Genomic DNA, 57671 nt, shown 5'->3' with positions numbered 1-57671 from the left:
CTGGTAGCTGCGCTCAAGCGCAGCCAGCTGCACCCGGTTGTTGGCCCCTTCCACTTCCATGGCGCTGTCAGGGTGGACGGCGGCGATGGCACAGCCATCCCCATGGGCCATGGCGATGACGTCGGTCAGATAGAACTCGCCCTGGGCATTCTTGTTGTCCAGGCGGGAGAGCCAGCTACGCAGCTGACCACCGTTGGCCACCAGCACGCCGGTGTTCACTTCGCGGATGGCCAGCTGCTCGGCGTTCGCATCCTTCTGCTCGACAATGCCGACCACCTGACCATGTTCCCGCACGATGCGGCCATAGCCGGTCGGGTTGTCCAGTACCACGGTCAGCAGCGCCATGCCATCGTCGGTCTTGGCGGCCAGCAACCGTTGCAGGGTCTCGGGCTGGATCAGCGGGGTATCGCCGTAGAGCACCAGCACGTCGTCTTCGTCATGCCAGAACGGAATGGCCTGGGCAACGGCATGGCCGGTTCCCAGTTGCTGGGCCTGCAGCACCCAGTTCAGGTCGGATGCCTGGATCCGCTCCTTCAGCAGTTCGGCGCCGTGGCCATAGACTAGGTGCAGCTGTTCGGCACCGATCTGGCGGGCGGTCTCGATCACATGGGAGACCATGGGCTTGCTGGCAACGGGGTGCAGCACCTTGGGCAGGGAAGAACGCATGCGGGTGCCTTTGCCCGCAGCCAGGATCACGACGTTGAGAGACATAGCTAGCCTTTGAAACAGGTGGAAATGCTGGGCGGAGTCTATCCAACGGGCAAAAAAAAAGCGACCCGAAGGTCGCTTTTTGCATCTTTTGCATCACCGTGATTAACGGTAATTCTTTTTGACGATATCGATAACCCGCAACTGGGCCATCGCTTTGGCCAGCTCGGCAGACGCCTGAGCATAGTCGATATCACCATGGGAGCTGTTGATCCGCTCTTCGGCACGACGCTTGGCTTCCTGGGCTTTCGCCTCATCCAGATCGTCGGCGCGAATGGCAGTATCGGCCAGCACGGTCACGGCTTCGGGTTGTACTTCCAGCATACCGCCGGAGATGTACAGCACCTCTTCGCTACCATTTTGCTTGATCAAGCGGACCAGGCCCGGCTTGATGGCAGTCAGCAACGGAGCATGACCGTGGCGGAGACCCAGCTCACCTTCGGAGCCTGATACCTGGGCAGATTGCACGCGACCGGAAAACAGTTTTCCTTCGGCGCTCACCACATCCAGGTGAAAGGAGATCATCTCAGCCATGGGCCCTCCTATCGAGGCTTACAGTTTCTTGGACTTCTCGACGACTTCGTCGATGCCGCCAACCATGTAGAACGCCTGCTCCGGCAGATCGTCATACTCGCCCTTCAGGATGCCCTGGAAGCCACGGATGGTTTCCTTCAGCGGCACGTATTTGCCCGGAGAACCGGTAAATACTTCGGCCACGAAGAACGGCTGGGACAGGAAACGCTCGATCTTACGGGCACGAGCTACGGTCAGTTTGTCTTCTTCTGACAGTTCATCCATACCCAGGATGGCGATGATGTCCTTCAGCTCCTTGTAGCGCTGCAGTACGGTCTGAACGCCACGAGCGGTCTCGTAGTGCTCCTTGCCAACCACCAGCGGATCCAGCTGACGGGAGGTGGAGTCCAGCGGGTCAACGGCCGGGTAGATACCCAGAGCCGCGATCTGACGGGACAGAACGACGGTCGCATCCAGGTGGGCGAAGGTGGTTGCCGGAGACGGGTCGGTCAAGTCATCCGCAGGCACGTAAACGGCCTGTACGGAGGTGATGGAACCGGTCTTGGTGGAGGTGATGCGCTCTTGCAGAACACCCATCTCCTCGGCCAGGGTCGGCTGGTAACCTACTGCGGAGGGCATACGGCCCAGCAGTGCGGATACTTCGGTACCGGCCAGGGTGTAACGGTAGATGTTGTCCACGAAGAACAACACGTCACGACCTTCGTCACGGAACTTCTCGGCCATGGTCAGGCCGGTCAGCGCCACGCGCAGACGGTTTCCGGGCGGCTCGTTCATCTGACCGTAAACCAGAGATACTTTGTCCAGTACGTTGGACTCCATCATCTCGTGGTAGAAGTCGTTACCCTCACGGGTACGCTCACCTACACCGGCGAACACGGAGTAACCGCTGTGCTCGATCGCGATGTTACGGATCAGCTCCATCATGTTGACGGTCTTGCCTACGCCGGCGCCGCCGAACAGACCAACCTTACCACCCTTGGCGAACGGACATACCAGGTCGATAACCTTGATGCCGGTCTCCAGCAGCTCGGTGCTGTTGGACTGATCTTCGTAGCTGGGGGCTTCGCGGTGGATGGACCAACGCTCTTCTTCGCCGATCGGACCCTTCTCGTCGATGGGGTCGCCCAGTACGTTCATGATACGGCCCAGGGTCGAGGTACCGACCGGTACCTGGATGGCCTTGCCGCTGTTAACTACTTCCAACCCACGACGCAGACCGTCGGAGGAACCCATGGTGATGCAACGCACGACGCCGCCGCCGATCTGTTGCTGAACTTCCAGTACCAGACCCTGGCCTTGGCCTTCGCTGACAACCTTCAGTGCATCGTACACCTGGGGCACGGCATTCTGCGGGAACTCGATGTCCACCACAGCGCCGATGATTTGGACGATGAAACCGTTACTCATGTCAAATCCTCTAAACCTTTGATAACCCTTGCCTTACACCGCAGCAGCACCGGAAACGATCTCAGTGAGCTCCTGGGTAATACTGGCCTGACGGGCCTTGTTGTATACCAGTTGCAGATCGTTAATCAGGTTGCCGGCGTTGTCAGTCGCGGCTTGCATGGCAACCATTCGGGCTGCCTGTTCACTTGCCAAGTTTTCTACCACCCCCTGGTAGACCTGGGATTCGACGTAGCGAATCAGCAGGGTATCCAGCAGTTGCTTGGGATCCGGCTCATAGAGGTAGTCCCAGTGGTGCTTCTTGGCGAGCTTGCTGTCTTCTGTTACGGGCAAAGGCAGCAGTTGATCGACTTTTGGTTGCTGAACCATGGTGTTGACGAACTTGTTGTACACCAGATACAGCCTGTCAATCTCACCGTTGTCGTAAGCCTTCAGCATGACCTTCACTGAACCGATCAGGTCATTGACGCTCGGGTTGTCACCCAGTCCGGAGACGTGGGCTTTCACCTTGGCGCCGTGCCGTTCAAAGAAGTTGGAGGCCTTGTTACCGATCAATGCCAGGTCAACCTTGGCACCTTTCGCGCTCCATTGCTTCATATCATTGAGGGCAGCCTTGAACAGGTTGATGTTCAGACCACCACACAGGCCACGGTCGGTGGAGACGACGATGTAACCCACTCGCTTCACCTCACGTTCGATGAGGTAGGGGTGCTTGTATTCCAAGTTTCCCTGAGCGATATGGCCGATCACCTTGCGCATGGTTTCAGCGTACGGACGGCTGGCAGACATGCGTTCCTGCGCACGGCGCATCTTGCTCGCTGCCACCATTTCCATAGCGCTGGTGATCTTCTGAGTGTTCTTCACACTCCCGATCTTGTTACGTATCTCTTTTGCGCCGGCCATCTCTTCTCTCCATCAGGTGGCAGCTTGCGCTGCCACACACGCTTACCAGGTCTGGGTTGCCTTGAAGTCATCCAGCAACGCAGTCAGCTTGCCAACGATCGCGTCGTTGTAGTCGGCCTTGGCATTGATTTCAGCCATCAGCTCGGCATGCTGGGTATTGGCGTAAGAGAGCAGAGCGGCTTCGAAGTCGACGATCTTGCTCAGTTCGACATCGGCGAGATAACCCTTCTCGGCGGCGAACAGCACCAGGGATTGCTGGGCCACGCTCATCGGAGAGTACTGCTTCTGCTTCATCAGCTCGGTGACTTTCTGACCGTGATCCAGCTGCTTGCGAGTGGCATCGTCCAGGTCGGAAGAGAACTGGGCAAATGCCGCCAGTTCACGGTACTGGGCCAGCGCGGTACGGATACCACCGGACAGCTTCTTGACGATCTTGGTCTGAGCAGCACCGCCCACACGGGATACGGAGATACCCGGGTCAACCGCCGGACGAATACCGGAGTTGAACAGCTGGGAGGTCAGGAAGATCTGGCCATCGGTGATGGAGATCACGTTGGTCGGAACGAACGCGGAGACGTCACCGGCCTGGGTTTCGATGATCGGCAGGGCGGTCAGGGAACCGGTCTGGCCTTTCACGGCACCATTGGTGAACTTCTCTACGTACTCGGCGTTGACGCGAGCAGCACGCTCCAGCAGACGGGAGTGCAGATAGAAGACGTCACCCGGGTAAGCTTCACGTCCAGGCGGACGGCGCAGCAGCAGGGAGATCTGGCGATAGGCAACGGCCTGCTTGGACAGGTCATCATAGATGATCAGTGCGTCTTCGCCGCGGTCACGGAAGTACTCGCCCATGGAGCAACCGGCGTAGGGAGCCAGGTACTGCAGAGCAGCCGCTTCGGAGGCAGAAGCCACGACCACGATGGTGTTGGCCAGGGCGCCGTGCTCTTCCAGCTTGCGCACCACGTTGGCGATGGTGGAGGCCTTCTGGCCGATCGCAACGTAGACGCACTTAATGCCGGAATCTTTCTGGTTGATGATGGTGTCGATGGCGATGGCGGTCTTACCAACCTGGCGGTCACCGATGATCAGCTCACGCTGGCCACGACCGATAGGGATCATGGCATCGATGGCTTTCAGACCGGTCTGGACTGGCTGGTCAACAGACTTACGCTCGATAACGCCCGGGGCGATCACTTCGATCGGCGAGAAGCCGTCGTTGTCTACCGGACCCTTACCGTCGATCGGCTGACCCAGGGTGTTGACCACCCGGCCCAACAGACCACGACCGACCGGCACTTCCAGAATGCGGCCGGTACCCTTTACCTTCATCCCTTCGGCCAGATCGGCATAGGGACCCATTACTACGGCACCAACGGAGTCACGCTCCAGGTTCAATGCCAGAGCGAAGCGGTTGCCCGGCAGCTCGATCATCTCACCCTGCATGGCATCGGCCAGACCGTGGATACGAATGATACCGTCGCTTACAGAAACGATGGTACCTTCGTTACGCGCTTCGCTTTTGACATCAAACTGCGCAATGCGCTGCTTGATCAGCTCGGCGATTTCAGTGGAATTCAGTTGCATGCTCTAATACCCCAATCAAGATTGCAGCGCATCGGCCATGCGATCCAGCTTACCGCGGACCGTGCCGTCGATAACGAGATCACCGGCCTTGATGAGCACCCCGGCCATCAAGGACGCATCTGTGCTGCAATTCAGCTTCACTTTGCGCGCGAGACGTTGTTCCAGAGAAGCCTGAATATTGGCTTTCTGCTGGTCGGTCAGTTCGATCGCCGAAATCACGTCAGCCTGAACTTCTTTGTCCAGTTCAGCCTTGAGCGCGACGAATTCGGCAACGACCGCCGGCAGCACACCCAAGCGACCATTCTCGGCCATCACCCGGATCAGGTTCTGACCGTGCTCGTTGAGCTGCTCACCACAGACACCGACAAACAGCTTTGCCAGTTCTTCGGCAGCAACGGAGCCGTTTACCAAGCTGTGCATGGTCTCGTTTTCTGCCACCTGAGCGGCGAAATCGAGCATCTCCAGCCATTGGTCAACCGCCTTGTGCTCAACGGCAAACTCGAAAGCAGCCTTGGCGTAGGGGCGAGCGATTGTAGTCAGTTCAGACATAGCCCCGTTCCCGTTACAGTTCTGCTACCAGTTTGTCGACGATGTCGCTGTTGGCAGCCTGGTCGATTTGGCGTGCCAGGATCTTCTCTGCACCCGCGATGGCAAGAGCAGCAACCTGCTTGCGCAGTTCTTCTTTGGCACGATGACGTTCAGCTTCGATCTCTGCACGGCCCTGAGCCAGGATTTTCTCCCGCTCAGCTTGGGCTCCGACAGCGGCCTCATCAATGATCTGGGCCTTGCGTTTGTTGGCCTGATCGATGATTTCAGCAGCCTGAAGCTTGGCTTCTTTCAGCTGATCGGTGGCGTTGGCCTTGGCCAGCTCCAGATCTTTCTTGGCACGTTCTGCAGAAGAGAGGCCGTCAGCGATTTCTTTCTGACGGGCTTCGATGGCAGCCATCAGCGGCGGCCATACGTACTTCATGCAAAACACTACGAAGATGAAAAAAGCAACTGCTTGGCCGAGGAGGGTGGCGTTGATATTCACAGCCGATGTCCTCTTTAGTTAGTTAATGGGTTCTGCGTGAGTCGTAATGACTTAGGCAACCGCAAACATCACATACAGACCCAGACCAACGGCGATCATCGGGATCGCATCCACCAGACCCATCACGATGAAGAACTGGGTACGCAGAACAGGGATCAGGTCAGGTTGACGAGCTGCACCTTCCAGGAACTTGCCACCCAGGATACCGATACCGATGGAGGCGCCGATAGCCGCCAGACCCATCATCATTGCAGCAGCGATGTACAGCAGGTCCATGTTCAAGTTTTCCATGAGGATCTCCATTTATTTAGATGTAATTGATTGTATAAAAAGGATTATTTGAGTTGCATCAACCATGGTCTTCCTGCGCCATCGACAGATAGACGATGGTCAGAACCATGAAGATAAACGCCTGCAAAGTGATGATCAGGATGTGGAAGATTGCCCAAGGCACGGACAGGATCCACTGTGACCACCAGGGTAACAAACCCGCAATCAGGATGAAGATCAGTTCGCCAGCATACATGTTGCCGAACAGTCGCAGACCCAATGAAACAGGCTTGGAAATCAACGTGACGGTTTCAAGGATGAAGTTAACCGGGATGGCAGCAGGGTGATTGAAAGGCTGAAGCGTCAGCTCCTTCACGAACCCGCTGATACCCTTGACCTTGATGCTGTAGTACAGGATCAAGAAGAACACGCCCAAAGCCATGGACATGGTGATGTTAACGTCAGCAGAGGGAACCACACGCAGATAGGGAACACCCATCAACTGTGCAGCGTGAGGGATAAAGTCAACGGGGATCAGGTCCATGAAGTTCATCAGGAAGATCCACACGAACACCGTCAGGGCCAAAGGTGCGATGACCTTGTTGCGACCATGAAAGATGTCCTTGACGTTACCATTCACAAACTCGACCAGCATCTCCACAAAGCACTGCAGCTTACCGGGCACACCGCTGGTGGCCTTGACGGCAACCTTGCGGAACAACCAGATAAACAGGGCGCCTAGCACGACGGAAAATATCATGGAATCGATATTCACCGTCCAGAACCCGGACCCTACCTGCAGGTGGGTCAGGTGGTGGGAGATATATCCCTGAGGAGTCAGGACTTCTCCGGTTGCAGACATGAGTTTTCCTAATAGTGGTTGTTAAGCGTGAATGAAACTATCCACTGTACAACGAGGGCGAGGATATAAGTGGCGAAGAACGAGGCGGTGTCGACCTCAATCCCGGCGCCAAACAGCAGGGCGAAAAGTCCTGTTGTAGTAATGAGCTTAATCCCTGCCCCACCATAAAAGTCCCGCAAAACCAGGCCTACGCTCTCTTTCGTCACCTTGCGGCGCAGAACCCAGAGCGTGAACAGGGCTTGAGGAACCCAGTACATCCCCCCTCCGTAGAGAGAGGATTGTCCGGCGAACTCTCCCGCCTGATAAAACCAGACGGTGGCGATCGCCAGGATCAGGACCAGCTGACAAACGAGCATAGCCAAGGCCAGCGTCAAACCTTCCAAGGCTATTTTCTGCTTCACCAACCTACCCCTGAACATTACAGAACTGTAAAAAATCGGGATCCGAAGACCCCAGGTTCACAGCTCGAAAAGCCGGTCAAATTATACCCGTGAAGACGGCTATTGCAACATGGCAAAAATCCTTAATTTTTGCGGCTTTCCGCGCGAAATTAAGGTTATGTTCATATCGAAAGTAATGGATGTTTTATTACTACAAAAAGCGTAAAAATCACGATTCTGACAGGCCAAAATAACCCAATACCCGGTCCAAATCTGCCAAGTTATCGTAACTTATTACTAACTTGCCGCTATCTTTCTTGCCCGGCTGAAGTTGCACCTGATTGCCAATTTTTTCAGAAATCTGGCGCTCGAGATAACCAAACTGCGGATCGCGGACGGGTTCAACCCTGGTTTTTGCCGGTTCCAGTGCTTTTTGCACCAGCTTCTCGGTATCTCGCACTGTCAGACCCTTCTGGGCCACCAGTTTGGCCAGCTCTGACTGGGCCTGACCGCTCAGGGCCAGCAGGGCACGGGCATGCCCCATGTCGAGGTCGCCGTGTTCCACGAAGCGCTTCACGTCCTCGTTGAGCTGGTTGAGACGCAGCAGGTTCGTGACCGTGGTGCGGGACTTGCCTACCGCCTCGGCAACCTGCTGGTGAGTCAGTTCGAACTCCGTCAGCAGGCGCTGGAGGGCGACGGCCTCCTCGATGGCGTTGAGATCTTCACGCTGGATGTTCTCGATGAGTGCGATGGCGACGGCCGCCTCGTCGGCGACATCCTTGACCAGGCAGGGCACCACTTCGAGACGGGCCAGCTGGGAGGCGCGCCAGCGGCGTTCACCAGCAATGATTTCGAAACGGTTTTCACCGATGGAGCGAACCACGATGGGCTGGATCACCCCTTGTGCACGGATGGAGTTGGCCAGCTCCTCCAGCGCATCCTGGGACATGTCCTTGCGCGGTTGGTATTTGCCGGACTGCAACCACTCCACCGGCAGCTTGCGCAATTCCCCCTGATTGGTCGGGGCCATGGCCTGTTCGGTGCGCTGGTCGCTCATCACCTGTTTCTGGCGGGCGGCCGTGCTGGTGCTGAGCAGGGCGTCCAGCCCCTTGCCCAGCCCACGTTTCTTCGGCGTCATATGCTCTCTCGATCTGCGGTGAGCGGCTGGGACTCCTGCTCCTGGCGGCGCAGGATCTCGCCAGCCAGGGCCAGATAGGCCTTGGCCCCCACCGATGATTTGTCATAGTGCATGGCTGGCGCGCCAAAGCTCGGCGCCTCCGCCAGTCTTACGTTGCGGGGAATGATGGTGCGATAGACCTTGTCCCCGAAATGCTGTTTCAGCTGATCGGACACATCATTGGCCAGCCGGTTGCGATGATCGAACATGGTGCGCAGCACCCCTTCAATCTTCAGCTCCGGATTGACCACGGCTGCCAGCTTGCTGATGGTGTCCACCAGGGCGGTCAGCCCTTCCAGCGCATAGTATTCGCACTGCATGGGCACCAGCACGGAGTCGGCGGCGGCCATGGCGTTCACCGTCAGCATGTTGAGAGAAGGCGGGCAGTCGATGAAGACGTAGTCGTACTTGTCCCTGACCGAGGCCAGGGCGTTGCGCAGGCGAATCTCGCGGGCAAAAAACTCCATCAGGCGGATTTCTGCCGCGGTCACGTCGGCATTGGCGGCAATCAGGTGATAGCCTCCCGAGGTTTCGGGGATGATCACCTCGCCGATGGGGGCATCTTCGATCAGCAGTTCATAGGCGGTGCGCTCGACATCGTACTTGTCGACGCCACTGCCCATGGTGGCATTGCCCTGCGGATCCAGATCGATCACCAGCACCTTGCGCCGGGTGGCGGCCATGGAGGCGGCCAGATTCACACAGGTGGTGGTTTTACCCACTCCACCCTTCTGGTTGGCTATGGCAATGACTTTTCCCACACTGTCCCCTAAATGAATGCGGCGGCCCTATTCGGGCTGGATGGCTTTAAACTCCAGCAGATGGCGTTCGCCTTCCAGTTCCGGCACCACCAGCTTGTGGGTGGCAACCAGACGAATGCTGTCAGGCAACTGTGCCAGCTCCTGCTCGGGGTATTGTCCCTTGAGCGCCAGGAAGCTGCCCTCGGGTAACGGCAGATGATGACACCAGCTCAGCATGTCCTCCAGGGAGGCGAAAGCCCGGCTCAGTACACCATTAAATCCGGTCTCGGGTTGATACTCCTCCACCCGGGATTTGACGGGGGTCACATTGGTCAACCCCAGTTCCAGGATCACCTGGCGGATGAAGTTGATCCGCTTGCCCAGGCTGTCGAGCAGCACGAACTGTTTGTCCGGATTGATGATGGCCAGCGGCAGTCCGGGCAGACCCGGACCCGTTCCCACATCGATGAAGCGTTCACCGTGCAGGTGAGGACTCACCACCAGGCTGTCGAGGATATGCTTGACCAGCATGGCGTCCGGATCTCGCACCGAGGTCAGATTGTAAGCCTTGTTCCACTTGTGCAGCAACTCGACCAACTGCACCAACTGGGTCTTCTGGGTTTCGGTGATAACAATTCCGGCCTGCATGAGCAGGCCGTTCAATCTTTGCAGCATGTTGTCCAACGGGGAATTCCTCAGGCGGTTTTACGCAGCAGGCCGTGTTTCTTCAGGTGCACCAGCAAGATGGAGATGGCGGCAGGGGTGATGCCGGAGATGCGGGACGCCTGACCTATGGTCTGCGGCTTGGCATCGTTGAGCTTGGCGATCACCTCGTTGGAGAGACCGTTCACGTCGCGGTAGTTCATGTCCAGCGGCAGCAGGGTGTTTTCGTTGCGCAACTGTTTCTCCACCTCGTCGTGCTGACGCTCGATATAACCGGCGTACTTGATCTGGATCTCCACCTGATCCGCGGCAGCCGCATCGGTCAATGCAGGCCCCACACCCTCGATGGCCATCAGGGCATCGTAGGTCACCTCGGGGCGACGCAACAGCTCTTCCAGGCTCTGCTCCCGGGTCAGGGGAGTGTTGACCAGGGCGTTGACGGCCTCCAGAGACGGATGCTGTGGATGGATCCAGGTCGAGCGCATGCGCTGACGTTCCTGCTCCACCTGTTCCACCTTGGCATTGAACAGGCTCCAGCGATGATCGTCCACCAGACCCAGCTCGCGGCCGATGGCGGTCAGGCGCAGATCCGCGTTGTCTTCCCGCAGCAGCAGGCGATATTCGGCACGGCTGGTGAACATGCGATAGGGTTCGCGGGTCCCCAGTGTGGAGAGATCGTCCATCATCACGCCCATGTATGCTTGATCCCGGCGTGGGTGCCAGGCTTCCTTGCCCTGGGCGCGCAAGCCCGCGTTCAGACCGGCCATCAGACCCTGGGCAGCGGCCTCTTCATAGCCGGTGGTGCCGTTGATCTGGCCGGCGAAGAAGAGGTTCTCGATGCACTTGCTCTCCATGTTGGCCTTGAGATCCCGCGGATCGAAGAAATCGTACTCGATGGCGTAGCCAGGGCGAGTGATATGGGCATTCTCGAAGCCACGGATCGAGCGGACGATCTGCACCTGCACGTCGAACGGCAGGCTGGTGGAGATCCCGTTCGGGTAGAGCTCGTGAGTGGTCAGACCTTCCGGTTCCACAAAGATCTGGTGCGCCGTCTTGTCGGCAAAGCGGGTGATCTTGTCCTCGATCGACGGACAGTAGCGCGGGCCTATCCCCTCGATCACCCCGGCGTACATGGGGCTGCGATCCAGGTTGTTGCGGATCACCTCGTGGGTCTGCTCATTGGTATGGGTCACGTAGCAAGGCATCTGGCGCGGATGCTGGCTGGCGTTGCCGATGAAGGAGAAGATCGGGCGAGGATCGTCACCATGTTGCTGCTGCATCACGGAAAAATCGACGGTGCGTGCATCGATGCGTGGTGGCGTGCCCGTTTTGAGGCGATCGATGCGCAGCGGCATTTCACGCAGGCGCTGGGCGAGGGCAATTGAGGGAGGATCCCCGGCGCGGCCCCCTTTGTAGTTCTCCATGCCGATGTGGATCAGACCATTGAGGAAGGTGCCAACGGTCAGTACGACCGTCTTGCCGCTGATGCGGATCCCGCTCTGGGTAACGACCCCGGCGACGCGATCCCCGTCCATGACCAGATCGTCGCAGGCCTGCTGGAAGATCTTCAGGCTCGGGTAGTTCTCCAGTGTCTGACGCACCACAGCCTTGTACAGCAGGCGATCCGCCTGGGCACGAGTAGCCCGCACCGCAGGGCCCTTGGAAGAGTTAAGCGTGCGGAACTGGATCCCGCCGAGATCGATGGCCTGCGCCATGATCCCGCCAAGGGCGTCGACTTCCTTGACCAGGTGTCCCTTGCCGATCCCGCCGATCGCCGGATTGCAGGACATATGCCCCAGCGTATCTATGTTGTGGGTGAGTAACAGGGTATTGAGACCCATGCGGGCTGCCGCTGTTGCTGCTTCGGTTCCTGCATGACCGCCACCGACGACGATCACATCAAATTGTTCATGGTATTGCATTGGGGATCACCTTGATCTGCACGCCTGAAGATCTTTGTTTGCCTGGTCTGAAGGGCGGATCATTCTATCTGTTTAGCATCCGGAGGGGAACGTCTACTTCAGGATCAGTATGGATCAGGGATCGGTTAAATAGATCTTAAGGATCTTTAGATCGATCTTTTATTGGATCTTTTATTAGGATCCGCGACTTCTGTTGATAAGGCATTTTTGATCATAAAGATCATTCGGTTAAGGTCGATCGCTGCTTGTGGAAAAGCTTGGATCCAGAGGGGGCGAACGGGGGGATAACATGGGTTTTTATACACAGATACATGGTCGGCAAGATCTAATACATGAATAACTATAGGTTTTGCAGAGCTTAGCACCTAAGTTATACACAATTATCCGAGCTCATGTGGGGAGCTCTCGGGAAAAACTTATCCGGATCCACCTGTTAATAACCTGGTGGATAGGGATCTGGGGATAACCAGGGAGATCGGGGGTCGTGACCGGATCTCCCTGGCCCTGATCAGCCGATCAAGGTCATCCAGTCGTGGATCCAGGTTTCTGCGGCATCTTCGGGGATCTCGTGCTGGGTCACGTCTATTTCCAGGAGATCCCCCAGTCGGCTGGCACCGCACCCGGCCAGCAGCCGATCCAGCGTCTTGCCGCCCTGGCAGAAGGTGTCATAGCTGCGATCCCCCAGGGCGATCACTCCGTACTTGAAGGCGGCGAGATCCGGCTGCTGTTCGGCAAGATCCCGGGCAAAGGGCTGCAGATTGTCGGGTACGTCCCCCGCTCCATGGGTGGAAGTGACCACCAGCACGATGGCTTCTGGCTCGGTCAGGATCCTGGCCAGGCTGGCGGGGTTGTGGATCTCCGCCTGGTGGCCCGCCTGTTCAAGGAGGCCGACCACATGATCTGCGACATATTCGGAGGCCCCCAGCATGGAGCCGACGACGAGGTTGAGTTTGGCCATGGAATGGATCCTGATGTCATCGAAAAAGTGAAGAGCGGGGATCTTACCGCCAAAGCATGTGGATAAATATGGATAAAGCTTGGGGATAAGGATCCTGTCCACTTTGCTGCAGCCAAAACCGGCCTCGTGGCCACTGTGCCGCCTTCTTTCCGCCTGTTGCGACCTCATCGCACCTTTCGTTGTCAAACGACACTTCAAAACATCAATTAACAATGCAGATGCAAATGATTAGCAATTATTGAATCGATTCGATCACGGCACCTGTAGTAGCATGGCGCTGCTTTATTCGCCTGAGGCGCCGGGCTGACCGGTCCAATTGGGCACCCATAATAAGAAATCAAACATAACTTATTGATATTTGAGACACTTATATGATTGCGCAAAAAAATACCCCGAATGCCGTGATGCGAAAGAGAGGCGCACAACTGCTGCCGCTCTCCTGTCTGCTGGCGTCCCTGCCCGTGTTGGCGGCGGGACAGGCGGATAAAGAGTTGCCCAAGGCGGGTGAAACCATGGTCGTGACCGGGACCGCCATGAAGGTCGAGGTCCCCATGGCAGAGACCCCCCGTGCCGTTTCCGTGGTCAATCGCGAAGAGCTGGACCAGCACGCCGTACTCAAGCTAGACGAGTCCCTGCGCTATCGCTCCGGCGTCCTGTCCCAGTCCTATGGTTCGGACACGGATGCTGACTGGTTCAAGGTGCGCGGCTTCGATGCGGCTTCTTACCTGGATGGCAATCGTCTTTTCAGCACCGGTTACTATGTCTGGACCCCGGAGCCCTTCGGCCTTGAGAGCGTGGAAGTGCTCAAAGGCCCGGCCTCCATTCTGTATGGCGAAGCCCCTCCCGGAGGCGTCATCAACGCCATCAGCAAGCGTCCGACCGCGACCCCGCAGGGACTGGTGAACCTGCAACTGGGCAACCGGGATCTGCGCCAGGTCGGGGTGGATGTCTCCGACACCCTTACCGACAACAGCCGGTATCGTCTGGTGGCCCTCTACAACGAGCGGGACGGCGTGCTGGACGGCACCTACAACGAGCGTGCCTATCTGGCGCCGAGCGTGACCCTGGATATTTCGGATCGCACCACGCTGACGCTGCTCTCCAGCTTCAAGCACGATGAAGGGGTGCCGACTAACGGCTTCTTCCCGGTCTATGGCACCCTGAATACCTCCGGCGGCCAGATCGATCCCTCCACCAACCTGAGCCAGCCGGATTACGATCGTAATCGTAATACCCAGATCTCCGCCGGGTACGAGCTGGCCCACCAGCTCAACCAGACCTGGGAGTTCAAGCAGAACGTTCGCTTCAACTACAACGATCTGCTGCTGCGCCAGACCTATATCTTCCCGACCTATGAAGGCACCACCGCCTACCGCGGCCTGGTCTACCGGGATGGGGATACCAAGAGCGCTACCATGGACAACCAGATGGTGGGCTACTGGAACACCGACAGCACGGAGCAGACCCTACTGCTGGGGGTGGATCTGCAGCGCCATGTGAATGAAGGCCAGGAAGCCGACAACTATGGCATGGGCGCCATCAACACCATGAACCCGGATTACAGCGGTTTCCCCGGTTTTGATGAATCCACCGCGACCCACCAGAAGAGCACCAAGGGCCAGAGCGGCCTCTATGCCCAGCACCAGATCCGCTGGGATGATCGCTGGCTGCTGACCGCGGGCGGTCGTTTCGATTACGTGGAAACCCACAACATCAGCGAAGCCAAGAGCAAGAACGAGAAACAGTACGACGACAACCTCTCTCTCTCCGGCAGCCTGATGTACCTGGCCGACAACGGTCTCTCCCCTTACTTCGCCTATGCGGAATCCTTCGAAGTGCTGCCGGGGATAGACCCCAACACCGGCAATTCCTACAAGCCGCTGGAAGGCAAGCTCTACGAGACCGGGATCAAGTACGCACCCAGCTTCCTCGATGGCTACATCAACCTGGCGCTGTTCGATCTGGAGCAGACCAACTCCCTGGTCTCTACCGGCTCCGGCCAGCAGACCCAGGCCGGTGAAGTGACCTCCCAGGGGGTCGAGCTGGAAGGGAGCGTGCAGGCCACCGAGGCGTTGCGCCTGACCGCTGCCTATACCTATACCGATGCCAAGACCAACGACACCGGCAACGGCGATCGTCGTGCGAGCCTGATCCCGCGCCACCAGGCCTCCTTCTGGGGCAACTATAAGGTGCAGCAGGGCCCGGTATCCGGTCTTGAGCTGGGTTCCGGCGTGCGCTATGTGGGTTCCAGCGTCGGCATCGGCGCGGTGAATGCGGACTACACCCCCATCTATGGTTCCGCCCAGGTACCGGCACACACCGTATGGGATGCGATGATCGGGTATGACTTTGCCAAGAACTGGCGTGCCCAGATCAACGTCAACAACCTGCTGAACGACACCTATGTGGCGAGCTGCGACTACTACTGCTACTACGGCGAGCCGCGCAGCATAGTCGGCACCGTCAACTACCGCTGGTAAGCGACAGGCCGGGCGGGGGCGAAGGCTCCCGCCCTCCTTCCATTCATCTACAGGCCTGTCATGGAACTCTTGTCACTGGTTTATCGCCAATACCGTTGGCCCTTCATCGCCATTACCCTGCTCAGCCTGCTGAGTGCTGTCAGTGGGATAGGCGTCATTGCCTTCATCAATCAATCACTTATCGAATCAGTCGGGGATCCGCTGCCGATCCTGGGTCAGCTTGTCGGCCTTGTCTTGCTGCTGCTGGTGATCACGCTCGGATCCCAACTTGCCCTGACCACCCTGGGTCACCATTTCGTCTACCGGTTGCGTGGCCGCCTGCTCAAGCAACTGCTGGATACCGACGTCGCCCGTCTGCGTCAAATAGGGCAGGGGCCGCTCCTGGCCTCCCTTTCCAGCGACATCGGTCAGATCACCATCGCCTTCGTGCGCCTGCCGGAACTGGTACAGGGTCTGGTGCTCACCCTGGGCTCCATCATCTACCTTGGCCTGCTCTCTCCCGCCTTGCTCGGTGTTACCGCCCTCTGGGTCACCGTGACCATGGTGGTGGGCTGGCTGCTGGTGAACCGGGTCTATCGCCACCTGGCGCACATGCGCCAGGCCGAAGACAGGCTCTACCAGAACTACCAGTCCATCATCGCCGGGTGCAAGGAGCTGGCGCTCAACCGCGAGCGTGCCCACTTCGTCTACCACCAGCTCTATGAGCAGAATGCCCGGGACTACCGGGAGCAGATCATCCGCGCCGATACCTACCACCTGAGCGCGGTGAACTGGTCGAACATCATGATGCTGGGTGCCATCGGCCTGGTCTTCTTCCTGGCCAACGGGCTGGGCTGGGCCAACACCAATGTGGCCGCCACCTTCGCCCTGACCCTGCTGTTCCTGCGCACTCCCTTGCTGCAAGGCATCGGAGCCCTGCCGACCCTGATCGCCGCCCAGGTGGCGTTCGACAAGATAGCTGCCCTCAATCTGGCAGAGCCGGACGAAGCGTTCCCGTTGCCGCCTGCGCCTCGCCCCTGGCAGCGCATCGAGCTGGATCAGGTGAGCTTTCACTACCAGGGGGAGGGCGGTTTCTCCGTGGGCCCCATCAATCTGGTGATCGAGCGGGGGGAGCAGATATTCCTCATCGGTGGCAATGGCTCCGGCAAGTCGACCCTGGCCATGCTGCTGACCGGGCTCTATCAACCGGTCTCTGGCCGGATCCTGCTGGATGGGGAGCCGGTCACCGATCGCAACGGCTATCTGGGGCTCTTCTCCGCCATCTTCACCGACTACCACCTGTTCCAGCATTTGCTGGGGCCCGAGCCGAAAGAGGCGCTGGTCGCCGAGTGGCTTGAGCGGTTGCAGATGGGCAGCAAGCTTGCCATCGAGGATGGCTTCATCGCCGATATCGACCTCTCCCAGGGCCAGCGCAAGCGGGTCGCCCTGCTGCTGGCCCTGGCAGAGCAGCGGGAGGTGATGCTGTTCGACGAGTGGGCCGCGGATCAGGATCCCCAGTTCCGCCGCATCTTCTATCAGGTGCTGTTGCCGCGTCTCAAGGAGATGGGCAAGACGGTGATCGCCATCAGCCACGACGATCACTACTTCTCTCTGGCCGATCGCCTGCTGGAGATGCGCCAGGGCCGCCTCACCGAACTGACCGGCGAGCAGCGCGAGCAGGTGAGCCGGGATGCGGTCGCCCATCTGGATGGCAAGGTGCCGGCCTGATGCTGGCACCGATGAGACTGGCAGCAAGCCAGCACAGGAATTGCTTATGTTCGAGATGAAATCCGCCAGCTTCGCGGTCAATGACCGCACGCTGCTGCACCCCACCAGCCTTCGCTTCGAGCAAGGTCGGGTCTATGGCCTCATCGGCCACAACGGGTCGGGCAAATCGACCCTGATCAAGCTGCTGGCGCGCCAGCAACCCCACAGCGGCGGGGAGATCCTGTTCGATGACCAGCCGTTGTCTGCCTGGGGCAACCGGGAGTTTGCCCGTCAGGTGGCCTATCTGCCCCAGCACCTGCCGAGTGCCGAAAACCTGCTCGGCCGCGAGCTGGTGGAGATGGGGCGCTACCCCTGGCGCGGCCTGCTGGGCCGGATGGGAGCGGAAGATCACCGTCAGGTGGAGCGGGCCATCGCCCTGACCCACACCGAACGCTTTGCCGATCGGCTGGTGGATACCCTCTCCGGCGGTGAGCGGGGACGAGTCTGGCTCGCCATGCTGCTGGCTCAGGAGAGCCGTTTCATCCTGTTGGACGAGCCGTTGGCCGCCCTGGACGTGGCCCATCAGGTGGAGGTGCTCACGCTCGTCAAGCAGCTCAGCCGCCAGCTCAACCTCGGGGTCATCATCGTCATTCACGACATCAACATGGCCTCCCGTTTCTGCGATCGGCTGGTGGCGCTGCACTCCGGCCGTCTGCTGACCCACGGCGAGCCCGAACAGATCATGACAGGGGAGACCCTGAACGCCATCTATGGCATCCCCATGGAGGTCATTCGCCATCCGGCCCATGACCACGCCATCGCCATCGTCTGACCGGGGGCCGCTCTTGAACCGTTTATTGAAGATGGCGCCCTGTCTGCTCAGTCTGCTGCTGCCCCTGGCAGGGGAGGCCGGGCAGCTTGTCACCGCCACCGACGCCACCAGCGCCACGCCCCGCATCGCCACCGTGGACTGGACCATAGCCGAAACCCTGCTGGCGCTCGGAGTGACACCGATGGCGGTGGGGGATGTGGCCCCCTATCGCGCCTGGGTCGGTGAACCCCAGCTTCCTGCCGGGGTGATCGATATCGGGCTGCGTGCCCAGCCCAACCGGGAACTGCTGGCGGAGCTCAAACCGGATCTTATTCTCATCTCGCCGCTGGCGGCCCCCCTGGCGCCGACCCTCTCCCGCATCGCGCCGGTGCACTCCATCGCCCTGTATGAACCGGGCACCGATCTGTGGCAGCGACTGCGGGAAGCGACCCTGACCATAGCCGCCCTGGTCAACAAAGAGGCGGAGGCCGAACGCCAGCTCGCCGCGCTGGAGCAGGATCTGGCACAGATGCAGGCGGCGCAGCCTGACGATATGCCCCCCTTGCTGGTGGTGCAATTCATTGATGAGCGCCATGTGCGGGTGTTTGGCCATGGCAGCCTGTTCGAGGCAGTGATGCAGCGCCTCGGCCTTCGCAACGCCTGGCAGGGAGAGACCAATGCCTGGGGATTCTCGGTCGCGAGCCTGGAGCAGTTTCTCGGGATGTCGGAGGCCAGGCTGGTGGTGGTGGACCCCGTGCCCGTAGGAGTTGGTGAAAAACTTCAGGAGCCTGGATTGTGGCAGCATCTCCCGCTGGTACAGAACAATCCGGTGATCCATCTGCCTGCGACATGGAGTTTTGGTGGCATATTGGCGGCCCGCCGCTTCGCCACCCTGCTGGACGGTGCCTTGCGGGAGCAGGCTGTCCACAGAGCAACCGGGGGATCAAATCAATGAGCTCTTCTCTTTCTTCGCCCCTGCTGCGCCCGGGTCTCTGCCTGTTGGTGCTGACACTGGGGCTGGCTTGCGCCGAGCTGGCGCGTCAACTGCCGGGGGCGCTCTGGTGGCAGGCCCTGTTCTCCCCCGAGCTGGACGATGCCCGCCAGGCGGTGGTCCATTTCAGCTGGCTGCCGCGCCTTGCCATCTGCCTGCTGGCCGGTGCCGCCCTCGGGCTCGCCGGTACCCTGATGCAGCAGGTGCTGCGCAATCCCCTGGCCTCGCCCACCACCCTGGGGGTGGCCTCCGGCGCCCAGCTGGCGCTGATGATGGTGACCCTGCTCGCCCCCTCCTGGCTGCTGATCGGGCGGGAGTGGATCGCCATGGCCGGGGGAAGCCTGGCCATGGGGCTGGTCTTCGCCCTGGCTTGGCGCCGTCAGCTCAATCCCGTGGTCATCGTCTTTGCAGGGCTGGTGATTAACCTCTATCTGGCCGCCATCAGCATGGGATTGCTGCTGTTCTTCCAGGAGGAGCTCAAAGGGTTGCTGGTGTGGGGGAGCGGATCTCTGGCCCAGAACAGCTGGAGCGGCGTCGGCTATCTGCTGCCACGGTTGCTGCTGGCCGCGATGCTGGCGGTGGTGCTGGTGCGCCCGCTGGCAGTGCTGGAGCTGGACGATGCCAGCGCTCGCAGCCTGGGGGTCTCTCTCAAGCACCTGAGATTCGCCGGCCTCGGCCTCGCGGTGTTTGTCACCGCCTGCGTGGTGAGCGTGGTGGGGCTGATCGGTTTTATCGGGCTGGCGGCGCCCGCCATGGTGCGGCTGCTGGGGGTCAGAAAACTGGCCCAGCGGCTGCTGTGGGCACCCATCCTCGGCGCCCTGTTGCTGGCGGCCACCGATCTGCTGCTGCAGACCCTGAGCCGGTTCTGGCCTGTGCTGATCCCGACCGGCGCCATGACGGCCCTGTTGGGGGCGCCGCTGCTGCTTTGGCTGATCCCGCGTCTTGGTATCAAGCAGAGTGCGCCTAAGGCGAACTCCTCCCTGCAGTTGGCCCGCCATCCGGCGCCGTCTCGCCTTGTCGGTCTGATGGTGTTGGGGCTGGCTGCTGCGGTGATCGCCTCCCTGTTGTTTGGGCAGGGGATGGACGGCTGGGGTTGGCCGAGCTGGCTGCGGTGGCAGGCCCAACTGGAGTGGCGCTTGCCGCGCACGCTGGCAGCGGGTGCCGCAGGCGTGTTGCTGGCGCTGGCTGGCACTCTGTTGCAGCGAGTCAGCAACAACCCCATGGCGAGCCCCGAGCTGCTGGGGGTGAGCGGTGGCACCTTCATGGGGGTGATTGCGGCGGCCCTGTTGCTGCCCGCCTTGCCGCTGCCCATGATGCTGCTGGGGGGGCTGGTGGGCGTCTTCGCCTGCCTGTTGCTGCTGGTGCTTATCAACCGGCGCAACGGCTTCCAGCCGGAGCGGATACTGCTGTCTGGCATCGCCATCACGGCGCTGTTCGAGCCGTTGCAGGCCATCGCCCTGGCCAACGGCGACCTGCGGGTGCAGCAACTGCTCTCCTGGATGTCCGGCTCCACCTATTACGTCACCCAGCCGGTGGCCCTTGCCCTGGTGGTGTTGGCGCTGCTGATGCTGGCAGCCTGCCTGCTGGCGAGCCGCTGGCTCGACCTCATGCCCATGGGGCCGGCGGTAGCGACGGCTCTGGGGATCCATCTCGGCCGTGCCCAGCTCACCATCCTGCTGCTGGTGGCCGTGCTCACCGCCAGTGCCACCATGGTGATAGGCCCGCTCTCCTTTGCCGGTCTGCTGGCGCCGCACCTGGCCAGATTGATGGGGCTGGTGAGGGCGCGCTGGCACCTGCTCGGCGCCGCAGGCTGTGGCGCTTTGCTGATGGTGTCAGCGGACTGGATCGGCCAGCAGATCCTCTTTCCCCAGGAGGTGCCCGTCGGTCTGGTCTCCACCCTGTTAGGGGGCGCTTACTTCATGTGGTGCCTGCGCCGTCTCTAGGTTGGTGGATGAAAAGCGCACAAAAAAAGCCCGGGATGAACCCGGGCTTTTCATTGCCTGCTCTGCGGATTTACTTGCCGATGCAGAAGCTGGAGAAGATGCGGCCCAGCAGATCGTCGGAGCTGAACTCGCCGGTGATCTCGGACAGGGACTCCTGGGCCAGGCGCAGCTCCTCGGCCACCAGTTCGCCAGCCACATAGACCTCAAGCTGCTCCCTGGCTACCAGCAGCCGTTCGGCGGCGCGCTCCAGTGCGTCCAGGTGGCGGCGGCGGGCCATGAAGCCCCCTTCGGTGTTGCCCTGGAAGCCCATGCAGGCCTTGAGGTGCTCGCGCAGTGCGGGCAGCCCCAGCTCGGTCTTGGCGGAGATGCGATAGACGGCGTGGCCCTGCTCCTGGCTCGGTGCCAGATCCTCGCCGGTCAGGTCCGCCTTGTTGCGCACCACGGTGAGGCCGATGTTTTTTGGCAACCGATCAACGAATTCCGGCCAGATATCGTGGGGGTCGACGGCGTCCGTGGTGGTGCCGTCCACCATAAACAGCACCCGGTCGGCCTGTTCGATCTCGGCCCAGGCGCGCTCGATGCCGATCTGTTCCACCTTGTCCTGGGTATCGCGCAGGCCCGCGGTGTCGATGATGTGCAGCGGCATGCCATCCAGATGGATGTGCTCGCGCAGCACGTCGCGGGTGGTACCGGCGATCTCGGTGACGATGGCGGACTCGCGGCCTGCGAGGGCGTTGAGCAGGCTCGATTTGCCGGCGTTGGGACGACCGGCGATCACCACCTTCATCCCCTCTCGCAGCAGGGCACCCTGCTTGGCCTCGCCGCGTACGTCATCCAGCTCGGACATGATGGCGTAGAGGTCACCCGCCACCTTGCCGTCGGAGAGAAAGTCGATTTCTTCATCCGGGAAGTCGATGGCCGCTTCCACATAGATGCGCAGCCGGGTGAGGCTCTCCACCAGCTGTTGCACCTTACCGGAGAACTGCCCCTGGAGGGAGTGCATGGCGCTGCGGGCGGCCTGCTCGCTGGAGGCTTCGATGAGATCGGCGATGGCCTCGGCCTGGGCCAGATCCAGCTTGTCGTTGAGGAAGGCGCGCTCGCTGAACTCGCCCGGGCGGGCGGGGCGGATGCCGTCGATCTGCAGGATGCGGCGGATCAGCATGTCGAGAATGACGGGGCCGCCATGGCCCTGCAGCTCCAGCACGTCTTCGCCGGTGAAGCTGTTAGGGGCCTTGAACAGCAGGGCGATGCCCTGATCCAGCGCCTGGCCCTGCTCGTCCCTGAACGGCAGATATTCGGCATAACGCACCCTGGGGAGCTTGCCGAGCACTATCTCGGCGACCCGCTCGGCGGCAGGGCCGGAGACGCGGACTATGCCGACGCCGCCACGGCCGGGGGCGGTGGCCTGGGCCACGATGGTATCTGTTGTCATCTTGCTTGACTCGCTGGTTGGCTGAATGAGTAAGAGGGTGGGGGACATTGTAATAAAAAAGGCGGCCCGAAGGCCGCCTCTTTTGTCATCAGGAAAGATGGGCTGCGCATCAGTTGCGTGAGTGCAGGCCTTTCTTCTCCAGCTGACGATAGATGATGGTCTGCTGGATGATGGAGATGACGTTGCTCACCAGCCAGTACAGAGTCAGACCTGCCGGGAACCAGAGGAACATGAAGGTGAAGATGATCGGCATGAACTGCATCACCTTCTGCTGCATCGGGTCCGTGATGGTGGTCGGGCTCATCTTCTGCAGATACCACATGGAGGCACCCATGAGGATTGGCAGCACGAAGAAGGGGTCCTTCACCGACAGGTCGGTGATCCACAGGGCGAACGGCGCGTGGCGCAGCTCGACAGACTCCATCAGTGCCCAGTAGAGGGCGATGAAGATGGGCATCTGTACCAGGATGGGCAGGCAGCCGCCCAGCGGGTTGACCTTCTCCTTCTTGTACAGCTCCATCATGCCCTGGGACATCTTCTGGCGATCGTCACCGAAGCGTTCCTTGAGCGCAGCCAGCTTGGGCTGGAGCATCCGCATCTTGGCCATGGAGGTGTACTGGGCCTTGGTCAGCGGGAACATGATGCCGCGCACCAGCAGGGTCAGCATGATGATGGCCAGACCCCAGTTCTGGACGAAACCGTGGAACACGGTCAGCAGCCAGTGCAGCGGTTGGGCGATGAACCAGAGCCAGCCATAGTCGACGGTCAGATCCAGGTGGTTTGCCACCTTGGCCATCTGATCCTGCAGCTTGGGACCGATCCACAGCTTGCCGCTCACTTCGGCCTGCTGGCCGGCAGCGACGTCAACCAGCGGCGCCTTGTAGCCGATGATTGCCTGGTCTTTGCCCGGGATCACGCGGCTGTAGAAGCTGTTGGTGTCGTTGGCATTCGGGGCCCAGGCAGAGACGAAGTAGTGCTGCAGCATGGCGACCCAACCACCCTGGGTGGTCTTGTTCAGGTCGGCATCCTTCATCTCGTCAAAGGTGTACTTCTTGTAGCGGGAGTCTTCGCTGGAGAAGGCACCACCACGGTAGGCACTGGCCACCATGGCATGACCTTCCTGATCCTTCGGCGTGGTCATGGTCTGCTTCAGCTGACCGTAGAACTGTACCTGGACCGGCTCGGCAGACTTGTTGTCGATCTTGTAGTCGACGCCCACGGCGTAATCACCGCGCTTGAGCACGAACTCCTTGGTGAAGACCACACCCTTGCTGTCGGTCCAGGTCATCGGAACGACGACTTGATCCTGACCATCGGCCAGCTGATAGCTGGTCTGGGCGGCTTCATAGGTGGGACGACCCTGGGCCTGGCTGTCCGGACCATTGCGACCGACCAGACCGCTCTGGGCCACATAGAGGTGGGCAGGCTGGCTGGTCAGCAGGGTGAACGGCTGTTCCTTGCCTTCTTCCAGCTTGTGGGCCAGCAGTTCGGCAGAGACGATGTCACCGCCCTGGGTATCCAGGGTCAATTTGAGCACGTCGGAGGAGACGGTGATCAGCTTGCGCGCGGCGTTACCATTTGCTTGCTCGGAAACCTGAGGAATATCACCGGTCTGACCGGCTTCAGGTACGAAATGTTCGGTTTGGGCCACGGTAGTCGGGGCCGGCTTCGGAGCCTTGTCGGACTCCCACTGTTGCCAGAGCAAGAAGCTCACGAACAGCAAACCGATCAGGAGTAAATTGCGTTGTGATTCCATAGTCTTCAGTTTCTTCGCTTTGGTTGCGGAACCGGGTCATAACCACCCTCGGATAAGGGATGGCATTTTAATAGACGTTTGCTGGCTAACCAAACGCCTTTTATGAAACCGTGAAGTCGGATTGCTTCTATCGCAAATTGGGAACAAGTCGGGGTGAAACGGCAGCGCGGCCCGAGCAGGGGACTAATGATTAGCTGATACAGGCGTATCAGTTTGATTGCTACCCATTGCAACGGCGTGACAGAGTGCGCCATAGCTTTTCCAGTAACTTGAACAGCGCTTCGTTGTCCATCTCCTTCACGCCACCCTTGGCGATCACGACGATGTCGATAGCGGGCAGATTGGCTTGATTGAGGCGAAAACTTTCCCGAACCACTCGTTTTACACGGTTGCGCCAGACGGCACGCTTGAGCGCCTTTTTGGGCACGGCGAGGCCAAGACGGGGGTGTTCGAGGGAGTTGGGGCAAGCAAGAAGCGTAATTTGCGGAGAAGCGGCCCGGACAGGCTCGGCGAAAACGCGTTTGAAGTGTTCGGGAGTTAACAGACGTAACTCCCGAGAGAAGGTGTGCTGGGTAGGCATTAGACTACCAGGCGGGCACGACCCTTGGCACGACGAGCGGCCAGAACTTTGCGGCCGTTGGCAGTAGCCATGCGAGCGCGGAAACCGTGAGAGCGCTTGCGCTTCAGGTTGGACGGTTGAAAAGTACGTTTCATGATTCGATTCCGTATTTCTGTACAGTTTTGATTGTCACACTTAGCCGACGCGCCAGCTATAGCGTGTGACGACTAGCAAAAGAGGCCGAATTCTAAACAGAGTTCAGCTTCTCGTCAATCCGCCGTTCCTTTCCATCTCGCCCCGTTCGTCGACCGAGCGGGATAATCTGGCAGGATCCGGAGGATCAAGGGCCCCGAATTATACTGGCAACCCGGGGTTAAACAAGGATCCCTCAAGAAAAAAGGCGGCCAGGCCGCCAAAGAGAGAGCTATTTAAGTACTTTGCGCAGGAACTCCCGGGTACGGGGATCCTGCGGATCGACCAATATCTGATCCGGCGGGCCCTGCTCCACGATCCGGCCTCCTTCCATGAAGATCACCCGATCGGCGACATCACGGGCAAACTCGATCTCGTGGGTCACCACCACCATGGTCTGGTGCTGGCGGGCGAGCTGCTTCATCAGGCCCAGCACCTCGTCGACCCACTCGGGATCGAGGGCGGAGGTGGGCTCGTCAAACAGGATCACCTTGGAGTGGGCCGCCATGGCCCGGCCGATGCCGACGCGCTGTTGCTGGCCGCCGGAGAGGGAGGCCGGGTAGGCATCCTGTTTCTCGGCGAGGCCGATGTCCTTGAGGATGCCCAGGGCAGTGGCACGAGCTTCCGCCTTCGGCTGCTTCCAGACGGTGATCAGCCCCTCGGCGATGTTGTCCAGCGCCGTCTTGTTGGCGAACAGGGCGTAGTTCTGGAACACGAAAGAGGCGCGTTTGCGCAGTTCGATGGCCTGCTGGTCGCTGGCCTTGGCCAGATCCACGGCGAGGTCATCGATGACGAGCCGCCCTGCATCCGGGGTTTCCAACAGGTTGAGACAGCGCAGCAGAGTCGACTTGCCGGTACCGGAGGGGCCGATGATGACGACAATCTCCCCCTTCTTTACCTCAAGATCGATGCCGTTGAGCACCTGATTTCCGTCATAGGCCTTGGAGAGACCCGTTAGGTTGATCATGACAGGCCTCCTTTAATAAGCACGGTTCAGCCGCACTTCCAGCAGATGCTGCAAGCGGGTGAAGAAGATGACCACCACCCAGTAGATCAGCGCCACCGCCATGAAGCTCTCGAAGAACTTGAAGGAGGAGGCCGCTTCCATCTGGGCCTTGCCCATGATCTCCGCCACACCCAGGGTAAACGCCAGGGAGGTGCTCTTGATCATGTCGATGAAGTAGTTCATCAGCGATGGTGTCGCGATGCGGGCCGCCTGGGGCAGGATGATCCGCTGCATCGCCTGCAGCCGACTCATGCCGATGCTGAGGGCGGCTTCCATCTGGCTCTTGTGGATGCCGAGAATGGCTGCCCGGATCGACTCGGCCATGTAGGCGGCAAAGTGCAGGGTCAGGCCGATGATGGCGGCGGTAAAGGCATCCATCCCCACGAAGATGGGGAAGAGCTGCGGCAGCCCGTAATAGAGCAGGAACAGCTGGACGAGCAGCGGTGTACCCCGGAAGAACGAGATATACAGCATCGCCAGCCAGTGAAGTGCGGGAACGCGAAACACCCGTACTATCGCCAGGATCAGCGACAGTACGAGTGCCAATACGAATCCCCACAGGGCCATTTCCATCGTGGTGCCCAGGTATTTGAGCAGGATGGGAAACAGCCCTAGCGTGTACTCGAGGTCAAATTCCATCATTTATTTGCTGGTGATGTCCGCTGCGAACCATTTTTCGGAGATTTTGGTCAGGGTGCCGTCTTTGCGCATGGCGGTGAGGGCATCGTCAACCTTCTTCAGCACGGCCTGCTTTTCCGGGGTCTTCAGGAAGGGCAGGGCGTTCTCGATGGTTTCGAACGGTGCACCGGCCTGTTGCAGCGGCAGCTTGGATTCCTTGATCAGCTGGGCGGTGGAGACGCGGTCCATCACGAAGGCGTCGATGCGGCCCAGGGCGACATCCTGCTCGAAGGCGGAGTCATAGGTGCGGATGTCGATCTTCTTGTTGGGGTCGTTCTTGCGCAGCAGCTCTTCGAAGTTGGAGCCCAGGTTGACGGCGACCTTCTTGCCTTCCAGGTCCTTGATGCCGTGGATGGTGTTGTTGCCCTTGCGGACCACGATCTGGGCACCGTCATAGACATAGGGCTGGGAGAAGGCGTACTTGGCCTTGCGCTCGTCGGTGATGGTGATCTGGTTGGAGATGGTGTCAACGCGGCCGGTTTCCAGCATGCCGAACAGGCCGGAGAAGCTGGCGGTCACGAACTCGACCTTGTAGCCGGTGCGCTCACCGATCTGGTTCCACATGTCCACCTCGAAGCCCTGCAGCTTGTCCTGCTTGACGAAGGTGAACGGGAAATATTTGCCGGACATGCCGACCTTGATGGTTTCCTGGGCGATGGCCTGGCCGGACAGGCTGGCCAGCAGAATGGCGGCGCCGGAAATCAGTTTGATGGTGGTTTTCATGGGGATTCCTCTCTCTGTAGTGCTGTATTTTTAGTTGTAATCACGGGTTGGCGCTGATGTTATTGGAATAAAATATAAAAAATAAATGATATTTGGTTATATAAAATAACTATGGTCGCAGCGCGCCATTCTGTCCACATTGACGATATCCGGCTGTGGGTAACTTTGGGGATGAAATGGGATCCTGGGGCGTTGGATCCTTGAAAGTCAAGGATCTTATTTGCTGGATCCGTGCGGCAGCAACTGGAGATCCGGCCACTAAAAACGTAGAATAGCCGGTCTTTACTTAATCAATTGACGGGAGTCTAGAGTGACTGCTTCGCTATGGCAGCAGTGCCTTAACCGGCTGCAAGATGAGTTGCCCTCGGCAGAATTCAGCATGTGGATCCGGCCGCTTCAAGCGGAGTTGAGTGACAATACTCTGACCCTGTATGCACCGAACCGCTTTGTTCTGGACTGGGTACGCGACAAGTACCTGCTCCGGGTCAACGGCATCATCAACGAGCTGTGCGGAGCCGACGCTCCCACCCTGCGTTTTGATATCGGCAATCGCCCTCATCCCGTCGCGGTCGCCAGGGCGCCGGCCCGTGGTGTCGATGCTGTGAATAACTCTCCCAAGAGCTGGGAAAACAAGGCCGAAAACAAGCCCGAGCCAAACCACAAGAGCAACACCAACGTGAACTATACCTTCGAGAATTTCGTCGAGGGTAAGTCCAACCAGCTGGCCCGTGCGGCCGCCCGTCAGGTGGCCGACAATCCGGGTGGTGCCTACAACCCGCTGTTCCTCTATGGCGGCACCGGCCTTGGCAAGACCCACCTGCTGCACGCCGTTGGCAATGCCATCAAGGATCGCAAGAAAGACGCCAAAGTCATCTACATGCACTCCGAACGGTTCGTGCAGGACATGGTGAAGGCGCTGCAGAATAACGCCATTGAAGAGTTCAAGCGTTATTACCGTAGCGTCGATGCCCTGCTCATCGATGACATCCAGTTCTTCGCCAACAAGGAGCGCTCCCAGGAGGAGTTCTTCCACACCTTCAATGCCCTGCTTGAAGGCAACCAGCAGATCATCCTGACCTCGGACCGCTATCCGAAAGAGATCAACGGGGTGGAAGATCGTCTCAAGTCCCGCTTCGGCTGGGGACTCACGGTGGCGATCGAGCCGCCCGAGCTGGAGACCCGGGTTGCCATCCTGATGCGCAAGGCGGACGAGAACCAGATCCATCTGCCGGACGAAGTGGCCTTTTTCATCGCCAAACGGCTTCGCTCCAACGTCCGTGAACTGGAAGGTGCCCTCAACCGGGTGATCGCCAACGCCAACTTCACCGGCCGCGCCATCAACATCGACTTCGTGCGCGAGGCGCTGCGCGATCTCCTGGCCTTGCAGGAGAAGCTGGTCACCATCGACAACATCCAGAAGACGGTGGCGGAGTATTACAAGATCAAGCTGGCGGATCTGCTCTCCAAGCGTCGCTCCCGCTCCGTTGCCCGCCCGCGCCAGCTGGCGATGGCGCTGGCCAAGGAGCTGACCAACCACAGCTTGCCTGAGATCGGGGATGCCTTCGGTGGCCGTGACCACACCACGGTTCTTCATGCCTGCCGCAAGATCGAGCAGCTGAAGGAAGAGAGTCACGACATCAAGGAAGATTATTCCAACCTGATCCGTACCCTTTCTTCCTGATAACGGAACGGAGTGCACAGATGCAGATTGCATGTCCCAGCCTGATCCGAATCCTTTCCTCCCAATAACAACGGAGAGCACAGATGCAGCTCGAAATTAGCCGTGAGGCCCTGTTACGTCCCCTGCAACTGGTGTCCGGTGCCCTGGGTGGCCGGCCGACCCTGCCCATCCTCGGCAACGTCCTGCTCGATGTCAGCAATGGCCTGCTGTCGCTGACCGGGACCGATCTCGAGGTGGAGATGATCGGACAGGTCTATCTCAACAGCGACAGCCAGGATGGCCGCACCACAGTGCCGGCGCGCAAGCTGCTGGACATCTGTCGCGGTCTGCCGGAGGGGGCGGAGATCCGCCTCAGCACCGAGGGAGAGCGCCTCATCATCCGTTCCGGCCGCTCCCGCTTCAACCTGTCGACCCTGCCGGCGACCGAATACCCGAACATCGAGGATTGGGAATCCGTGCTCGAGTTCGACATCAGCCAGCTGGAGCTGAAAAAACTCATCGACGCGACCCAGTTCTCCATGGCGAGCCAGGACGTGCGCTACTACCTGAACGGCATGCTGTTCGAGAGCGAAGGCCACGGCCTGCGTACCGTGGCGACGGACGGTCACCGGCTGGCCACCTGCCGCCGCGAGGTGGTGGGGGAATCGCTGCCCGATCATCAGGTCATCCTGCCGCGCAAAGGGGTGCTGGAGCTGGTGCGCCTGCTGGAAGCGGAAGACAAGCCGGTAAGGCTGCAAGTGGGCCGCAGCAACCTGCGCGCCGCCCTGGATGGCTTCATCTTCACCTCCAAGCTGGTGGATGGCCGTTTCCCGGACTGGCGCCGCGTCATCCCGAGAGGGAGCGACAAGGCCCTGATCGCCGGTCGCGAGGATCTGCGCCAGGCCTTTGCTCGTGCCGCCATCCTCTCCAACGAGAAATTCCGTGGGGTGCGTCTCAATCTGCAGGAAAACCTGCTGCGCATCACCGCCAACAACCCGGAACAGGAAGAAGCCGAAGAGCTGCTTGACGTACAATACGCCGCTGGCGAGATGGAGATCGGCTTCAACGTCTCCTATGTGCTGGACGTGTTGAATACGTTAAAATGTGACCAAATCCGGATCAGCCTGAGCGATTCCATCAGCAGCGCCATTATTGAGGATTTTGAGAACCAAGATGCCCAGTACGTGGTGATGCCGATGCGGATCTAGTCGTGTCCCTGGTCAAACTCCAGCTCAGCGACTTTCGCAACATTCAGCACGCCAGTCTCGCGCTGTCTCCCGGCCTCAATATCCTGGTCGGGAGTAACGGCAGCGGCAAGACCAGCGTGCTGGAAGCCATTCATTACCTTGGTCTCGGCCGCTCGTTTCGTACCCATTTGACCGGGCGGGTCATCCGCCAGGGCGAGCGGGCCTTTACCCTGTTTGCCCAGTGCGAGCTGGAGGGGCGTCAGGTGCCCATCGGGCTTGCCAAGGACAAGGGGGGCGAAACCCAGCTCAAGATCGCCGGTGCCCAGGCCCAGCGCCTGGCCGATCTGGCGGAGCTGTTGCCGGTACAGTTGATCCACCCCGATGGTTTCAGCCTGCTGACCGGTGGGCCCCAGGCTCGCCGGGCCTGGCTCGACTGGGGTGTTTTCCATCAGGAGCCGACCTTCTTCTCCCTCTGGGGGCGGGTGCGTCGGCTGTTGAAGCAGCGCAATGCCTTGCTGCGCCAGAGCACCCAGTATCGTCAACTGGCATTCTGGGATCAGGAGCTGGTGCGACTGGGTGGCGAGCTGGCGGGGTTTCGCGCCAGTTATTGTCAGGCCATTACACCCCTGATCAAGGAGATGACGGCAGATTTTCTGCCGGAGTTCGATATCAGTCTTGGATTCTATCGAGGCTGGGAAAAAGACACTCCCCTCGATGCATTGCTGGAGGCGGGGTTCGAACGGGATCGTTCGCTGGGGTACACTGGGGTCGGTCCGCAGAAGGCGGACGTGCGGCTCAAGGCGAACGGCGTGCCCGCGCAGGATATTTTGTCCAGGGGTCAGCTGAAGTTGCTGGTCTGTGCCATGCGGCTGGCCCAAGGGCTCTATTTGAATCAACATAGCAGCCGCGGCTGTATTTTTTTAATTGATGATTTTGCCTCTGAACTGGATGTCGACAAACGTCGTCTGCTGGCCGCAAGGCTGAAGCAGTGCGCGTCCCAGGTGTTCATCACCGCCATCGATACCGGTCAGCTCGCAGACATGATGGATGCGAGTGACTGCAAGCTGTTCCACGTGGAACAAGGCAAGATCTCCGAAACGTTAGAGAAGGCAGAGAGTAAGCTATGAGTGAAAATACTTACGACTCCTCGAATATCAAGGTGCTCAAGGGCCTGGATGCGGTCCGCAAGCGCCCGGGGATGTATATCGGCGATACGGACGATGGATCGGGCCTGCACCACATGGTGTTCGAGGTCGTCGACAACTCCATCGACGAGGCTCTGGCTGGCTACTGCTCCGATATCCAGGTCAAGATCCATTCCGACGGCTCCGTCTCCGTGCGCGACAACGGTCGCGGCATTCCGGTGGACATCCACCCGGAAGAGGGCCGCTCCGCCGCCGAAGTCATCATGACCGTGCTGCACGCCGGCGGCAAATTCGATGACAACTCCTACAAGGTGTCCGGCGGTCTGCACGGTGTAGGCGTCTCCGTGGTGAACGCGCTTTCCGACAAGCTGCTGCTGACCATCCGCCGCAACGGTCATGTTTACGAGCAGACCTATCACCTGGGCGAGCCGCAGGCACCCCTCAAGCAGATTGGTGACAGCACCGGCACCGGGACCGAAGTTCGCTTCTGGCCGAGCCCGACCATCTTCAGCGACACCCTGTTCCACTACGAGATCCTGGCCAAGCGTCTGCGCGAGCTCTCCTTCCTCAACTCCGGCGTCTCCATCCGTCTGATGGACGAGCGTGACGGCCGCGAGGCGCACTTCTGCTACGAAGGGGGCATCAAGGCCTTCGTCGAGTACCTGAACCAGAACAAGACCCCGATCCATCCCAAGGTGTTCCACTTCACCACAGAGCAGGACGGCATCGGTGTCGAAGTCGCCATGCAGTGGAACGACGCCTATCAGGAAGGGGTCTACTGCTTCACCAACAATATTCCGCAGCGGGATGGCGGTACCCACCTGGTGGGCTTCCGTACCGCGTTGACCCGGACGCTGAACAACTACATGGACAAGGAGGACTACAGCAAGAAGGCCAAGTCCGCCGCCAGTGGTGACGATGTCCGTGAAGGTCTGATTGCCGTTATCTCCGTCAAGGTGCCTGACCCCAAGTTCTCCTCCCAGACCAAGGACAAGCTGGTCTCGTCCGAGGTGAAGACCGCCGTGGAACAGGCGATGGGCGAGAAGCTGGCAGACTTCCTGCTGGAGAACCCGGGCGACGCCAAGATCGTGGTCAACAAGATCATCGATGCGGCCCGTGCCCGCGAAGCGGCCCGCAAGGCCCGCGAACTGACTCGCCGCAAGGGCGCGCTGGATATCGCCGGTCTGCCCGGCAAGCTGGCGGACTGTCAGGAGAAAGACCCGGCGCTCTCCGAACTCTACATCGTGGAAGGGGACTCTGCTGGCGGTTCCGCCAAGCAGGGTCGCAACCGGAAGAACCAGGCCATCCTGCCCCTCAAGGGCAAGATCCTGAACGTGGAGAAGGCCCGTTTCGACAAGATGATCTCCTCCCAGGAGGTGGGCACCCTGATCACCGCTCTGGGCTGTGGCATCGGTCGCGACGAGTACAACCCGGACAAGCTGCGCTATCACAACATCATCATCATGACGGATGCGGACGTCGATGGTGCGCACATCCGTACCCTGCTGCTGACCTTCTTCTATCGTCAGATGCCGGAAATCATCGAGCGTGGCTATGTCTTCATCGCCCAGCCGCCGCTCTACAAGGTGAAGAAGGGCAAGCAGGAGCAGTACCTGAAAGACGAAGACGCATTGTTGCAGTACCAGACCGCCATGGCGCTGGACGGTGCGACCCTGCACGTCAACGAGTCTGCCCCGGCCATCGGTGGCGAGGCGCTGGAGCGTCTGGTCAACCAGCATCGCGCCGTGACTCACCTCATCACCCGCATGTCCCGTCGCGCCCCGGAAGCCGTGCTGACCCAGCTGATCTATCAGCCTGAGTTGAACGAAACCCTGCTGGCCAGCGAGAGCGATCTGCAGGCCTGGTGCCAGAGCATGGAGGCCGTGCTCAACGAGAGCAACCACGGCATCCAGTACCAGATGCAGGTACGCCGCGACGAGGAGCGCAGCCTGTTCGTGCCCCACGCCGTGGTACGCCAGCACGGGGTCGACCGTGAATATCCGCTGAGCTATGACTTCCTGCAATCCTCCGAGTACCGTCAGCTGGTCTCCCTGGGCAAGGAGATCGCCAACCTGATCGAGGAAGGCGGTTACATCAAGCGTGGCGAGAAGGTCAAACCGGTCGCCAGCTTCGTTGAAGCGGTCGAGTGGCTGATGGGCGAAGGCAAGCGTGGCATCTACATCCAGCGCTATAAAGGGCTGGGCGAGATGAACCCGGAGCAGCTGTGGGAAACCACCATGGATCCGGAAGCCCGTCGCATGCTGCGTGTCACCATCGACGATGCGGTCGGCGCCGACCAGCTCTTCTCCACCCTGATGGGTGACGCCGTAGAGCCCCGTCGCGACTTTATCGAGACCAACGCCCTGCGGGTTGCCAACCTCGACGTCTAATCAGACGGTCCGACAACCATCAAAAGCCGCTCCTCGTGAGCGGCTTTTTGTTTTCTGGATGGAAGGGAGAGGGCGCGTTCCACGTGAAACATGAGGGACCTAGACTCTGTCACCGCGAAAGGTGCGGCGCCACTCCCGCGGCGACACCCCGAAGCGGGCGCGAAAGTGCTTGCGCAATATGGTGGCAGACCCGAGCCCCACCAGTTCGGCGATGCGTTCCACTGTGTGGGCGCTGGACTCCAGCAGCGTCTGGCTGCGGCGCAGGCGCTCCGCCATCAGCCACTCCCCGAGGGAGAGACCGGTGGCGAGCTGGAAGCGGCGGCTAAAGGTGCGTCGGCTCATCATGCAATGTTCCGCCAGGCTGTCCAGGGTGTGGGGCGCAGCCAGGTGCAGGCGCAGGTGATCGAACAGCTGGTTGATCCTGGCATCCCGGGTGGTGGCGGGCACCGGCTGCTCGATGAACTGGGCCTGGCCACCCTCCCGGTGGGGAGGCACCACCAGCCGCCTGGCCAGCTTGTTGGCAATCTGGCTGCCGTGATGCTGGCGCACCAGATAGAGGCAGCAGTCCAGGCTGGCGGCGGTGCCAGCCGAGGTGATGAGTCCGTCGTCGTCGACGTAGAGGGCATTGGTATCGAGCCGCACCCGGGGGAAGCGCTGGACGAACTCCTGTTCAAATTCCCAATGGGTGGCGGCACCGCGCCCGTCCAGCAGGCCGGCATAGGCCAGCACATAGGTGCCGAGACAGAGCCCCACGAGCTGGGCTCCCCTGATCCGGGCGGCAACCAGGGCATCGAGCAGGGGTTGGGCGGGGCGCTCGGCCGGATCGCGCCAGAAGGGGATGATGATGATATCCGCCTCCAGCAGACCCTCCAGGCCATAGTCGGCCTCCATGCGAAAACCCTGGGAGGAGGCGGGTTGCCGCGTGTCATCCCCGGCGCAGAGTCTCAGCTCGAACAACGACTGGCCCGGCATCATCTTGTCGCCAAAGATGAGGCAGGGCACCGAGCAGTGAAAGGGGCTGAAGCGATCGAAGGTGATGACGGCGACGATGAGGGGACGGGGCATGGTGGCAAACTCCTTTGCACTCGGATCCCCATCATACGGGGCAGCAACAGAAAGCCGAAGAGCCATGTGGTGCCCGGCCTCTCGCTCAGAGCACCATGGTGTCGCCATCCTCGGGCACCCTTACCCGGGCGGCCATCCCCTGGCTGTCCAGGTAGTCACGCAGCTCCCGCCGGGACAGCAGGGCATGATTGACCGCCTCCATGTGGCTGGCGATCAGGGTGGCCTGCGGGGCGGCCTGATAGACGGCGGCCACATCCTCCTTGCCCATGATGATGGCGCCCAGACCCGTCACCTGGGCATCACCGCAGTTGAGGACGACAACCTCGGGTTGGTGCCGGTGCAGCGCTTGTTCAACCTGGGCATTCCAGATGGTGTCGCCGGCCAGATAGAGAGTCTTTTCGGCGGGATGGGAGAAGACCACTCCGCTGACCTCGCCAAGGCGATCCCCCAGCAGGGCCATGATGGTATCGCTGCCGTGCCGGCCTTCCGTCCGTTGCAGGCGGATGCCGGCGAACTCGCCGACCTCGCCCAGCAGGCGCACATCCTCGAAGCCGCATCCCCTCATGGTGTCGGCATCTTTCTGATGCTGCACGAACAGGGGAAGGTGCCTGGGGATCTTCGCTTTCGCGACATCGTCCCAGTGATCCAGATGGTCATGGGTGACAATCACCGCATCCACCTCCAGCAGGGTCGCCATGGGCAGCGGCAGCTCGACCAGGGGGTTGCGAAGATGGCTGTTGGCCATGCCTTCGAAGCCGGGATAGCTCCCCTTGGGGGCCAGCATGGGGTCGATGAGGAAGCGGGTTCCTGCGTAGTGGATGAGCAGGGTGGCGTTGCGAACCTGGGTAATCTTCATGGCGTGCTCCGGTTTCTCGTTGGGGACACGGCCAGTATGGAGGGATGAGGGACGGATCATGAGTGGCCCGCAGGCCTATTATCGATCTAATCGGGCCATTTTTGATGGCCTGCATTTCTTTTGTTTTTACCCCTTGAAAGCCAAATGCTGGCCCCTATATAGATAACAAGGCCGGAACGCTCGACAGAGGTTTCGACCAGGCGCCCGTCCATCAGGAGGGCAAACAATCCGTTATCGCTCACAAGAGGGTAATACTATGCGTTCTATCGACTTTTCTCCGCTCTATCGTTCTGCCATCGGTTTCGATCGTCTGGCCACTCTCATCGAATCTGCGGCCAGCAATGGCAATGCCGGCTATCCCCCCTACAACATCGAGCAGCTGGGTGACAGCGACTACCGCATCAGCATGGCGGTGGCGGGCTTTACCCAGGAAGAGCTGGAGCTGAGCTTCCAGGAAAATCTGCTGACGGTGAAGGGCAGCAAGCAGGCCGATACCGAGCGCAACTACCTCTACCAAGGCATTGCCGAACGCGGCTTCGAGCGTCGCTTCCAGCTGGCCGACTATGTGCGGGTGAAGGGGGCCGACCTGAAGAACGGTCTGCTGCACATCGACCTGGTGCGCGAAGTGCCCGAGGCGATGAAGCCCCGCAAGATCGAGATCAACGGCTGACAGCCTGACCTCGTCGCATTGCTGATGTTTCCCGGGTGCCGATGGCGGGCCCGTGGAGAGTAAACCCTGTTGCTTTATAGAAGGATAGGATCATGCGTAACCTCGATTTTTCTCATCTCTATTCCAATGCCGTCGGCTTCGAGCGGATGGCCCGCGAGCTGGAAGGCCTGTTCGATCAGAAGACCTCGGCCTACCCCCCGTACAACATCGAAAAGCGGGATCACGACAGCTACCTCATCACGGTTGCCGTGGCCGGTTTCGATCGCAATGAGCTGGAGCTGGAGACCGAAAACGGTACCCTCAAGGTGAAGGGGCGCAAGGTCGCCACCATGGGCGAGCGCCAGTTCCTCCATCAGGGGATCGCCGAGCGGGACTTCGAGCTCGCCTTCAAGCTGAGCCAGCACGTGGAAGTGCAGGGGGCCAGGCTGGAGCACGGTCTGCTGACCATAGAGCTGGCCCGGGAGCTGCCGGAAGCGCTCAAGCCCCGCGCCATCCCCATCGGCAAGCCCGATCAGCTGGCTCTGCCCGGTTAAACAACATCGCTGACCACCTGATAGAAAAGAGGCCTGCATCTGCAGGCCTCTTTTTTCATGCCGAAGGGGGAATCAACCGGCGTAGAGGGCGTTGATCTCGTCGGCCAGGATGGCGATACCACGACGCACCAGATCTTCGCTCTGGGCATAGTTGAGGCGGATGCACTCCTGGCTGTGGCGCCACTCGGGGTCGTCGATGCCGGGGAAGAAGTAGTGGCCGGGCACGATCAGCAGGTTCTTCGCCTTCAGTCGCTCATACAGCTCCTGGCAGTGGATCGGCAGGTCTTCGAACCAGAGCCAGAGGAAGAGGGCACCCTCCGGCTTGTGGATGTGGAAGCGCGGATCCGGAATGGCCTCGCGCAGCAGCTGGACCGCGAAGGTGGCTTTGTGCTGGTAGAAGGGTTTCACCACCTGTTCGCTCAGGGTGATGATGTCTCCGCTCTCGATCATCGGAATGGTGATGGCCGGACCCAGGCTGCCCGGTGCCAGATTGATGATGCCGCTCAGGTTGGTGATGGCCCGGATGATCTTCTCGTCGGCGATGACGATGCCGCAACGGGTGCCCGGCAGGCCGAGCTTGGAGAGGCTCATGCAGAGGATGGTGTTGGCGTTCCAGAACGGCTTGGCGTCGCTGAAGATGATGCCGGGGAAGGGCACGCCGTAGGCATTGTCGATGAGGAGCGGGATCCCCTTGTCACGGGCGATCTGATCGAGGTGTTCGATCTCCTCGTCGGTGAGCACGTTGCCGGTGGGGTTGGTCGGCCGGGAGACACAGATCACCCCGATGTCGTCGCCCACCTGCAGGCTCTCGAAATCCACGTGGTATTTGAACTGGCCGTCGGGCAGCTTCTCGATGGTGGGCTTGTAGGCGACGAAATGATCGTCCGAGAGGGCCGAGTCGGCATAGCCGATGTATTCGGGGGCCAGGGGGAACAGCACCTTCTTCTTGCGACCGTCGGCGAATTCGCCGGCCAGCAGGTTGAACAGATAGAAGAAGGCGTTCTGGCTGCCGTTGGTCAGGGCGATGTTGCGGGCGGAGATCTCCCAGCCCAGCTCCTTGCTGAGCAGGGCGGCCAGCGCCCTGGTGAACCTGTCCTTGCCCTGGGGGCCATCGTAGTTGGCCATGGCCTTGATCAGTTCGCCGTTGTCGAGCAGGGTATTGGCCTCGGCCTGAAAGCGTTCCAGCATGGCGGGGATGGGGGCCGGATTGCCGCCTCCCAGCATGATGGCGTCGGGATTCAGCAGCCCTTGATTGAGGTCGTCCATGAGTTGGGTAATACCGGCGTGGCGAGTGAACTTCTCGCCGAACAAGGAGAATTCCATTCGGTGGCAAATCCAGAGTCAGTTAAGGGGGGAGCTAGCACCATAGCTCACTTCAAAAGCGGGTGTCGATCAAAAAAACGGGGCGTTTCACGTGGAACAGGGTTGCCATGATGGAGGTGGTAAAAAAAACCATTTATAGGTTTTAAAATAACCAATATTCGATTCAGGAAGAGGGGTGGTAGCATCAAAAAATTATTTATATCAATAAAATCATGCTGTTATAAATCTGGCACAACTATTGGAATAGCTATCTGGTCATCTCAACCACACCGGAGCACACCAGATGAAGATCCTGATCGCTACCCTGATTGCCAGCAGCCTGAGCCTGAATGCCATGGCCGCCGAGAACCCCAGACCCGAGCTGGACAGCGCCGCCCTGCAACAGGAGATGCTGGCCTTGCAGCAGCAGGCCTCCCATGACGTGGTGGCAGAGGCCATCCACAACCTCAAGCCGCTGGCCCTGGAGACCCTGGTGGTGGAGGCGAGTTCGGCCGATGCGACTCATCCCGAGAGTTGAGGTAGCGCAAGGGGGTCTGCCCCGTGTGCTGCCTGAAGAAGGCGATGAAGGCGCTGTCGCTGGCGAACTCCAGCGCAGCGGCCACCCGGCTGATGGGCTCGGCTTCGGCCAGCAGTTCCATGGCCCGAAGCAGTCGCCACTGCTGGCGCCAGGCCTGGTAGCTCATACCGGTCTCCCGCATGAAGATGCGGCCTATGGTCTTGTCGCTGGCACCCACCCGCTCGGCCAGCCGGTTGAGCCGATCGGGCAGGGTGTCACCCCGCTTTATCTCCTGCAGCCAGCCGATCAGACGCCCGTCTGACGGCAGCGGCAACTGCCAGGATTCCCGCGGCGCTTGCGCCAGCTCCTCCTGCAACAGCGCCAGCGTGCAATGCTGCTCCGCCGCTGGCTTGTCCCAGGGCCAGAGCGCCATCCGCTCGATGATCTCCCGCAGCAGCGGGTTGACCGCCAGCACCGCCATCTCGTTTGGCAACGCGGGCTCCGGCTGGAAGTAGAGGGAGCGATAGGCCACTACCCCGCGCATCAACACCCGGTGGGGCAGACCTGCTGGCAACCAGGCCGCTCGCGTCGGCGGCAGCAGGCAGACCTGATCGTCCAGCTCTATGGTCATGCAGCCTGCCTGGGCGAACAGCAGCTGGTGGCGCTGGTGCTGATGGCGGCCGGAGTCGTGCCAGCCGAGGGCGGCGGCAATACCGATGGCGCTGCCGTCGTGCTGGTCCGGATCAAAGGGGTGATCGGGAAGAATAAAGGCCATGTGTCCGATTCTTGCTGTTTATAGTCCGCCTTATTGTAATCGGACATGTTATCCCTCTCTAGAATGGCGACCTCTTGTGAAGGAGGTGTGTCATGAACAACAGGTTGCCACCGCGCTGGCTGGTGGTCGGATTGATGATGTTTCCCCAGATGGTGGAGACCATCTACAGCCCGGTGCTGACCCATATCGCCACTGCGTTTCGGGTGAGCGAGGGGCAGGCGTCCCAGACCCTGTCGGTCTATTTTCTGGCGTTTGCGGCGGGCGTGGTCTGCTGGGGCCGACTGTGCGATCTCATCGGGCGGCGTCCCGCCATGCTGGCGGGGTTGCTGACCTATGGCGCCGGCACCCTGCTGGCGTTGCTGGCCACTCAATTTGAAACCCTGCTGCTGGCCCGGGTCATCGCGGCCTTCGGCGCCGCCGTGGGTTCCGTGGTGACCCAGACCATGCTGCGCGACAGCTATCAGGGCAGCGATCTGGCGCGGGTCTTTTCGGTGATGGGCATCGCGCTCTCCCTGAGTCCTGTGCTGGGGCTGGTGAGCGGTGGCCTGCTTGCTGATGGCTTGGGTTATCTCGGGGTATTCGGCGCCCTGCTGGCGCTGGCAATCGGCTTGTTGCTGATGGCTTGCTGGCAACTGCCGGAAACCCGCCCGGCCACCACCCAAAGGGTCGCACTCTGGCCGCTGGCCTGCCGGATGGTGCGTGATACCGGCTTGTGGCGCAGCGCCGCCCTGGTCGCACTGTTCAACACCATGCTGTTCGGCTACTACAGCCTGGCGCCGTTTCTGTTTGCCAGTCTGGGGTTGAGCGCGGGCGAGTTTGGTTACTCCGGCATCGTGTTGGCGCTGGCGACCCTGGTGGGCAGCCTGCTCAACAAGCATCTGTTGGGCCGTGGCTGGACGCCTGCCTCGTTAATACGGCTCGCCGCCGTGCTGGCGCTGGGTTCGGGTTGGCTGGTGTGGGCCAGTCAGGCATCGCTCTGGTTTCTGCTGCCCATGACGGGAGTGGTGGTCGCGTTCGGGCTGGCTATCCCCAATGTGCTGAGCCAGGCGCTGCTGGCCTATCGGGAGGTGGCGGGCAGTGCCGGGGCCCTGTTCGGGCTCGGTTACTACCTGTTGCTCAGCCTGGGGTTGGCGGTTGCCGCCAGCTTGCAGGATCTCGGGCTGCTGCTCGGGGGATGCGGTCTGCTGGCCCTGTGCTGCGGTTGGCGTCGTTCCACGTGAAACATCAGCTGCCGATAAAACGGTAGCCGATGCCGGCTTCAGTTTCGATCAGGGTGGGTTGCTGGGAATGTTGCCGCCCAGCTTCTTGCTGCAACATCAGCTGCCGATAAAGCGGTAGCCGATGCCGGATTCGGTCTCGATCAGGGTGGGTTGCTGGGGGTTATCTCCCAGCTTCTTGCGCAGGCTGGCGATGACGATGCGCAGGTAGTGGGTATCTTCCTTGTGGCTCGGTCCCCAGATGTCGATGAGCAGCTGGGTCTGTTGCACCAGCTTGCCGGGGTGGCACACCAGCGCCTGCAACAGGGCGAACTCCTTGCGGGAGAGGGGGATCTCCTCGCCCTGCAGGGTCACCTTGTGGCTGCTGCTGTCCAGGGTCAAGCCACAGTGGGGGAAGTGTCGACACTCGCCGCTGGTGGCACCGACTCGCTGGCGCAGCAGCACCCGGATACGGGCCATCATCTCCCCGACGCCGAACGGCTTGCTCATGTAGTCGTTGGCCCCCGCATCCAGCAGCCGCACCTTCTCCTGCTCCGAGTCCCGCGCCGAGAGCACCAGCACGGGATTGGCGTGGTGCTCGCGGATGGCGTGCAGGATTTGGATGCCATCACCGTCCGGCAGGCCCAGATCCAGGATCACCAGGTCGGGGTTGAGGTGGCGATACTGCGCCATCCCCTCGGTGACGCCGACCGCCTCACTCACCTGATGTCCTTCGGCGATCAGGCTGATCCGCAAAAAACGGCGGATGGCCGCCTCGTCGTCGATGACCAGTATGTGAGCCATTCAGCCTCCCGTTTGCTGATTGAAAAGGGCGGCGACCATCAGGCCGCCGGTGCGTTGAGGGCCAGCGGCAGGGAGATGCGCATGCAGGTGCCGTTGCCGTTGGGGCCGGCGAATGCCCAGATGCGGCCGCCGTGGACCTCTATCATAGCGCGGGAAATGGCGAGGCCAAGCCCGGTGCCGCGGCTGCCGCAGTCGCCGACCGGCTGGGTGTAGAACAGATTGAAGATCTTGTCCCGATCCGACTCGGCGATGCCGACCCCGATATCGATGATGTCGATGATGAGGTCGGGATCCGCCAGCATCACCTTGAACTCGATGGGGGTGCCGGCCGGCGAGTAGCGGGAGGCGTTGTCGAGGATGTTGACCAGCACCTGCTCGATCAGGGCGCCGTGCACATAGAGCCGGGGGATCTGCTGATCGAAGTGCACCAGCAGCTTGTGCTGGCGCCAGGAGGAGTCGAGCCGGCGGCGGGCGCTCTCCACCAGGTCCGCCAGGTCGACCCAGTCCCGTTTCAACTGGAAGTCCGGTGAACCGATGCGGGTCATGTCCAGCAGGTTTTGCACATAGCCGTGCAGGCGGCGCGCCTCGTCCTGCACCGAGTGCAGCAGTTCGATGCGGTCCTCCGCACTTATCCGGTCCCCGTATTCCAGCAGGGTGCTGCCGGCCCCCATGATGGTGGCGAGCGGCGTCTTCAGGTCGTGGGAGACCGAGGAGAGCAGGGCGGCGCGCATCCGGTCGGTCTCCGCCTGCAACTGGCTGTCCGCCAGCCGCTCGTTGAGATCGATCCGCGCCAGGGCGGCGCGGATATCGGTGAGCAGAGCCTGCAGCTGGTGCTCGGCGGCGGAGGTGAGCGGGCTGGCCAGCCGGATGCCCAGCACCAGGTCATCGCCGAGGTGATGATACTGGGCCTCGGCGGCGTTGAGGGTGGCGGTATGGGCACCGGCGCTCTGCTTCTGGGCCAGGCACCAGTCAATGGCGGCTTTGTCGGTCTGGCCCGGCCCGGTCTGGGTGTCACCGGCCCGGTACTGGTAATCCCCATCGAGCGCGAACACGGGCTGCCCAAGGGCGAGGGCGATGGCCTGGGTTCCCTGTCTCAGCACGTCCACCGGGCTGCTGGCGGTGGCCAGCCCCTGGCTCAGGGAGAGCAGGGCGTTGCCCAGTTGCTGGGTCTCGCGCAGGCTGACCAGTTGCTGACGCTGGCGGGAGGCGAGGCGCCCGGCCGCGATGCCGACGATGAGCAGCACGAACAGGGTGAGCAGGTCGCTGTGGCTGGCCACGCTCAGGGAGAAGTAGGGGACGGTGAACAGCAGGTTGTGGCCAACGAAGCCCAGTACCGCAGCCAGGATGGCGGGGACCAGGCTGGTGGTGAGCGCGGTGGCCAGCACCCCCAGCACGAACAGCATGGGCAGGGAGGCGGGGGGCAGCCAGTGGGAGAGGGCCCAGACCGCGGCCGAGGTCCCCCCCATGATGGCCACCGCCAGCAGGCTCTGGCGAAGCTCACCCGGGCCTGCCGTTGGCAGGGTCAGACCGGGTTTGCGCTTCTCGGTATCCACCAGCGTGATCTCGAATCCCTGCGCCTGTTTGAGCAGGTGTTGCACCAGGGATCGACGCCAGGGCGGATTGCGGGATTTGCCGAGCAGCAATTGGGAGACCTGCTGCTGTTCGGCGGTCTCCAGCAGGGCATCGGCCACGGCCGGGCTGGAGAGGGTCAGCACCCTGGCCCCCAGCTGGGAGGCCAGGGCCAGCGCCTGCTCCAGCTCGGGGGAGCGCTGCCCCTTGCTGTCGATGTGCACCACCAGCCAGGGCAGTTGCCTGCGCTGGGCGAAGCGGTGGCCGTAACGCACCAGGGCGGCGCCGTGCTCATCCCCGATGCAGACCATCAGCTTGCCCCGCAGCGGCAAGGTGGTCTTGCCGGCCGCCTGCCACTGCAACTGCAGGTCTCCCTCCACATGGCTGGCGGCGGTCTGCATCGCCAGCTCCCGCAGAGCGGTCAGGTTGTTCAGAGAGAAAAAAGACTGCAGGGCGGCCTTGGCCTGGTGGGGCACATAGACCTTGCCCTCCTTGAGGCGGCCGAGCAGCTCCTTGGGGGGGAGGTCGATCAGCACCAGGCTGTCGGCCTCCAGCAGCACCTGATCAGGCAGGGTCTCCTTGACCCTGACCCCGGTCAGCTGCCACACCAGATCGTTGAGGCTCTCCAGGTGCTGCACGTTGAGGGTGGTGTAGACGTCGATGCCGGCGCCCAGCAGCTCCTCCACATCCTGCCAGCGCTTCTCGTGGCGGCTGCCGGGGGCGTTGCTGTGGGCCAGCTCGTCCACCACGGCGATGGCGGGCTTGCGCGCCAGCAGACCGTCCAGATCCATCTCCTCCAGCCGCTGCTGGCGGTGCAGGTGCAGTGTGCGCGGCAGGATGGCGAGCTTGTCGAGCAGGGCCAGGGTCTCCTGGCGGCCGTGGGTTTCCACCACCCCGATCAGGATGTCGACTCCCTCCCTGGCCTGCTCCCGCACCGCCTGCAGCATGGCGTAGGTCTTGCCGACGCCGGGGGCCGCGCCGAGAAACACCTTCAGCTTGCCCCTGTGCTCCTGCTCCAGGCTCGCCAGCAGGGCGTCTGCCCTCACTTCATCACGCATCCCCGTGCTCCCGTTGCATCGGCCGAACTGCGGCCGTGACCTCATTGCTCATGCTTGTCCCCGTTGTCGAAAGGGAGCCTTTCCGAACGGCAAGGAGCGCCCTCAGGCGCCCTTTTGATGATCGAGTTGCAGGTTCAACTGGAGAATGTTGACCACCTGCGGGCCAAGGATACCAGCTTGTGCCGCCGACTTGACCTGCTCCGTCAACTGAACGGGATCCAGCCCCCGTTGCCCGGCGACCCTATCCACCTGGGCCAGCGCTGCATCGAGGGGCAGATGGGGATCGAGGCCGGAGGCGGAGCGGGTCAGCAGGGCGGGGACCCTGGCTTCCGGCTGCGCCCTGGCCGCAGCTGCGGCAAACTCGGCCCGTAGCGGCGAGCTCATCCCCAGGTTGCTTCCGCCGCCACCTATGGTGGCGAAATCGCTGGCGGAGGGGCGGGAGTGGAAGTAGTCGGCCCGCTCGAATCTCTGGGCTAGCAGGGCGCTGCCGACCACCTGCTGCTTGGCGTTGGTGAGCAGGCTGCCGTTGGCCTGCCAGGGGAAGAGCAGCTGGGCCAGCCCGGTGACGGCCAGCGGATATGCCACCCCCAGCAGCAGGGTCAGGGTCAGCAGGGTTCTGATTGCTATCATGATTTTCTTGCTCCAAATGCGTTGGGTGGATGCGGGTCTGTCCCGCATCCGGTGATGCCGTTACACCAGCCCCAGGCCGGTGATGACCAGGTCGATCAACTTGATGCCTATGAAAGGCACTATCAGGCCGCCGACGCCGTAGATCAGCAGGTTGCGGCGCAGCAGACTGGCCGCCGTTCCCTTCAGGCTGACCCCGCGCAGAGCCAGCGGCACCAGCGCGACGATGATCAGGGCGTTGAAGATGATGGCCGACAGGATGGCGCTCTCCGGGCTGCCCAGCTGCATCAGGTTCAGCGCCCCCAGCTGTGGATAGGCGGCGATGAACAGGGCCGGCAGGATGGCGAAGTACTTGGCCACGTCGTTGGCGATGGAGAAGGTGGTCAGGGCGCCACGGGTCACCAGCAGCTGCTTGCCCACCAGCACCACGTCCAGCAGCTTGGTGGGGTTGGAGTCGAGATCCACCAGGTTGCCCGCCTCCTTGGCGGCCTGGGTCCCCTCGTTCATGGCCAGCCCCACGTCGGCCTGGGCCAGGGCTGGTGCGTCGTTGGCGCCGTCCCCGCACATGGCCACCAGCCGGCCGTCGGCCTGCTCCTGACGGATGTAGGCCAGTTTCTTCTCCGGCGTCGCCTCGGCGATGAAGTCGTCCACCCCGGCTTCGGCGGCGATGGCGGCGGCGGTCAGCGGGTTGTCACCGGTGATCATCACGGTGCGGATCCCCATGTGGCGCAGGATCTGGAAGCGTGCCTTGATGCCCGGCTTGATGATGTCCTTGAGGAACACTACCCCCAGCAGCTTCTCGTGGGTGCAGACCAGCAGCGGGGTACCGCCCTGGCGGGCGATGTTGTCCACCGATTTGAGAATGAGCTCGGGCACCGCCTTGCGATCGAGGGAGAGGTAGCGCAGCACAGCGTCCACCGCCCCCTTGCGATAGTGATGGCCGTTGCGATCCAGCCCGCTCAGCCGGGTCTCGGCGCTGAAGGGGATGAGGATGTCGCTCTCCAGCTGGCTCGGTCTGGTGTGGCTCTTGCCCGCCAGGGTCAGGATGGATTTGCCCTCCGGGGTATTGTCACCGAGCGAGGCCAGCATGGCGGCCTGAGCCAGCAGGGAGGGATCCACGCCGGGGGCCGGGATCAGCTCGTCCGCCATCCGGTTGCCGAAGGTGATGGTGCCGGTCTTGTCCAGCAGCAGGGTACGCACGTCGCCGGCGGCTTCCACCGCCCGGCCCGACTTGGCGATCACGTTGAGCTTCACCAGCCGGTCCATGCCGGCGATGCCGATGGCGGAGAGCAGACCGCCGATGGTGGTCGGGATCAGGGTGATGAACAGCGCCAGCAGATAGAGCCGGGGCACCTGGGTGCCGTTGTAGTCGAGGAACCAGGGCAGGGTGGCCACCACCAGCAGGAAGATCAGGGTCAGCCCCACCAGCAGGGCATCCAGCGCCATCTCGTTGGGGGTCTTCTGCCGCTTGGCTCCTTCCACCAGCGCAATCATGCGATCCAGCGTGCTTTCGCCCGGGTTGTTGCTGATGTGCACCCAGATCTGGTCGGAGACGACGGTGGTGTTGCCGGTCACGCCGCTGCGGTCGGTGCCCGACTCGCGGATGACGGGGGCGGATTCGCCGGTGATGGCCGCCTCGTTGACCGAGGCGATGCCGGCGACCACTTCGCCGTCGGCCGGGATCATCTCGCCGCTGCGCACCAGCACCAGATCGCCCTTGAGCAGGCTGGTGGCCGGTACCCACTCGCCCTTGTCATCCTGCGGGCTGGTGACTCGACGTGCCTTGAGCTGGCTCATGCCGGCCTTCAGGCTGTCGGCCCGCGCCTTGCCGCGCCCCTCGGCCAGGGTCTCGGCGAAGTTGGCAAACCAGAGGGTGAGCCAGAGCCAGGCGGTCAGCTGCCAGGCCAGCGATGGGGCAACGCCGGAGAGCGGCTGCCCCAGCAGCGACTCCAGGGTTGCCATCACGGCCGCCAGCCAGAGGGTGAACAGGATGGGGCTGCCAAACAGCGCCCTGGGGTTGAAGCGATAGAGGGCTTCCACCATGGCCTGCAGGATCTGTGATTTCTGTTTCTTGCCCTTCACCTGAATGGTGTCGGTGCTCATTGAAGCGGACTTGCTCATTGGAAAGCTCCCTGCATCGAATAGTTGGTCACGCAGATCAGTGGGGTGTGCAGCATCAGAAGGCACCTCCCAGCAGGCTCAGGTGTTCCGCCACCGGGCCCAGCGCCAGTACCGGCAGGAAGGAGAGACCCCCCATCAGCAGCACGGTGACGATCAGCAGGGTGATGAAGAGCGGGCCGCTGACGGGGAAGTCCCCCTCGCTTCGCTCCTGGCGCGGGGCACGGGCCAGCTGGCCGGCGATGGCCAGCACCGGAATGATGTAGCCGAAGCGGCCGAGCAGCATGGCCAGCCCGATGGCGATGCACTGCCAGCTGTCGGCGGCGGCAAAGCCGGCGAAGGCGGAGCCGTTGTTGCCGGCGGCCGAGGCGTAGGCATAGATCAGCCGTGACAGACCGTGGGGGCCGTCGTGACCGATGACGGTGGCGGAGTTCGGCATCAGCAGGGTAATGCCGCCGATCACCAATACCCCGACCGGCATCACCAGCATGCTGGCGACCACCCACTTCATCTCGGTGATGCCGAGCCGTTTGCCCAGATAGGTCGGAGTGCGCCCCACCATCAGGCCGCACAGGAACACGGTCAGCAGCACGAACAGCATCATGCCGTAGATACCGGCACCGACGCCGCCGAACACCACTTCACCCAGCAGCATGTTGATCATGGCGACCATGCCGGCGAGCGGGGCGAAGCTGTCGTGCATGGCGTTGACCGAGCCGTTGGAGGCGGCGGTGGTGGCCACTTCCCAGATGCTGGACAGCACGGGGCCGAAGCGGCTCTCCTTGCCTTCCCAGTTGCCGGCTTCGCTGGTGAGGTGGGCGAGGGCGGGATCCGGCTTCAGCTCCTGGCCGATGGCGAGGCAGAGCCCCAGCACCAGCATGATGGTCATGGCGATGAGGATGGCGCGGCTGTGGGCCAGATCCTTCACGTAGCGCCCCAGGGTGCAGACCATGGCGGCGGCCAGCGTCAGCAGGGCGACCATTTCCAGCCAGTTGGAGAGGGCGGTGGGGTTTTCGAACGGATGGGCCGAGTTGATGCCGAAGAAGCCGCCGCCGTTGGAGCCGAGCTGCTTGATGGCGATCTGGGAGGCGGCCGGGCCGAGCGGCAGCAGCTGCTCCTGGCCTTCCAGCGCGTGGAACGGCAGGTAGGCCGACAGGCTCTGGGGCACCCCCTGCCAGACCAGCAGCAGCGCCAGGATCAGCGCCATCGGCAGCAGCACGTAGAGACAGAAACGCACCAGATCCTGCCAGAAGTTGCCGAGGTGGGTGGTCTGCTGGCGGGCGATGCCGCGAAACAGGGCGATGGCGACGGCGGCGCCGGTGGCGGCGGAGACGAAGTTCTGGGTGGTGAGCCCCACCATCTGGCTGAAGTAGGAGAGGCTGGCTTCGCCGGAGTAGGCCTGCCAGTTGGTGTTGGTCATGAAGCTGACCGCGGTGTTGAAGGCGAGTTGCCAGTTCAGTCCGGGCAGCTGCTGCGGGTTGAGGGGCAGCAGACCCTGCGCCAGCAGGATCAGGAACAGCAGGCCGAAGCCTGCGCCGTTGAAGGCCAGCAGGCTGAGGGCGTAGGACTTCCAGTCCTGCTCGCGCCCGTCCGTGCCGCAGCAGGCCAGGGTGGCGCGCTCAAGCGGGGCGAGCCAGCGACTCTTGCCTTCAAACACCCGATAGAGGTAGTTGCCAAGCAGAGGCGCCGGCAGCAGCACCAGCAGCACGAACGCGACGGGATAGATGATCTCTTGCCACATATCCGGTTCCTCACTCATGGGTGCGCGCGAGAGCGCGCAGCAGATAACCCGCGAGGGCGAGGACCAGCAGCAGATATAGCCAATTCATAACGACTCCGTTGAGGTAATTAGCGTCAGGGATCGATGCATATCCGTGTCGATCCCATGGGTCTCATTGACGCTGAAAGGGTATGTAAAACGGGCGTAAAGGCGCCATAAAGCCCAATTTGGCTGGCGTAAAATCGGCGTAAAGAAGGGAGGTTTTGCTAGCTGGTGGACGGGCAAGGCACAAAAAACCCGGCCTGGGCCGGGTTTGGTAGCAAGTTGCTGTGACTTTGATATGCGGTTAGCGCATGGTCACAAACTCTTCCGCGCTGGTCGGATGGATGGCAACGCAGTTGTCGAAGTCCGCCTTGGTGGCGCCCATCTTCATGGCGACGCCGAAGCCTTGCAGGATCTCGTCCATGGCGAAGCCGATTCCATGCAGACCGACCACCTTCTCTTCCGGCCCGACGCAGACCAGTTTCATCCGGGTGGGCTGGCGATGCTGGGTCAGCGCCGAATACATGGCGGTGAACTGGCTGCGGTAGACCTTCACCTGATCTTCCCCGTATTCGGCGACGGCTTCCGGCTCGGTCAGGCCGATGGTGCCGATGGGCGGGTGGCTGAACACCACGGTTGGCACCAGATCGTAGTTGAGGTGCTCGTTCGGCTTGTTGTTGAACAGCCGCTCTGAGAGGCGGCGCCCCGCTGCTACGGCCACCGGGGTGAGCTGGATGCGGCCGGTGTTGTCACCGACGGCATAGAGGTTGGCGACGGCGGTGTTCTGGAACTTGTCGGTGGGGATGAAGCCCTTCTCGTCCAGGGTGATGCCGGTGGCAGCCAGATTGAGGTTGTCGGTGGCAGGCTCGCGACCGATGGCCCAGATGAGGCAGTCCACGGTGAGGTGGCGACCATCTTCCAGTTGCAGGGTCAGGCTGTCGTCTGCGTTCTTGATGACGGCCTTGGGAATGGCGTGGGTGTGCAGCTTGGGCCCTTCCTGCGCCATGATCTCCACCAGGGTCTCGTGGATCATGGGGTCGAAGTTGCGCAGCGGCGCATGCTTGCGCACCACCAGATGGGTCTCGGAGCCAAGGGCCTGCATCACGCCTGCGATCTCCACGGCGATATAGCCGGCACCCACCACGGCAACCCGTTTGGGCTGGCTTTGCAGGTCGAAAAAGCCGTCGGAGTCGATACCCAGTTCGGCGCCCGGAATGGTCGGGACCTCGGGGCGGCCGCCGGTGGCAATCAGGATGTGATCAGCGCTGTAGTGCTCGCCGTTCACCTCGACGGTATGGCTGTCGACGAAGCGGGCGAAGCCCTTGATGACAGTGATCTGGTTCTTGCCCAGCACGTTCTGGTAGGACTGGTGAATGCGCCCGATATAGGCCTGACGGGATTCGACCAGCTTGGCCCAGCTGAAGTGGTTGAGCGTGGTGTCGAAGCCGTAGTCGGCGCCATATTTCAGGGCATCGGCGATCTGGCCTGCATACCACATGGCCTTCTTCGGTACGCAGCCGACGTTGACGCAGGTGCCACCCAGCTCTTTGGCTTCGATCAGGGCGACTTTCTTGCCGTACATGGCTGCCCGGTTGGCCGAGGCGATGCCGCCGCTGCCGCCACCGATGGCGATGTAGTCAAAATGCTGTGCCATTGCGAGGTTCTCCGCTCGTTAAGAATGCAGTCACAGCATGATGGGGACAAAGCGGCCGGCCCACAAGAGCCGGTGCTCAGTTCTGCTGGATGGGCAGACGAATGTGGAACTGGGCACCCTGGCCCGGTTCGCTGGCGCAGTGGATGCGGCCGCGCAGCAGCTGGACCACCAGGTTGTAGATGATGTGAGTGCCGAGCCCGCTGCCACCCTGGCCCCGCTTGGAGGTGACGAAGGGATCGAAGATGCGCGGCAGTATCTCCGGGGGGATGCCGCGGCCGTTGTCACTGTAGTCGATGACCAGCTCGTCTCCCTGCTGCGCCACCTGGATGGTGATCTTTCTGGGCCTGTCCCAGCCATCGAAACCGTGATGGATGGAGTTGAGGATCAGGTTGGAATAGATCTGGGTGAAGCTGCCCGGGAAGGAGTAGATGCTCAGCTTGGGATCGCACTGGATGTCCACCTCGCACTGGGCCTTCTTGAGCTTGTAGCCGAGGGAGACCACCACCTGATGCAGGTTGTCGGCGAGGCTGAAGTTGTATCGGGCCTCGGAGGACTGATCCACTGCCACCTGCTTGAAGCTGGCGATGAGCTCGGAGGCGCGGCGCAGGTTGCCTTGCAGCAGTTGCATCGACTCGTCGAGATTCTGGGTGAATTCGTTGAGGTAGGTGCGGGAGAGCTGCTTGGCCTCGATATGCTGCTTGAAGTCGGCCACCCGCTCCTGCAGGTAGGAGGAGGCGGTGACGCTGATGCCGATGGGGGTGTTGATCTCGTGGGCCACGTCGGCAACCAGGGAACCGAGGGAGGCCATTTTCTCCGACTCCACCAGGGTCTGCTGGGCCTGCTTGAGATCGTCATAGGCCTTGCCCAGCTGGTCGTTGGCATCGCTCAGGCTGCGGGTGCGTTCCGCCACCTTGCCTTCCAGCTGCTCGTTGAACAGGGTGATCTCCCGCTCCACCTTTTTGAGGGGGGTGATGTCATAGCCAAAGCCAATCAGGTACTTGAGGTTAGGCCCCTCGTAGAAGGGAGCGAAGGTCCACTGCAGTACCAGCTCGTTGCCCTGCTGGTCGTGCATGGTGATCTCCCTGTCCTCCAGGGCGCCCTGATCGGCCAGGGTGGCGGCCAGCTCGTCACGCTGCTCCTTGCTGACAAAGAGATCCAGCCAGTTGTGCTGCAACAGCTCCTGGTGGTGATAGCCGGTGAGCAGGATGGCCGCCGGGTTGATGCTGGCGATGTTGAGATCCGGCTCCATGCAGCAGATGACCATGTTGGCGGAGTTGATCAGGGTGGCGGAGAAGTCCCGCTCCTGCTGGAGCTGATCGGCGGCCTGATGGCGGGCCGTGAACTCGTCGTTCAGCCGGGTGCGCATCTGGTTGAGGGTGGCGGCCAGGGTATCGAATTCGTCAGGGGACTTGCGGGGCAGGGGCCGACCTTCCAGGGTCAGCTCCACCGCGAGGCGATCCAGGCTCAGTTTCTGGGCATAGCTGACGATGCGGTTGATATGACGGATCACCAGATAGTAGATGATGACCAGGATGCAGAACGAGACGACCAGGGTCTTGATGGTCTGGCTGACCAGGATCAGCACGGATTTCTCGATGAGGCGCTGGTAGACCTGCTCCAGGGAGGCGGCGACGAACAGCTTGCCGACCACTTCCCCCTGATAGCTCAGGGTGAACTCGCGGGAGATGTCGTATTGGGGCTGCTCCACCCCCTGGGTGAGCAGGGGCACTTCCGAATTGCCCAGCATCTCCTTGACCATGACGAACTGCATGTTGGGCAGGTTCATGATGCCCTCGATCTGCACCTTCACCTGCTCTTCATCCAGATTCCAGAGACTGGCCGAGATGGGTTGCAGGAAGGAGGCCTCGATCTGGCCGATGCTGGCCTCGATGACGGTCACATCCTTGTTGTAGTCCCAGGCGAGCTGAAGCACGGTGATGAGCAGTGCCAGCACCGTACTGCAGATCAGAATGTAGGAAAGCAGACGATAAGAGAGTCCGTTAAGGCCGACGGCCTTGGAGAAGATTCCTGACATGGCGTCCTTGCGGTCTGGATTGAGTGCGGTTTAGTTTAACTGCTTCATGGACTTATGTCGTGTGTCATCCAATGGATAAAAATAAGGCCCCTTTCGGGGCCTTATTTGTGTGGGCTGGGATCAGTGACCGCCCTTGGCTTTTGCCGGGATGGATTCGTCGAATTCCGGCAGCGGCTTGTGTTCGGATGCCAGGAAGGTGTAGATGACCGGCAGCACGAACAGGGTGAACAGGGTGCCGATGGCCAGACCCGCCACGATGACGATGCCGATGCTGAAGCGCTGTGCCGCCCCCGCACCCGAGGCATAGAGCAGCGGGATAAGGCCTGCGATCATCGCCGCCGTGGTCATCAGGATGGGGCGCAGACGGACCTTGGCAGCCTGCATCACGGCTTGCATCCGGTTCAGACCATGGAGCAGCTGCTCCTCCTTCGCCACCTCGCAGATCAGAATACCGTGCTTGGTAATCAGACCGACGAGGGTGATGAGACCGACCTGGGAGTAGATGTTCATGGTGGCCATGCCCCACGCCAGGGCTATCAGCGCGCCACTGATGGCCAGCGGCACCGACACCATGATGACCAGCGGGTCACGCACGGATTCGAACTGGATCGCCAGCACCAGGAAGATGATGGCCAGGGCCAGGGCGAAGGTGGCGTAGAGCGCATTCCCTTCGGTCACGAACTGGCGGGCTTCACCCATGAAGTCGTAACGATAGCCTTGGGGCAGCTTCTCTTCCGCGGTCGCCTTGAACCAGTTGATCGCATCCCCCATGGCCACGCCCGGTGCCGGTACGGCGCCGATGGTGGCGGAATTCAGCTGGTTGAAGTGGGGCAGGGCACGGGGCTCTCCCTTCACTTCAATCTTGATCAGGCTGCCCAGCGGGATCGACTTGCCGTCGGCGGCACGCACGTAGTACCCCTTGATGGACTCGGGGTTGAGACGGAACTTGCGCTCCACCTGCGGGATCACCTCGTAGGAGCGGCCATCCAGGTCGATACGGTTGACGTAACCGTCCGCCATCATGGTGCCCATGGTGATGCCGATGTCTTGCATGGTGATGCCGTAGGCACCCGCCTTGTCCTTGTCGATGCTGATCTTCATGGTGGCCGAGTCGTAGTTCAGATCGAGATCCGAATAGACGAACTGGCCGTTGGCCTGGGTTGCCGCCAGCATCTCACCCGCGATCAGGAACAGGCTCTCGAAGCTGTTCGGGGTGGTGATGACGAACTGGATGGGCAGACCGCTCGAGGCCCCCGGCAGTTCCGGGAACTGGAAGGTGGTGATGGCCATCCCGGGGATGTCCTTCACCAGACCGGCAACCCGATCCAGCACCTCTTTCTGGCTCGCTTCACGCTGGCTCCATGGCACCATGGAGGCGATACCGAACGCCTGATTGGAGTTGAACACCCCTGAGAAGACCTGGGAGTAAGCGATCTCCGGCTGGTCGTCCAGGACTTTGTTCACGTCCGCCATGGTGTTTTCGATGTAGTCCAGGTTGGCGTTGGAAGGCGCCGTCCCCAGCACCGCCATGACGCCTTTGTCCTCGGACGGGGCCAGCTCGCTCGGAATGAACTTGAACAGCAGCGGCAGGCTGGCGAACACGATGACGGCAAACAGGATGACCACGATGCGCTTTTGCATCACGGCATGGAGCATGGCGTCGTAGCGGGCCGTCATCCGGTCCAGCAGATCGTGTACGGTACGCTCGAACTTGCCGGGCTCCTCGTTGGCCCTGAGCATCTTGGCGCACATCATGGGCGACAGGGTCAGGGCGATGATGCCCGAGACGAACACGGCGCCCGCCAGGGTCAGCGCGAACTCCTTGAACAGGGAGCCGGTGATGCCCCCCATCAGGGCGATGGGCGCATACACCGCCGCCAGGGTGACCGTCATGGCGATGACGGGCACGGCGATCTCCCGGGTACCTATGATGGCGGCCCGGAACGGCTCTTCCCCTTCCTTGATGTGACGGTCGACGTTCTCCAGCACCACGATGGCGTCATCCACCACCAGACCGATGGCCAGCACCATCGCCAGCAGGGTCATGAGGTTTATGGAGAAGCCGAACATGTCCATCATCATCACCACGCCGATGAGGCTCAGGGGAATGGTGATGATGGGGATGATGACCGCCCGGAACGAACCGAGGAACAGGGTGATCACCACCAGTACGATGGCGGCCGCCTCCAGTATGGTCTTGATGACCTCGTGGATGGATTCGTTGATGGCGATGGTGGAGTCATACAGGACGTTCACCTGCATGGTGCTCGGCATGTTGCGCTTCAGGCTCGGCAGCAGCTCCAGCACATCGTGGGCGATGTTGATGGGGTTGGCTGTCGGGGCTGCGTTGATGGCCAGAACTACGGCCTCGCGGCCGTTGGCGCTGGCGCGATAGATGTCGTGGCTCTTCTCCAGGGAGACCTTGGCGATGTCGGAGAGACGGATCACCTTGCTGTCGCGGGTGGCGACCACCAGACGCTTGAGCTCTTCGATGTTGCCGACCTGGGTCTCGGCGTTGCCGTTGAACAGGGTGAAATAGCCGGTGGCCTGGCCGGTCGCGGACTGATAGTTGTTGCTGTTGAGCACCGTCATCACGTCGCTTGAGGTCAGGTCAAAGGCGGCCATCTTGGCCGGATCCAGCCACACCCGCAGGGCGAATTCGACCCCGCCATACAGATCCACCTTGGAGACCCCGCCCACGGTAAACAGCTGGGGCTTGATGACCCGCTCCAGGTAGTCGGTGATCTGGCTGGAGTTGAGCTCCGGGCTGGTGAAGCCCATGTAGAGCACCGCCGTGGTGGAGCCGGTGGAGGAGGTGACCGAAGGGTCTTCCGCCTCTTTGGGCAACTGGGAACGCACCGAGTTGACCTTGGCCAGGATGTCGGACAGCGCGGCGTTCGGATCGGTGTTGAGCTTCATGTACGCCGTCACCGTGGAACTGCCCAGCTGGCTCGAGGAGGTCATGAAGTCGATGTTGTCGGCCTGGGCGACCGCCTGCTCCAGGGGCTGGGTGATGAAGCCCTGGATCAGGTCCGCACTGGCGCCATAGTAGCTGGTGTTGACCGTGATGACGGTGTTGATCACCTCGGGGTATTCACGCACCTGCATCTTGAAGATGGCCTGGAAGCCCAGCAGGGCTATCAGGAAGCTGAGCGAGATCGCCAGCACAGGCCGTTTTATGAATATGTCAGTAAATCGCATCGCAGCTCTCCGCGCTTACAGCATCGGGGTTTGTGCCGGAACGGCAAGGGCATCGTTCTCGACCACGTGCACCTTGGTATCGTTGCTCAGGCGAACCTGACCCGACAGCACGATTTGATCGCCAGCCTTGATGCCGGACAGCACATGGACATCGTTGCCGCGACGCTCACCTGCCTTGACCACCACCTGCTTGGCGCGTTTCACGCCGTCAGCCTCGTGAATGACGTAGACGTTCTCGCCATAGAGGGTGAAGGAGATGGCGGACTGCGGGATCACGATCTGGTCCTTCACCGTGGGCAGTATGATGCTGGCGCGGGCGAACATGCCGGAACGGAGCTGGCCGTCGTTGTTCGGGATGTCTGCCTGCACCTGGATCAGGCCGCTCTGATAGTTGACCGCGGGCTCGATGGCCGTGATCTGGCCGTCAAACTGGGTCTGGGGATAGGCATCCACGTTGATCTTGATGGTCTGTCCGAGGGTGATTTTGGAGATGTCGGTCTGGGGCACGGTGAAGCGCAGGCGCATCACGCTGGTGTCTTCCAGGCGCACGATCTCGGTACCGGGCTCCAGATACTGGCCGAGGAAGACGTTGCGCAGGCCCACGGCGCCGCTGAAGGGGGCTCTCACCTCACGACGGGCGATGGTGGCCTTCAGACTGTCGATGTCCGCCTCCAGGGAGCGGTAGCTTGCCTCGGCATCATCCAGCTGGTCCCGGGAGATGGAGTTCTTCTGATAGAGGTTCTTGTAGCGCTCGAACTTGGCCCTGGCTGCCGGCAGTCTGGCCTGGGAAGAGTTCAGATTGGCTTTTTCCACACTGGAGTCCAGGCTCAGCAGCAGTTGATCCGCTTTGACATGTGCCCCCGATTCGAACCGGATGCTGTCGATGGTGCCTGACAGCTCGCTGGAGAGGGTGACCCCCTGGTTCGGCTCGATGAAGCCGATGGCTTCAATGGTGGGGACCCAGTCCTGCGCCTTGGTGACCATGGCGGTGACCGGGAACTCGGGCTCGGGCCGATTGGCCATGAACTCTGCAATCTTCTTCTGCTTGAACATATTGAAGCCGATGACACTGCCAAACAGGGCGAGTGCTATCAGCAACATGATGGCCATCCACTTTTTCATGAACAGGCTCCTGTGATGGAAACATTAGGGTTTAAAATGGCATTCCAGCTGGCCCGGATGACCGTCTCCAGCTGTTCCTGCGTCAATTCGAAATCGTGAACCCGGCGCTGCTGTGCCAGGTTGGCCACGCAATCCAGACTCAATGCTTGCAACACCAGAATGGGGAGATCGATGAAGAGTCCCTGTTGGCGTCCTTGCTCAAAGAAGCGCTCAAGTGGCGCCCACGTCGCCATTATGACCGGATCCCGCTCCAATTCAGCCCCCAATGGAGAACTTTCGTACTGCAATTTGCACTTGAGTGCATTGGGGTAGCTGGTGAAGATGGCATCGATGTTGAGCCAGAGGCGTCGATACTGCTTATAGGACACCTCTTCTATCTGCACACCTTCCATGACCAGGGGATGACACTTGAGGATAGTGTGCTGATAGAGCTGGCGGATCAGGTCATCCTTGTCGCTGAAATAGCGATAGATGGTGCCTGCCGCCACCTTGGCTTTCTTGGCGACCACGGCAATGGAAAGGCCGTAGAAGCCCTGCTCGCCGAGGATCTCGTGAGCTGCTTCGAAAATGCGTTCTTTCTTATCCATGGTTATCAGAGGTCAACGACTGAATGAACGTTCATTCATTCTAGGTGGGCGCAAAGGCAAGTCAAGCATTGCCCATCATCTCTGACCCTATGGGGTGAGGGATTCAAAAAGTAGTGGGGAATTGCTGGATCCAGCCTGAACAAAACAAAAATAGTTGAAAAGGGTCGGAAGTGATTGAAAAACAGGCACTTGATTCTTTGTGTCAAAAAAAGAGTAGACAAGGTCGGCATCATCATCAATAATGCGCCCCGTTCGACAGCGTAGCGCCCGTAGCTCAGCTGGATAGAGCGCTGCCCTCCGGAGGCAGAGGTCACAGGTTCGAATCCTGTCGGGCGCACCATCAAAAGTGCGCCGGTTAAACGGGCGTGTTGAAGAACGAAAACAGCTGTGGTGGCTGTAGCTCAGTTGGTAGAGTCCCGGATTGTGATTCCGGTTGTCGTGGG

At 61.0% G+C, this 57671-nt stretch carries 50 protein-coding genes and 1 tRNA gene (1 of these 51 running past the window's edge); 14 read left to right on the top strand and 37 right to left on the bottom strand.

Annotated features, from left to right (window positions below; translation table 11 throughout):
* From glmU to mioC, 15 genes are all read right to left on the bottom strand, one after another.
* Window positions 1–711, bottom strand: the 5' portion of a protein-coding gene (gene glmU / locus BGO64_RS10925; RefSeq protein ID WP_286700658.1) for a bifunctional UDP-N-acetylglucosamine diphosphorylase/glucosamine-1-phosphate N-acetyltransferase GlmU. The gene continues 651 nt to the left of window position 1, outside the view; the window shows 711 of its 1362 coding nt (coding positions 1–711); it begins with the start codon at window positions 709–711; its stop codon lies off the left edge, out of view.
* A 102-nt stretch (window positions 712–813) separates the two neighbouring features.
* On the bottom strand, window positions 814–1242 hold the full coding sequence (locus tag BGO64_RS10920) for a F0F1 ATP synthase subunit epsilon (RefSeq protein ID WP_010672259.1): 429 nt from the start codon (window positions 1240–1242) through the stop codon (window positions 814–816).
* 18 nt (window positions 1243–1260) lie between these two features.
* Window positions 1261–2649 (bottom strand): F0F1 ATP synthase subunit beta, encoded by a 1389-nt coding sequence (gene atpD / locus BGO64_RS10915; protein ID WP_010672260.1) that lies wholly within the window; start codon window positions 2647–2649, stop codon window positions 1261–1263.
* A gap of 33 nt (window positions 2650–2682) precedes the next feature.
* Complete coding sequence (gene atpG / locus BGO64_RS10910; RefSeq protein ID WP_010672261.1) at window positions 2683–3549, bottom strand: F0F1 ATP synthase subunit gamma; 867 nt, start codon at window positions 3547–3549, stop codon at window positions 2683–2685.
* A 42-nt stretch (window positions 3550–3591) separates the two neighbouring features.
* On the bottom strand, window positions 3592–5133 hold the full coding sequence (gene atpA / locus BGO64_RS10905) for a F0F1 ATP synthase subunit alpha (protein ID WP_010672262.1): 1542 nt from the start codon (window positions 5131–5133) through the stop codon (window positions 3592–3594).
* Between the two features lie 15 nt (window positions 5134–5148).
* The gene (atpH, locus tag BGO64_RS10900) at window positions 5149–5682 is read right to left on the bottom strand and encodes a F0F1 ATP synthase subunit delta (RefSeq protein WP_010672263.1); all 534 of its coding nucleotides are present in this window, start codon (window positions 5680–5682) and stop codon (window positions 5149–5151) included.
* 13 nt (window positions 5683–5695) lie between these two features.
* Entirely contained in the window at window positions 5696–6166 is a 471-nt protein-coding gene (gene atpF, locus BGO64_RS10895; RefSeq protein ID WP_010672264.1) for a F0F1 ATP synthase subunit B, read from the bottom strand.
* A gap of 51 nt (window positions 6167–6217) precedes the next feature.
* A complete protein-coding gene (atpE, locus tag BGO64_RS10890) occupies window positions 6218–6457 on the bottom strand; it encodes a F0F1 ATP synthase subunit C (RefSeq protein WP_010672265.1) in 240 nt (79 codons plus the stop codon).
* A 58-nt stretch (window positions 6458–6515) separates the two neighbouring features.
* Window positions 6516–7298: a F0F1 ATP synthase subunit A gene (gene atpB / locus BGO64_RS10885; protein WP_010672266.1), complete on the bottom strand. Its 783-nt coding sequence runs from the start codon at window positions 7296–7298 to the stop codon at window positions 6516–6518.
* A gap of 8 nt (window positions 7299–7306) precedes the next feature.
* Window positions 7307–7717: an ATP synthase subunit I gene (locus BGO64_RS10880; protein ID WP_010672267.1), complete on the bottom strand. Its 411-nt coding sequence runs from the start codon at window positions 7715–7717 to the stop codon at window positions 7307–7309.
* 190 nt (window positions 7718–7907) lie between these two features.
* Window positions 7908–8816, bottom strand: a complete 909-nt coding sequence (locus BGO64_RS10875; RefSeq protein WP_010672268.1) for a ParB/RepB/Spo0J family partition protein — start codon at window positions 8814–8816, stop codon at window positions 7908–7910.
* Complete coding sequence (locus BGO64_RS10870) at window positions 8813–9616, bottom strand: ParA family protein (RefSeq protein WP_029313362.1); 804 nt, start codon at window positions 9614–9616, stop codon at window positions 8813–8815. The genes BGO64_RS10875 and BGO64_RS10870 overlap by 4 nt, the downstream gene beginning before the upstream one ends.
* A gap of 27 nt (window positions 9617–9643) precedes the next feature.
* Window positions 9644–10270, bottom strand: coding sequence for a 16S rRNA (guanine(527)-N(7))-methyltransferase RsmG (gene rsmG / locus BGO64_RS10865; protein ID WP_286700662.1), 627 nt, complete (start codon window positions 10268–10270; stop codon window positions 9644–9646).
* Window positions 10271–10290: 20 nt separating this feature from the next.
* Window positions 10291–12180, bottom strand: a complete 1890-nt coding sequence (gene mnmG / locus BGO64_RS10860; protein WP_286700657.1) for a tRNA uridine-5-carboxymethylaminomethyl(34) synthesis enzyme MnmG — start codon at window positions 12178–12180, stop codon at window positions 10291–10293.
* 508 nt (window positions 12181–12688) lie between these two features.
* Window positions 12689–13138, bottom strand: a complete 450-nt coding sequence (gene mioC / locus BGO64_RS10855) for an FMN-binding protein MioC (RefSeq protein ID WP_039040628.1) — start codon at window positions 13136–13138, stop codon at window positions 12689–12691.
* Between the two features lie 371 nt (window positions 13139–13509).
* Here mioC and BGO64_RS10850 point away from each other — a divergent pair, with 371 nt between their 5' ends.
* The 5 genes from BGO64_RS10850 to fhuB are packed head-to-tail and all read left to right on the top strand — an operon-like array spanning window position 13510 to window position 21049.
* Window positions 13510–15618 carry a TonB-dependent siderophore receptor gene (locus tag BGO64_RS10850; protein WP_286700656.1) on the top strand — a complete coding sequence of 703 codons (2109 nt, stop codon included), beginning with the start codon at window positions 13510–13512 and terminating at the stop codon, window positions 15616–15618.
* A gap of 60 nt (window positions 15619–15678) precedes the next feature.
* Window positions 15679–17325 carry a multidrug ABC transporter permease/ATP-binding protein gene (locus tag BGO64_RS10845; RefSeq protein ID WP_286700655.1) on the top strand — a complete coding sequence of 549 codons (1647 nt, stop codon included), beginning with the start codon at window positions 15679–15681 and terminating at the stop codon, window positions 17323–17325.
* A 46-nt stretch (window positions 17326–17371) separates the two neighbouring features.
* Complete coding sequence (locus BGO64_RS10840; protein ID WP_010672275.1) at window positions 17372–18136, top strand: ATP-binding cassette domain-containing protein; 765 nt, start codon at window positions 17372–17374, stop codon at window positions 18134–18136.
* Between the two features lie 31 nt (window positions 18137–18167).
* Window positions 18168–19070, top strand: coding sequence for an ABC transporter substrate-binding protein (locus BGO64_RS10835; protein WP_286700661.1), 903 nt, complete (start codon window positions 18168–18170; stop codon window positions 19068–19070).
* Window positions 19067–21049 carry a Fe(3+)-hydroxamate ABC transporter permease FhuB gene (gene fhuB / locus BGO64_RS10830; protein WP_286700654.1) on the top strand — a complete coding sequence of 661 codons (1983 nt, stop codon included), beginning with the start codon at window positions 19067–19069 and terminating at the stop codon, window positions 21047–21049. Before BGO64_RS10835 ends, fhuB begins: the two co-directional genes overlap by 4 nt.
* 70 nt (window positions 21050–21119) lie before the next feature.
* Here fhuB and mnmE read toward each other — a convergent pair whose 3' ends face one another.
* From mnmE to BGO64_RS10790, 8 genes are all read right to left on the bottom strand, one after another.
* Window positions 21120–22481: a tRNA uridine-5-carboxymethylaminomethyl(34) synthesis GTPase MnmE gene (gene mnmE, locus BGO64_RS10825; protein WP_010672278.1), complete on the bottom strand. Its 1362-nt coding sequence runs from the start codon at window positions 22479–22481 to the stop codon at window positions 21120–21122.
* Between the two features lie 109 nt (window positions 22482–22590).
* On the bottom strand, window positions 22591–24237 hold the full coding sequence (yidC, locus tag BGO64_RS10820) for a membrane protein insertase YidC (protein ID WP_010672279.1): 1647 nt from the start codon (window positions 24235–24237) through the stop codon (window positions 22591–22593).
* A gap of 5 nt (window positions 24238–24242) precedes the next feature.
* Window positions 24243–24491: a membrane protein insertion efficiency factor YidD gene (yidD, locus tag BGO64_RS10815; protein WP_010672280.1), complete on the bottom strand. Its 249-nt coding sequence runs from the start codon at window positions 24489–24491 to the stop codon at window positions 24243–24245.
* Complete coding sequence (rnpA, locus tag BGO64_RS10810) at window positions 24458–24817, bottom strand: ribonuclease P protein component (RefSeq protein WP_010672281.1); 360 nt, start codon at window positions 24815–24817, stop codon at window positions 24458–24460. The genes yidD and rnpA overlap by 34 nt, the downstream gene beginning before the upstream one ends.
* On the bottom strand, window positions 24817–24951 hold the full coding sequence (gene rpmH / locus BGO64_RS10805) for a 50S ribosomal protein L34 (RefSeq protein ID WP_005307156.1): 135 nt from the start codon (window positions 24949–24951) through the stop codon (window positions 24817–24819). The genes rnpA and rpmH overlap by 1 nt, the downstream gene beginning before the upstream one ends.
* A gap of 269 nt (window positions 24952–25220) precedes the next feature.
* Entirely contained in the window at window positions 25221–25955 is a 735-nt protein-coding gene (locus tag BGO64_RS10800) for an amino acid ABC transporter ATP-binding protein (protein WP_010672282.1), read from the bottom strand.
* 12 nt (window positions 25956–25967) lie between these two features.
* Window positions 25968–26636: an amino acid ABC transporter permease gene (locus BGO64_RS10795; RefSeq protein WP_010672283.1), complete on the bottom strand. Its 669-nt coding sequence runs from the start codon at window positions 26634–26636 to the stop codon at window positions 25968–25970.
* Window positions 26637–27395, bottom strand: a complete 759-nt coding sequence (locus BGO64_RS10790) for an amino acid ABC transporter substrate-binding protein (RefSeq protein ID WP_010672284.1) — start codon at window positions 27393–27395, stop codon at window positions 26637–26639.
* Between the two features lie 310 nt (window positions 27396–27705).
* Between BGO64_RS10790 and dnaA the strand changes: the two genes are divergently transcribed.
* The 4 genes from dnaA (at window position 27706) to gyrB (ending at window position 33777) form a co-directional block, all read left to right on the top strand.
* On the top strand, window positions 27706–29076 hold the full coding sequence (dnaA, locus tag BGO64_RS10785; RefSeq protein ID WP_042016136.1) for a chromosomal replication initiator protein DnaA: 1371 nt from the start codon (window positions 27706–27708) through the stop codon (window positions 29074–29076).
* Between the two features lie 83 nt (window positions 29077–29159).
* Window positions 29160–30263: a DNA polymerase III subunit beta gene (gene dnaN, locus BGO64_RS10780; protein WP_039040646.1), complete on the top strand. Its 1104-nt coding sequence runs from the start codon at window positions 29160–29162 to the stop codon at window positions 30261–30263.
* Window positions 30264–30265: 2 nt separating this feature from the next.
* The gene (gene recF, locus BGO64_RS10775) at window positions 30266–31369 is read left to right on the top strand and encodes a DNA replication/repair protein RecF (protein ID WP_010672287.1); all 1104 of its coding nucleotides are present in this window, start codon (window positions 30266–30268) and stop codon (window positions 31367–31369) included.
* Window positions 31366–33777, top strand: a complete 2412-nt coding sequence (gene gyrB, locus BGO64_RS10770; protein WP_041212069.1) for a DNA topoisomerase (ATP-hydrolyzing) subunit B — start codon at window positions 31366–31368, stop codon at window positions 33775–33777. Before recF ends, gyrB begins: the two co-directional genes overlap by 4 nt.
* Before the next feature lie 99 nt (window positions 33778–33876).
* On the opposite strand, the gene BGO64_RS10765 is transcribed toward gyrB, so the two are convergent.
* Entirely contained in the window at window positions 33877–34842 is a 966-nt protein-coding gene (locus tag BGO64_RS10765) for a GlxA family transcriptional regulator (protein ID WP_286700653.1), read from the bottom strand.
* 85 nt (window positions 34843–34927) lie between these two features.
* Window positions 34928–35698 (bottom strand): MBL fold metallo-hydrolase, encoded by a 771-nt coding sequence (locus BGO64_RS10760; RefSeq protein WP_286700652.1) that lies wholly within the window; start codon window positions 35696–35698, stop codon window positions 34928–34930.
* 256 nt (window positions 35699–35954) lie between these two features.
* On the opposite strand from BGO64_RS10760, the gene BGO64_RS10755 reads away from it, so the two are divergent.
* Both BGO64_RS10755 and BGO64_RS10750 read left to right on the top strand, forming a co-directional pair.
* Window positions 35955–36368 carry an Hsp20 family protein gene (locus BGO64_RS10755; protein ID WP_010672291.1) on the top strand — a complete coding sequence of 138 codons (414 nt, stop codon included), beginning with the start codon at window positions 35955–35957 and terminating at the stop codon, window positions 36366–36368.
* Between the two features lie 92 nt (window positions 36369–36460).
* The gene (locus BGO64_RS10750) at window positions 36461–36901 is read left to right on the top strand and encodes an Hsp20 family protein (protein WP_010672292.1); all 441 of its coding nucleotides are present in this window, start codon (window positions 36461–36463) and stop codon (window positions 36899–36901) included.
* A gap of 72 nt (window positions 36902–36973) precedes the next feature.
* On the opposite strand, the gene BGO64_RS10745 is transcribed toward BGO64_RS10750, so the two are convergent.
* Window positions 36974–38224: a valine--pyruvate transaminase gene (locus tag BGO64_RS10745; protein ID WP_109113150.1), complete on the bottom strand. Its 1251-nt coding sequence runs from the start codon at window positions 38222–38224 to the stop codon at window positions 36974–36976.
* Window positions 38225–38507: 283 nt separating this feature from the next.
* Between BGO64_RS10745 and BGO64_RS10740 the strand changes: the two genes are divergently transcribed.
* On the top strand, window positions 38508–38741 hold the full coding sequence (locus BGO64_RS10740; protein WP_041214189.1) for a hypothetical protein: 234 nt from the start codon (window positions 38508–38510) through the stop codon (window positions 38739–38741).
* Here the strand turns inward: BGO64_RS10740 and BGO64_RS10735 are convergent.
* Window positions 38671–39495: an AraC family transcriptional regulator gene (locus tag BGO64_RS10735; RefSeq protein ID WP_270835384.1), complete on the bottom strand. Its 825-nt coding sequence runs from the start codon at window positions 39493–39495 to the stop codon at window positions 38671–38673. The genes BGO64_RS10740 and BGO64_RS10735 overlap by 71 nt on opposite strands.
* A gap of 92 nt (window positions 39496–39587) precedes the next feature.
* On the opposite strand from BGO64_RS10735, the gene BGO64_RS10730 reads away from it, so the two are divergent.
* The gene (locus tag BGO64_RS10730; protein WP_286700651.1) at window positions 39588–40715 is read left to right on the top strand and encodes a multidrug effflux MFS transporter; all 1128 of its coding nucleotides are present in this window, start codon (window positions 39588–39590) and stop codon (window positions 40713–40715) included.
* A 96-nt stretch (window positions 40716–40811) separates the two neighbouring features.
* On the opposite strand, the gene BGO64_RS10725 is transcribed toward BGO64_RS10730, so the two are convergent.
* From BGO64_RS10725 to BGO64_RS10680, 10 genes are all read right to left on the bottom strand, one after another.
* A complete protein-coding gene (locus BGO64_RS10725) occupies window positions 40812–41495 on the bottom strand; it encodes a response regulator (RefSeq protein WP_010672297.1) in 684 nt (227 codons plus the stop codon).
* A gap of 38 nt (window positions 41496–41533) precedes the next feature.
* The gene (locus BGO64_RS10720; RefSeq protein ID WP_041212075.1) at window positions 41534–44122 is read right to left on the bottom strand and encodes a DUF4118 domain-containing protein; all 2589 of its coding nucleotides are present in this window, start codon (window positions 44120–44122) and stop codon (window positions 41534–41536) included.
* Between the two features lie 102 nt (window positions 44123–44224).
* Window positions 44225–44752 (bottom strand): potassium-transporting ATPase subunit C, encoded by a 528-nt coding sequence (locus BGO64_RS10715; protein ID WP_286700650.1) that lies wholly within the window; start codon window positions 44750–44752, stop codon window positions 44225–44227.
* A gap of 60 nt (window positions 44753–44812) precedes the next feature.
* Complete coding sequence (gene kdpB, locus BGO64_RS10710) at window positions 44813–46870, bottom strand: potassium-transporting ATPase subunit KdpB (RefSeq protein ID WP_286700649.1); 2058 nt, start codon at window positions 46868–46870, stop codon at window positions 44813–44815.
* Between the two features lie 55 nt (window positions 46871–46925).
* Window positions 46926–48608, bottom strand: a complete 1683-nt coding sequence (gene kdpA, locus BGO64_RS10705) for a potassium-transporting ATPase subunit KdpA (RefSeq protein WP_045788729.1) — start codon at window positions 48606–48608, stop codon at window positions 46926–46928.
* 325 nt (window positions 48609–48933) lie between these two features.
* A complete protein-coding gene (gene gorA, locus BGO64_RS10700; protein ID WP_113725021.1) occupies window positions 48934–50283 on the bottom strand; it encodes a glutathione-disulfide reductase in 1350 nt (449 codons plus the stop codon).
* A 76-nt stretch (window positions 50284–50359) separates the two neighbouring features.
* Window positions 50360–52318 carry an ATP-binding protein gene (locus BGO64_RS10695; protein WP_286700648.1) on the bottom strand — a complete coding sequence of 653 codons (1959 nt, stop codon included), beginning with the start codon at window positions 52316–52318 and terminating at the stop codon, window positions 50360–50362.
* A 120-nt stretch (window positions 52319–52438) separates the two neighbouring features.
* Window positions 52439–55519 (bottom strand): multidrug efflux RND transporter permease subunit, encoded by a 3081-nt coding sequence (locus BGO64_RS10690; protein ID WP_039040660.1) that lies wholly within the window; start codon window positions 55517–55519, stop codon window positions 52439–52441.
* Window positions 55520–55534: 15 nt separating this feature from the next.
* Entirely contained in the window at window positions 55535–56641 is a 1107-nt protein-coding gene (locus BGO64_RS10685) for an efflux RND transporter periplasmic adaptor subunit (RefSeq protein WP_041212081.1), read from the bottom strand.
* Window positions 56638–57228, bottom strand: a complete 591-nt coding sequence (locus BGO64_RS10680; protein WP_010672311.1) for a TetR/AcrR family transcriptional regulator — start codon at window positions 57226–57228, stop codon at window positions 56638–56640. The genes BGO64_RS10685 and BGO64_RS10680 overlap by 4 nt, the downstream gene beginning before the upstream one ends.
* A gap of 263 nt (window positions 57229–57491) precedes the next feature.
* Between BGO64_RS10680 and BGO64_RS10675 the strand changes: the two genes are divergently transcribed.
* Window positions 57492–57568, top strand: a tRNA-Arg gene (locus BGO64_RS10675).
* Window positions 57569–57671: the final 103 nt, after the last annotated feature.

Origin of the sequence: Aeromonas sp. 62-46 (genome assembly GCF_001898585.1) — a bacterium.
Classification (GTDB): Bacteria; Pseudomonadota; Gammaproteobacteria; order Enterobacterales; family Aeromonadaceae; genus Aeromonas; species Aeromonas caviae.
The sequence above is the reverse complement of the archived record's forward strand: the minus strand, read 5'-3'. Positions and strand labels throughout refer to the sequence as shown.

Excerpts from the sequence above, each read along its gene's own strand:
- BGO64_RS10920 (WP_010672259.1), bottom strand. The coding sequence starts at position 1,242 with ATGGCTGAGATGATCTCCTTTCACCTGGATGTGGTGAGCGCCGAAGGA.
- atpD (WP_010672260.1), bottom strand. The coding sequence starts at position 2,649 with ATGAGTAACGGTTTCATCGTCCAAATCATCGGCGCTGTGGTGGACATC.
- atpG (WP_010672261.1), bottom strand. The coding sequence starts at position 3,549 with ATGGCCGGCGCAAAAGAGATACGTAACAAGATCGGGAGTGTGAAGAAC.
- atpA (WP_010672262.1), bottom strand. The coding sequence starts at position 5,133 with ATGCAACTGAATTCCACTGAAATCGCCGAGCTGATCAAGCAGCGCATT.
- atpH (WP_010672263.1), bottom strand. The coding sequence starts at position 5,682 with ATGTCTGAACTGACTACAATCGCTCGCCCCTACGCCAAGGCTGCTTTC.
- atpE (WP_010672265.1), bottom strand. The coding sequence starts at position 6,457 with ATGGAAAACTTGAACATGGACCTGCTGTACATCGCTGCTGCAATGATG.
- atpB (WP_010672266.1), bottom strand. The coding sequence starts at position 7,298 with ATGTCTGCAACCGGAGAAGTCCTGACTCCTCAGGGATATATCTCCCAC.
- BGO64_RS10880 (WP_010672267.1), bottom strand. The coding sequence starts at position 7,717 with ATGTTCAGGGGTAGGTTGGTGAAGCAGAAAATAGCCTTGGAAGGTTTG.
- BGO64_RS10875 (WP_010672268.1), bottom strand. The coding sequence starts at position 8,816 with ATGACGCCGAAGAAACGTGGGCTGGGCAAGGGGCTGGACGCCCTGCTC.
- rsmG (WP_286700662.1), bottom strand. The coding sequence starts at position 10,270 with ATGCTGCAAAGATTGAACGGCCTGCTCATGCAGGCCGGAATTGTTATC.
- mnmG (WP_286700657.1), bottom strand. The coding sequence starts at position 12,180 with ATGCAATACCATGAACAATTTGATGTGATCGTCGTCGGTGGCGGTCAT.
- mioC (WP_039040628.1), bottom strand. The coding sequence starts at position 13,138 with ATGGCCAAACTCAACCTCGTCGTCGGCTCCATGCTGGGGGCCTCCGAA.
- BGO64_RS10850 (WP_286700656.1), top strand. The coding sequence starts at position 13,510 with ATGATTGCGCAAAAAAATACCCCGAATGCCGTGATGCGAAAGAGAGGC.
- BGO64_RS10845 (WP_286700655.1), top strand. The coding sequence starts at position 15,679 with ATGGAACTCTTGTCACTGGTTTATCGCCAATACCGTTGGCCCTTCATC.
- BGO64_RS10840 (WP_010672275.1), top strand. The coding sequence starts at position 17,372 with ATGTTCGAGATGAAATCCGCCAGCTTCGCGGTCAATGACCGCACGCTG.
- BGO64_RS10835 (WP_286700661.1), top strand. The coding sequence starts at position 18,168 with ATGGCGCCCTGTCTGCTCAGTCTGCTGCTGCCCCTGGCAGGGGAGGCC.
- fhuB (WP_286700654.1), top strand. The coding sequence starts at position 19,067 with ATGAGCTCTTCTCTTTCTTCGCCCCTGCTGCGCCCGGGTCTCTGCCTG.
- mnmE (WP_010672278.1), bottom strand. The coding sequence starts at position 22,481 with ATGACAACAGATACCATCGTGGCCCAGGCCACCGCCCCCGGCCGTGGC.
- yidC (WP_010672279.1), bottom strand. The coding sequence starts at position 24,237 with ATGGAATCACAACGCAATTTACTCCTGATCGGTTTGCTGTTCGTGAGC.
- yidD (WP_010672280.1), bottom strand. The coding sequence starts at position 24,491 with ATGGCGCACTCTGTCACGCCGTTGCAATGGGTAGCAATCAAACTGATA.
- rnpA (WP_010672281.1), bottom strand. The coding sequence starts at position 24,817 with ATGCCTACCCAGCACACCTTCTCTCGGGAGTTACGTCTGTTAACTCCC.
- rpmH (WP_005307156.1), bottom strand. The coding sequence starts at position 24,951 with ATGAAACGTACTTTTCAACCGTCCAACCTGAAGCGCAAGCGCTCTCAC.
- BGO64_RS10800 (WP_010672282.1), bottom strand. The coding sequence starts at position 25,955 with ATGATCAACCTAACGGGTCTCTCCAAGGCCTATGACGGAAATCAGGTG.
- BGO64_RS10795 (WP_010672283.1), bottom strand. The coding sequence starts at position 26,636 with ATGATGGAATTTGACCTCGAGTACACGCTAGGGCTGTTTCCCATCCTG.
- BGO64_RS10790 (WP_010672284.1), bottom strand. The coding sequence starts at position 27,395 with ATGAAAACCACCATCAAACTGATTTCCGGCGCCGCCATTCTGCTGGCC.
- dnaN (WP_039040646.1), top strand. The coding sequence starts at position 29,160 with ATGCAGCTCGAAATTAGCCGTGAGGCCCTGTTACGTCCCCTGCAACTG.
- gyrB (WP_041212069.1), top strand. The coding sequence starts at position 31,366 with ATGAGTGAAAATACTTACGACTCCTCGAATATCAAGGTGCTCAAGGGC.
- BGO64_RS10765 (WP_286700653.1), bottom strand. The coding sequence starts at position 34,842 with ATGCCCCGTCCCCTCATCGTCGCCGTCATCACCTTCGATCGCTTCAGC.
- BGO64_RS10760 (WP_286700652.1), bottom strand. The coding sequence starts at position 35,698 with ATGAAGATTACCCAGGTTCGCAACGCCACCCTGCTCATCCACTACGCA.
- BGO64_RS10755 (WP_010672291.1), top strand. The coding sequence starts at position 35,955 with ATGCGTTCTATCGACTTTTCTCCGCTCTATCGTTCTGCCATCGGTTTC.
- BGO64_RS10750 (WP_010672292.1), top strand. The coding sequence starts at position 36,461 with ATGCGTAACCTCGATTTTTCTCATCTCTATTCCAATGCCGTCGGCTTC.
- BGO64_RS10745 (WP_109113150.1), bottom strand. The coding sequence starts at position 38,224 with ATGGAATTCTCCTTGTTCGGCGAGAAGTTCACTCGCCACGCCGGTATT.
- BGO64_RS10740 (WP_041214189.1), top strand. The coding sequence starts at position 38,508 with ATGAAGATCCTGATCGCTACCCTGATTGCCAGCAGCCTGAGCCTGAAT.
- BGO64_RS10735 (WP_270835384.1), bottom strand. The coding sequence starts at position 39,495 with ATGGCCTTTATTCTTCCCGATCACCCCTTTGATCCGGACCAGCACGAC.
- BGO64_RS10730 (WP_286700651.1), top strand. The coding sequence starts at position 39,588 with ATGAACAACAGGTTGCCACCGCGCTGGCTGGTGGTCGGATTGATGATG.
- BGO64_RS10725 (WP_010672297.1), bottom strand. The coding sequence starts at position 41,495 with ATGGCTCACATACTGGTCATCGACGACGAGGCGGCCATCCGCCGTTTT.
- BGO64_RS10720 (WP_041212075.1), bottom strand. The coding sequence starts at position 44,122 with ATGCGTGATGAAGTGAGGGCAGACGCCCTGCTGGCGAGCCTGGAGCAG.
- BGO64_RS10715 (WP_286700650.1), bottom strand. The coding sequence starts at position 44,752 with ATGATAGCAATCAGAACCCTGCTGACCCTGACCCTGCTGCTGGGGGTG.
- kdpB (WP_286700649.1), bottom strand. The coding sequence starts at position 46,870 with ATGAGCAAGTCCGCTTCAATGAGCACCGACACCATTCAGGTGAAGGGC.
- kdpA (WP_045788729.1), bottom strand. The coding sequence starts at position 48,608 with ATGTGGCAAGAGATCATCTATCCCGTCGCGTTCGTGCTGCTGGTGCTG.
- gorA (WP_113725021.1), bottom strand. The coding sequence starts at position 50,283 with ATGGCACAGCATTTTGACTACATCGCCATCGGTGGCGGCAGCGGCGGC.
- BGO64_RS10695 (WP_286700648.1), bottom strand. The coding sequence starts at position 52,318 with ATGTCAGGAATCTTCTCCAAGGCCGTCGGCCTTAACGGACTCTCTTAT.
- BGO64_RS10690 (WP_039040660.1), bottom strand. The coding sequence starts at position 55,519 with ATGCGATTTACTGACATATTCATAAAACGGCCTGTGCTGGCGATCTCG.
- BGO64_RS10685 (WP_041212081.1), bottom strand. The coding sequence starts at position 56,641 with ATGAAAAAGTGGATGGCCATCATGTTGCTGATAGCACTCGCCCTGTTT.
- BGO64_RS10680 (WP_010672311.1), bottom strand. The coding sequence starts at position 57,228 with ATGGATAAGAAAGAACGCATTTTCGAAGCAGCTCACGAGATCCTCGGC.